Annotated in this window: 40 protein-coding genes and 2 tRNA genes; 19 read left to right on the plus strand and 23 right to left on the minus strand. The window is 62.0% G+C overall.

The genetic code is table 11. From position 1 onward, the window contains the following. The 8 genes from AC097L_RS22725 to AC097L_RS22760 all read left to right on the plus strand — a co-directional run. Positions 1-267: hypothetical protein (locus AC097L_RS22725; protein ID WP_479589003.1), on the plus strand; the 267-nt coding region annotated here is incomplete at its 5' end. Positions 268-303: 36 nt separating this feature from the next. After that, complete coding sequence (locus tag AC097L_RS22730) at positions 304-1,347, plus strand: hypothetical protein (RefSeq protein ID WP_479589005.1); 1,044 nt, start codon at positions 304-306, stop codon at positions 1,345-1,347. Then, positions 1,347-1,517 carry a hypothetical protein gene (locus AC097L_RS22735; RefSeq protein ID WP_479589008.1) on the plus strand — a complete coding sequence of 57 codons (171 nt, stop codon included), beginning with the start codon at positions 1,347-1,349 and terminating at the stop codon, positions 1,515-1,517. Before AC097L_RS22730 ends, AC097L_RS22735 begins: the two co-directional genes overlap by 1 nt. A 39-nt stretch (positions 1,518-1,556) precedes the next feature. Then, positions 1,557-1,832 (plus strand): HK97-gp10 family putative phage morphogenesis protein, encoded by a 276-nt coding sequence (locus AC097L_RS22740; RefSeq protein WP_479589010.1) that lies wholly within the window; start codon positions 1,557-1,559, stop codon positions 1,830-1,832. A gap of 602 nt (positions 1,833-2,434) precedes the next feature. Continuing rightward, entirely contained in the window at positions 2,435-2,656 is a 222-nt protein-coding gene (locus tag AC097L_RS22745) for a hypothetical protein (RefSeq protein ID WP_479589012.1), read from the plus strand. Positions 2,657-2,659: 3 nt separating this feature from the next. Continuing rightward, on the plus strand, positions 2,660-2,866 hold the full coding sequence (locus AC097L_RS22750; protein ID WP_479589014.1) for a hypothetical protein: 207 nt from the start codon (positions 2,660-2,662) through the stop codon (positions 2,864-2,866). Beyond that, on the plus strand, positions 2,863-3,111 hold the full coding sequence (locus AC097L_RS22755; protein WP_479589016.1) for a hypothetical protein: 249 nt from the start codon (positions 2,863-2,865) through the stop codon (positions 3,109-3,111). Before AC097L_RS22750 ends, AC097L_RS22755 begins: the two co-directional genes overlap by 4 nt. A gap of 165 nt (positions 3,112-3,276) precedes the next feature. Beyond that, positions 3,277-3,417, plus strand: coding sequence for a hypothetical protein (locus tag AC097L_RS22760; RefSeq protein WP_479589018.1), 141 nt, complete (start codon positions 3,277-3,279; stop codon positions 3,415-3,417). A gap of 243 nt (positions 3,418-3,660) precedes the next feature. Here the strand turns inward: AC097L_RS22760 and AC097L_RS22765 are convergent. The 6 genes from AC097L_RS22765 to uvrC form a co-directional block, all read right to left on the minus strand. Further along, a tRNA-His gene (locus AC097L_RS22765) sits at positions 3,661-3,736 on the minus strand. 41 nt (positions 3,737-3,777) lie between these two features. After that, positions 3,778-5,703, minus strand: a complete 1,926-nt coding sequence (locus tag AC097L_RS22770; protein WP_479589020.1) for a SurA N-terminal domain-containing protein — start codon at positions 5,701-5,703, stop codon at positions 3,778-3,780. 91 nt (positions 5,704-5,794) lie between these two features. Continuing rightward, positions 5,795-5,870, minus strand: a tRNA-Val gene (locus tag AC097L_RS22775). A 17-nt stretch (positions 5,871-5,887) separates the two neighbouring features. Continuing rightward, on the minus strand, positions 5,888-6,160 hold the full coding sequence (locus AC097L_RS22780; RefSeq protein WP_295957592.1) for an HU family DNA-binding protein: 273 nt from the start codon (positions 6,158-6,160) through the stop codon (positions 5,888-5,890). Between the two features lie 303 nt (positions 6,161-6,463). Next, positions 6,464-7,030: a CDP-diacylglycerol--glycerol-3-phosphate 3-phosphatidyltransferase gene (gene pgsA / locus AC097L_RS22785; protein ID WP_479589023.1), complete on the minus strand. Its 567-nt coding sequence runs from the start codon at positions 7,028-7,030 to the stop codon at positions 6,464-6,466. Positions 7,031-7,064: 34 nt separating this feature from the next. Then, positions 7,065-9,053, minus strand: coding sequence for an excinuclease ABC subunit UvrC (gene uvrC, locus AC097L_RS22790; RefSeq protein ID WP_479589025.1), 1,989 nt, complete (start codon positions 9,051-9,053; stop codon positions 7,065-7,067). Between the two features lie 46 nt (positions 9,054-9,099). Here uvrC and AC097L_RS22795 point away from each other — a divergent pair, with 46 nt between their 5' ends. The 4 genes from AC097L_RS22795 to AC097L_RS22810 all read left to right on the plus strand — a co-directional run bounded on the left by AC097L_RS22795 (position 9,100) and on the right by AC097L_RS22810 (position 13,441). Further along, positions 9,100-9,612: a YgjP-like metallopeptidase domain-containing protein gene (locus AC097L_RS22795; RefSeq protein WP_479589027.1), complete on the plus strand. Its 513-nt coding sequence runs from the start codon at positions 9,100-9,102 to the stop codon at positions 9,610-9,612. Next, positions 9,600-10,706, plus strand: coding sequence for an elongation factor P maturation arginine rhamnosyltransferase EarP (gene earP / locus AC097L_RS22800; RefSeq protein ID WP_479589062.1), 1,107 nt, complete (start codon positions 9,600-9,602; stop codon positions 10,704-10,706). The genes AC097L_RS22795 and earP overlap by 13 nt, the downstream gene beginning before the upstream one ends. 113 nt (positions 10,707-10,819) lie before the next feature. Next, positions 10,820-11,374: an elongation factor P gene (efp, locus tag AC097L_RS22805; protein WP_315243334.1), complete on the plus strand. Its 555-nt coding sequence runs from the start codon at positions 10,820-10,822 to the stop codon at positions 11,372-11,374. A 75-nt stretch (positions 11,375-11,449) separates the two neighbouring features. After that, complete coding sequence (locus AC097L_RS22810) at positions 11,450-13,441, plus strand: 3'-5' exonuclease (RefSeq protein WP_479589030.1); 1,992 nt, start codon at positions 11,450-11,452, stop codon at positions 13,439-13,441. On the opposite strand, the gene AC097L_RS22815 is transcribed toward AC097L_RS22810, so the two are convergent. The 9 genes from AC097L_RS22815 to AC097L_RS22855 form a co-directional block, all read right to left on the minus strand. Beyond that, positions 13,401-14,987, minus strand: coding sequence for a glycosyltransferase family 39 protein (locus tag AC097L_RS22815; RefSeq protein WP_479589033.1), 1,587 nt, complete (start codon positions 14,985-14,987; stop codon positions 13,401-13,403). The genes AC097L_RS22810 and AC097L_RS22815 overlap by 41 nt on opposite strands. Before the next feature lie 94 nt (positions 14,988-15,081). Next, positions 15,082-17,937, minus strand: a complete 2,856-nt coding sequence (locus AC097L_RS22820; RefSeq protein ID WP_479589035.1) for a DUF349 domain-containing protein — start codon at positions 17,935-17,937, stop codon at positions 15,082-15,084. A gap of 322 nt (positions 17,938-18,259) precedes the next feature. Then, complete coding sequence (locus AC097L_RS22825; RefSeq protein ID WP_479589037.1) at positions 18,260-22,066, minus strand: DUF748 domain-containing protein; 3,807 nt, start codon at positions 22,064-22,066, stop codon at positions 18,260-18,262. A gap of 639 nt (positions 22,067-22,705) precedes the next feature. Next, positions 22,706-23,839, minus strand: coding sequence for a branched-chain amino acid ABC transporter substrate-binding protein (locus tag AC097L_RS22830; protein WP_479589039.1), 1,134 nt, complete (start codon positions 23,837-23,839; stop codon positions 22,706-22,708). Between the two features lie 136 nt (positions 23,840-23,975). After that, positions 23,976-25,226: an FAD-dependent oxidoreductase gene (locus AC097L_RS22835; protein ID WP_479589042.1), complete on the minus strand. Its 1,251-nt coding sequence runs from the start codon at positions 25,224-25,226 to the stop codon at positions 23,976-23,978. Then, positions 25,226-25,462 carry a (2Fe-2S)-binding protein gene (locus AC097L_RS22840; RefSeq protein ID WP_479589043.1) on the minus strand — a complete coding sequence of 79 codons (237 nt, stop codon included), beginning with the start codon at positions 25,460-25,462 and terminating at the stop codon, positions 25,226-25,228. The genes AC097L_RS22835 and AC097L_RS22840 overlap by 1 nt, the downstream gene beginning before the upstream one ends. Beyond that, positions 25,453-26,559: an NAD(P)/FAD-dependent oxidoreductase gene (locus AC097L_RS22845; RefSeq protein WP_479589044.1), complete on the minus strand. Its 1,107-nt coding sequence runs from the start codon at positions 26,557-26,559 to the stop codon at positions 25,453-25,455. The genes AC097L_RS22840 and AC097L_RS22845 overlap by 10 nt, the downstream gene beginning before the upstream one ends. Beyond that, positions 26,556-27,494 (minus strand): 4-hydroxyproline epimerase, encoded by a 939-nt coding sequence (locus AC097L_RS22850; RefSeq protein ID WP_479589045.1) that lies wholly within the window; start codon positions 27,492-27,494, stop codon positions 26,556-26,558. Before AC097L_RS22850 ends, AC097L_RS22845 begins: the two co-directional genes overlap by 4 nt. 2 nt (positions 27,495-27,496) lie before the next feature. After that, positions 27,497-28,411 (minus strand): dihydrodipicolinate synthase family protein, encoded by a 915-nt coding sequence (locus AC097L_RS22855; protein ID WP_479589046.1) that lies wholly within the window; start codon positions 28,409-28,411, stop codon positions 27,497-27,499. A 166-nt stretch (positions 28,412-28,577) separates the two neighbouring features. Between AC097L_RS22855 and AC097L_RS22860 the strand changes: the two genes are divergently transcribed. After that, entirely contained in the window at positions 28,578-29,240 is a 663-nt protein-coding gene (locus AC097L_RS22860; protein ID WP_479589047.1) for a GntR family transcriptional regulator, read from the plus strand. A 105-nt stretch (positions 29,241-29,345) separates the two neighbouring features. Here AC097L_RS22860 and AC097L_RS22865 read toward each other — a convergent pair whose 3' ends face one another. Then, positions 29,346-30,287: a LysR family transcriptional regulator gene (locus AC097L_RS22865; RefSeq protein ID WP_479589048.1), complete on the minus strand. Its 942-nt coding sequence runs from the start codon at positions 30,285-30,287 to the stop codon at positions 29,346-29,348. A 242-nt stretch (positions 30,288-30,529) separates the two neighbouring features. Here AC097L_RS22865 and AC097L_RS22870 point away from each other — a divergent pair, with 242 nt between their 5' ends. Beyond that, positions 30,530-32,053, plus strand: a complete 1,524-nt coding sequence (locus AC097L_RS22870; protein ID WP_479589049.1) for a CoA-acylating methylmalonate-semialdehyde dehydrogenase — start codon at positions 30,530-30,532, stop codon at positions 32,051-32,053. A 160-nt stretch (positions 32,054-32,213) separates the two neighbouring features. Here AC097L_RS22870 and AC097L_RS22875 read toward each other — a convergent pair whose 3' ends face one another. Next, a complete protein-coding gene (locus AC097L_RS22875) occupies positions 32,214-32,903 on the minus strand; it encodes a DUF3334 family protein (RefSeq protein ID WP_479589050.1) in 690 nt (229 codons plus the stop codon). A 436-nt stretch (positions 32,904-33,339) separates the two neighbouring features. On the opposite strand from AC097L_RS22875, the gene AC097L_RS22880 reads away from it, so the two are divergent. Next, the gene (locus AC097L_RS22880; RefSeq protein ID WP_479589051.1) at positions 33,340-33,933 is read left to right on the plus strand and encodes a PEP-CTERM sorting domain-containing protein; all 594 of its coding nucleotides are present in this window, start codon (positions 33,340-33,342) and stop codon (positions 33,931-33,933) included. Between the two features lie 118 nt (positions 33,934-34,051). Here AC097L_RS22880 and AC097L_RS22885 read toward each other — a convergent pair whose 3' ends face one another. The 3 genes from AC097L_RS22885 to AC097L_RS22895 form a co-directional block, all read right to left on the minus strand. Next, positions 34,052-35,281 carry a CaiB/BaiF CoA transferase family protein gene (locus AC097L_RS22885; protein ID WP_479589052.1) on the minus strand — a complete coding sequence of 410 codons (1,230 nt, stop codon included), beginning with the start codon at positions 35,279-35,281 and terminating at the stop codon, positions 34,052-34,054. Between the two features lies 1 nt (position 35,282). Continuing rightward, a complete protein-coding gene (locus AC097L_RS22890) occupies positions 35,283-36,479 on the minus strand; it encodes an acyl-CoA dehydrogenase (protein ID WP_479589053.1) in 1,197 nt (398 codons plus the stop codon). 216 nt (positions 36,480-36,695) lie between these two features. Beyond that, complete coding sequence (locus AC097L_RS22895; protein WP_479589054.1) at positions 36,696-37,619, minus strand: DMT family transporter; 924 nt, start codon at positions 37,617-37,619, stop codon at positions 36,696-36,698. A 90-nt stretch (positions 37,620-37,709) separates the two neighbouring features. Here AC097L_RS22895 and AC097L_RS22900 point away from each other — a divergent pair, with 90 nt between their 5' ends. Beyond that, positions 37,710-38,510: an AraC family ligand binding domain-containing protein gene (locus AC097L_RS22900; RefSeq protein WP_479589055.1), complete on the plus strand. Its 801-nt coding sequence runs from the start codon at positions 37,710-37,712 to the stop codon at positions 38,508-38,510. Between the two features lie 131 nt (positions 38,511-38,641). Continuing rightward, positions 38,642-39,547 (plus strand): LysR substrate-binding domain-containing protein, encoded by a 906-nt coding sequence (locus AC097L_RS22905; RefSeq protein ID WP_479589056.1) that lies wholly within the window; start codon positions 38,642-38,644, stop codon positions 39,545-39,547. On the opposite strand, the gene AC097L_RS22910 is transcribed toward AC097L_RS22905, so the two are convergent. Continuing rightward, a complete protein-coding gene (locus AC097L_RS22910) occupies positions 39,544-40,002 on the minus strand; it encodes an RES family NAD+ phosphorylase (protein ID WP_479589057.1) in 459 nt (152 codons plus the stop codon). The genes AC097L_RS22905 and AC097L_RS22910 overlap by 4 nt on opposite strands. A gap of 7 nt (positions 40,003-40,009) precedes the next feature. Then, positions 40,010-40,510 carry an antitoxin Xre/MbcA/ParS toxin-binding domain-containing protein gene (locus AC097L_RS22915; RefSeq protein ID WP_479589058.1) on the minus strand — a complete coding sequence of 167 codons (501 nt, stop codon included), beginning with the start codon at positions 40,508-40,510 and terminating at the stop codon, positions 40,010-40,012. 290 nt (positions 40,511-40,800) lie between these two features. On the opposite strand from AC097L_RS22915, the gene AC097L_RS22920 reads away from it, so the two are divergent. After that, positions 40,801-41,358: a hypothetical protein gene (locus AC097L_RS22920; RefSeq protein WP_479589059.1), complete on the plus strand. Its 558-nt coding sequence runs from the start codon at positions 40,801-40,803 to the stop codon at positions 41,356-41,358. A 37-nt stretch (positions 41,359-41,395) separates the two neighbouring features. Continuing rightward, positions 41,396-41,857 (plus strand): hypothetical protein, encoded by a 462-nt coding sequence (locus AC097L_RS22925; protein ID WP_479589060.1) that lies wholly within the window; start codon positions 41,396-41,398, stop codon positions 41,855-41,857. A gap of 198 nt (positions 41,858-42,055) precedes the next feature. On the opposite strand, the gene AC097L_RS22930 is transcribed toward AC097L_RS22925, so the two are convergent. After that, a complete protein-coding gene (locus tag AC097L_RS22930) occupies positions 42,056-42,577 on the minus strand; it encodes a hypothetical protein (protein ID WP_479589061.1) in 522 nt (173 codons plus the stop codon). Positions 42,578-42,787 lie beyond the last annotated feature (210 nt).

Raw genomic sequence — 42,787 nt, forward strand, 5'->3', positions numbered from 1 at the left:
GATACATCCCGCCTGCAGAAGCTGAGGCAAACTACTACCGGCAACTCGCCAATCAGGCCACCACGGTGGCGGCCTGACTTAAACCAACGGGCTTCCACGAAACCCGGGGCGGTTCAGTTCAACTATTCCCGGCAAGCTAAATTTGCCATGTCGGATGACTTTGCCTACAAGATCCTGCCGACTTTGATGCTGGAGAATGCCAGCAAGAGCGGTGGCGGTGGTGGTTCTCGTGGCGTAGGCCCGCAAATAGCCGCGCTTTACCGGTGATCAAACCAGGGCTTCGTGAACAAGAAGGCTTTGCCCATGCTGTCGGAAATGGGCATGCTGACCGGCCAGGCCGTGAACACGTCCACCCCGGGCACCACCACGGCACCGCTGTGGAATGCTGGACTCGCGGCCTCCAACGCCTTCGAGTGGTCCAAGGTTGTGGTGGACCAGCGCATCCTGCCATACCTTGCACGTCACAAGATGGAGGCCAGCGACTCCAATGTGCTGAGCGTCATCAACCAAATCACGCGCGGCAATCAATTGGCGGGCTCTGTCCTGGGCGAGTTCTATGTAAAGCGCCGGAACTTCGAGCGCGACCAGAAGCTATTCGAAAACGTCCAATCCCCCAAAGAGGCCTACCAGAACGCCATGAGCAAAGACCCGGCCACCGCGCGCCGGGCGTTGTCGGCCCAGTGGGAGAACTTCGAGACCAGCCTAATGCACAACGTGGCACCGCTGGTGGTGCCCGCGCTGATAAAGCTGGCGCAAGGGCTCAACACCATGGGAGCCTGGGCACGAGCCCATCCCAACATGACCAAAGACCTGGTGCTGGGGTTTGGTGCGCTTTCGGGCGCAATGGCGATTGGCGGAACCCTGGTGGCCACCACGGCCGCTTTCAAATTGATGAACACCACGCTCGGCGGTGGTGCGGGGCTGGCGGGCACTTTGGGGAAAGCCGGGCTGGCGGGTGCTGCTGGGTTCGCCATTTTGGAGGTGGGCCGACTCGGCTTTGCGTTGCATGACCTTTGGACCGCCAACAATCGCGACGGTGTGAAGCTGACACCTTATGCCCAGTCCCGTGCCAATGATCCCGCCTTGCCTGGCCTGGACCGCGATTTCAAACCATTCGACAAGTTGCCACTTGGTGGAATGCGTGACACCGGAAGCGGCCGGGACTTCGTGAGACCCAGCCAGAACCGGCCAATTCAAGTGACGACAAACACCTATCTTGATAAATACAAGATAGCAACGTCCATCACTGAGGTACAAGCCCAGGTACTTGGCCGCCCCGGAACCGGTGCACTCACCCAGGATGGCAGCATGGCCCCGCGTAAGGCTGGCGCAACGGGGGCGTACTGATGTTGGAATTTTCTAGCCTGGGCGCGTTCGTCCAGCATCTGGACAGTTTGAGCGCCATCGTAGAGGCCAGCCAGCACCAAGGGCTCAAGCGTGCTGCGGCGGTGATCGAGAGGGCCGTCAAGGACGAGATCGGCCACTACCAACCCGCAACAGGGGCGTTCCCTGCCTGAGCCGCTCTGGCCGACTCCACCGAGGTGCAGAAGGCGCGAATGGGCTACCCGGCCGATGCGCCGCTGCTGGCCAGCGGGGAGGCACAGCGCAATATTGGTCACGAGGTAAGTGGCAATGATGCTGCGATTGGCTCCCCTGATGAACGAATGGTGTTCCATGAGTTTGGCACTGGCAAGATGCCGCCGCGCCCGGTGTTCGGGCCCGTAGCGTTCAGGACTGCGGACCAGGTGCTGCAGATCGTTGGGCAAGAGGTAGTTTCAGCGCTCGTTGGGAAAGCGGTCCGTACCGGTGCGGGTAGCGGCCAGTCTGGATAGTTCGCTGGGGTGTCGTTTCCCCAGACGGCACCCCAGCACTCAACTATTGACGTGGCAACCCTTGGAAAGGGTGCGCAAAGGTGCTCGATAAGTTCGCATATTTCCGCGCAATATCCGAACGGGAAAATGCACGGCTTCTCCAATGAGGGGAGGCTGGAAGTAGGTGTTATTTCCGAACGATTTCCGCGCATTTTTGCGCAGGAAGGTGCGCACCACGGTGCGAAGTTATGCGCTCTGTGCATGGCAGCCAAGAGTACACAACGGGATTTTGCAAAGTTGCGCAAGTTGCGGGTGCAACCACTAAAAAGAGCTGGTTAAATCCGCCTCTGGTTGCACGGCTGGGTTCGGTCTGATGCTCGTACTGCTGGCCTCAAGCGACGGGCCATGCTACAGTTCTTCTTGGTGCTGAACACACCATAGTTAGCGTCCCAGGCCCCCACGATAGCGGGGCTTTGCCGTGTCCAAATTCAGTTTTGGGCTGGGTGTCTCACGTTCGTAAGGCGTGGGGGGTGTCTAACTACACCTGTTCAACCACCCAGCCCACCCGTTACGGCTTGAGCACCGTAGCTCGTGGTTTTCAATCTCAGTTAGGAGTCGAAACCATGGCGATAGCCATTACCACCACCATGCCCAAAACGGGCAACGCGCCCTCCATTGTCCGACAGCAGGCCATAGAAAACGCACTATCCATGGCGTTGTATTTCATCCGCAAGGCCCAGCACCCGGCAGATTTCCAAGCCGCCACTATGCGGGCAGTACGTGCTACTTCCATGCTAAAGCAAGCCTGCGCCGAGTCTTCCACCGCCGTTACGGTGGGGGCTTGAACCATGGCCACCGCTACAAAGCCCACGGACAACAACGCCACAGCCACGCCCATCGCAGCCAATGGCCTCCAGCGTATCGGGATGGACCTAGTACACCCCTACGGCGTGTACATCGACTACTACAAAGTAGCCGAGTACGCCACCGAGGCAGAGGCCAATCAGCACTTCCAAAGCCTTTACCAAGCCCACAAGGCAGGCGACGCAGCATGAGCACGCCCACACTAGATTTTGATGCGGCACGGCGAGCCGTTTGCATGGATGCAACCTATGAAATCGAGGCGCTAGCGGCTTCGCTGCCCGGCCTTGTGCCAAGGGAAGTAGATGGCGCATATCTTGTCGTGAGAGGCATCGCGGCACGCCTGGCCCAATTATCGGGCGTGGTGATGTCGGGCTTGAATGACGATGACGCCAGTACGGTGGACTTGCAATACAGCGTATCCGGCGGTATCGAATGATTGCCGCTACAAATTCAATAGCTGCTTACGTAGGTAGTACGCGCTACAGCCAAAAAAGACGGGGAAGACCGTTTATCCCTTGCTTTTCATGCCAACCATGAAATTCAGATGCTGGCAAAGGGGCTAAGCCGTCTCATTGAGGCGGTCGCGGACGAAGAAGCGCCTATGGCGCACGGCATTCTTTCCCGTATTCAACTGCTGTCTGATACTGTGTTTTTTGCGATGCGTCTGCATGGTCAAACAGATGAAGAATATGGAGTTCGCACCGTAAGAGAGTTGCAGGCGGCGTTTGATGGTGGGCTATAACCGATAGCCGCGAGTCTTCCAGCTACCCAGCCCGGCCACTGTGCCGGGTTTTCTGTTTGTGGACCGAAGCACTCCCGTTTGGGATAGGCTGTCTGCGGAAGCCAGCGGACCGGCATCCTGAACCGGGGTTCAGGTGTGGCTACAGAGTACAAAACCATGTACTCGTGGCTACGCAGTGGCTACACCGACCACAAAAGCAAAAAGCCTGCTATCTTTTGAATAGCAGGCTTTCCTTACTGTACTTGGGGTGGCTGATGGGGCTCGAACCCACGACAACAGGAATCACAATCCTGGACTCTACCAACTGAGCTACAGCCACCGTAGTCTTAAATTATAGCCTGAATTTCCCCATTCAAACTCTTACCCAGCATCAACACTTGTTTTAACCAACGGTTTGGCAACATTGATTTTGACTTTGAAGCGCTCCTTGAGCGTGTTGTAGTAGGCACGGCTCTCGGCACCCGCCCAGCCTTGGCTATATTGTTCACGGCCTTGCTTGCGTTGGGCTTCAAGCGGTGCATCACGCGGCACAAGTTTGTTGATCTTGGCAATGGCATAACCTTGTTCACCGAGGTCGGTGCCAATCCAGACAGGCAAGCTGACCATATCTGCCCGCAAGGCGGCATCCACGACCTTTATCGGTTGCTGCTGGGCGTTTTCACGTGACACCACTAACGGTACGGACAATACCGCAGTGCTGGGGTTGGCCTTCCAGGCGGCAAGTTTCTCTTGACCTTCTTTTTTAGCCAGAGCGTTCGCGCGCACACCCACCACCCGTAGCCGCACTTGGTCTTTGACCTCGGCAAAAGGCTGGGTGTGTGCGGGCGTGTACTGGGTGATACGCCCAGACACCAATTGGTTAGGCGCAGTTTCTACCGCCTCGGTATTGCGCTTTTTCTCGATTGAATCAGAGGAGAAGATGGCATTCAGGAACTTGGCACTGGCCAACACGCCTTTAGCGCCAGGCACCGGAGTACGCGACAGCGATGCGGTCTGGACATTTAACTTGAGGCGGTCTGCGATCGGCTTAAGGCTGTCGGCTTGTTCGTAGACACCGTTGGTAAACGCATCGGCGGCTTCGGCAAACTTGGACGGGGCTTGTTGGCTCTTCAAATCGGCTTCAAGTTCTGGCCGCATCTCTTCAAAGCTGCGTTGTTTAGGTGCGCGGATGTCGGTCAGCTGGATGATGTGGTAGCCAAAATCAGACTCCACGATGTCACTGATATCCCCTTTCTTCAAGGCAAAAGCCGCATTTTCAAAAGGCTTGACCATGGCGCCACGGCCAAAATAATCCAGGTCGCCGCCGTTGACGGCCGAGCCGGTATCCTGCGAATTCTTCTTGGCGACTTCGGCAAAACTGGCTGGGGTTTTTTTGACCAGGGCCAAGAGCTCTTCGGCTTTTGCGCGGGCTTTTTTACGCTCGTCGGTCGGTGCGTCTTTGGGGGCGTTGATCAGAATATGGCTGGCACGGCGCTCTTCTTTGCCAGCGAGGCGGTCGGCGTTTTCTTTGAAATAGGTTTTCAGGTCCTGCTCATTGGGTTGGATGCCTTTTTTCACCGCATCCAGGTCCAGCACTGCGTACTCGATTGTCGCCTGCTCCGGTGCCTGGAACAGGGCCGGATGGTCTTTGTACCAGGCTTCCAACTCGGCATCGGTCGGGTTCACCTTGGCAGCGAAATCAGCAGTCTTGAACACGGCAACCTGCACTTCACGCTGTTCAAACAGGGCATTCAGCGCGACATCGGCCTCTGCACCCGAACTGAACGCGGTACCGGCCACGCCCGCCACCACCTGGCGTTGCGAAAGGTCGGTGCGTACACGGGCTTCAAACATGGCCGGAGTCATGTTCTGGGCGGCCAGCAACTGGCTGTAACGCGCCATATCAAGCGAGCCGTCGGCGTTGCGTAGCGACGCGATAGTCGGGTCTTCCTGCAGATTACGCGCCAGGCGGCTGTCGCTGGTGACCAGGTGGAACTTATCGGCGGCGGCCGCAAGTACACGCTGCTGCACCAGGTTTTCCAGTGTGGCGTAACGCGCCTCAGGCGAATCCAGCAGCTTGGGATCTGTGCCCGGCTGGGCGGCCAAGATGCGCTGCACTTCATTGCGGTGCGCGTTGTCCCAATCCGTTTGTTTGATATCTTGCCCGGCCACCTTGGCCACCGTGTTGCCGCCTTCGTTGAACCGTTGGAAGCTTTCCTTGCCGCCCACCAAAATAAAGGCAGGAATGATCAGCAAGAACATCAAGCCCATCATGATCTTGGTGTGCTTGCGGACGAAATCAAACATGGCAGAACTCTTTTGAAAAACACGATGGGCCTAGTGCCCATGCTTAAAAACAAAAAAGGCGAACAACTTGTTCGCCTTTGCCGGGTGGGAGTGGTGGGTGCTGACGGGCTCGAACCGCCGACCTACGCCGTGTAAGGGCGCTGCTCTACCAACTGAGCTAAGCACCCCACCTGAAACACAAACCTCAGTTCAACGCATCTTTCAATGCCTTGCCTGGACGAAACTTTGGAACCTTAGCGGCTTTGATTTTAATCGCATCGCCAGTGCGGGGATTTCGCCCGGCACGCGCAGCGCGCTTACCCACCGCAAAGGTGCCGAATCCTACCAGCGATACGGTACCGCCTTTTTTCAGCGTCGTTTTAACCGCGCTGATGGTGGACTCCAAAGCACGTGTAGCAGCTGCTTTGGAGATATCAGCATGCTTTGCGATGTGTTCAATCAATTCCGTTTTGTTCACAAGGAGCCCCTCGCTCAAATTTATTCAGACCACGATGTTCAAAAATTTCCCCCTGTACTGCAGTCTGCAGTGCGCAAAAAACAAGGCTGGGAAAAACATAACTTTGCAGCAACCACTGCTCAGGCAATTAAAACCATGGACTTGCATGGTGTCAATCGGACAAACTGCTTTCGAGCGGCGCGGAGGCGGATTCTAGACCGTTTTTGGCCCGGTCCTTACACCCCAGCGACACTTTTTAAATCGAGCCCGCCACGCTCCAAAAACGGCAGTTGGCGTGCACCAGCACCGTGCAATCCGCTTCTTTCACTTTGTCCGCGCCCGGATTTCAGGCAAGGCTCTTTGTAGATAGTAAACCATTGACCAAATGGTCAACACCGCTGAAATCCAGATCAGCCATACGCCCCACAAATGCGTATCGACCACGCCGAACAAACGCCCGTCGTACAACAAAAACGGAATCGCCACCATCTGGGATACGGTCTTTAGCTTGCCGATCATGTGCACCGCCACGCTCTTGGACGCGCCGATCTGCGCCATCCATTCACGCAGCGCCGAAATGGCGATTTCGCGGCCAATGATGATCAGCGCCACAAACACGTCGGCACGGCCCAGATGCACCAGCACCAGCACACAGGCGCAGACCAAAAACTTGTCTGCCACCGGATCCAAAAAGGCTCCAAACGACGAAGTCTGGTTCAACTTCCGAGCCAAAAATCCGTCCAGCCAGTCGGTGGCGGCAAATACCACGAACATGACGGTGGCCACCAGGTTGCGGCTGGGCTCGCTGATCGGCAGGTAAAAAACACCAATAATCAACGGAATCGCGACGATGCGCGTCCAGGTCATGATGGTGGGGATGGTCCAAAACATGGCTTGATTGTGTCACGCCAACAGCACAGTCAGATCAGCGCAGTGCACGGTAGATTTCTTCGGCCAATTCACGCGAAATACCGTCAACTTTGGCGATATCGTCCACACCCGCAGCCGCCACGCCCCGGATGCCGCCAAAACGCTGCAACAAGCTGGCGCGTTTTTTGGGGCCGATGCCCGCAATGTCTTCCAATTTGCTGCCACCCACGCGGACCTTGGCGCGCTGGGCCCGCATGCCGGTAATGGCAAAACGGTGGGCCTCGTCACGGATCTGGGCGACCAGCATCAGCGCCGCCGAGTCGCGGGCCAAGGTGGCTTTGGTTCGGCCGTCGGCAAATACCAGTTCTTCCAACCCGACCTTGCGGCCCTCGCCTTTTTCCACCCCGACGATCAGACCCAGGTCCAGCCCCAGCGACTCGAACACGGCTCTGGCCATGGACACCTGGCCCTTGCCGCCGTCGACCAGCACCAGGTCGGGCATGCGCCCTGCGGCAGGTTCCGCAGTCGGCTCCGTCTGCACGCCAAACTTGCTGTAGCGCCGCGTCAGCACCTGGCGCATGGCGGCATAGTCGTCGCCCGGCGTGATGCCTTCGATCTTGTAACGCCGGTATTCCGAGTTCTGCATTTTGTGCTGCTGGAACACCACGCAGGAGGCCTGGGTGGCCTCACCGGCGGTGTGTGAGATATCGAAACACTCGATACGCAAGGTATCCAGGTCGTCCGGGGCCAGGTCCAGCGCGTCTACCAGGGCGCGGGTGCGGGCCTGTTGTGAACCCTCTTCGGCCAGCAGGCGGGCGAGTTGCAGGCCCGCATTTTTCTGCGCCATTTCCTGCCACACGCGGCGCTGCTCGCGCGGGTTGTGCACCGCCGTCACCTTGACGCCGCTTTGCGACGACAAGGCATCCAGCAAAGCCTTGCCTACCGGCGCGCTGGTAATCAGGGCCGGGGGAATCGGGATGTCGATGTAGTGCTGGGCGATGAAGGCCTCCAGCACCTGCACTTCCACGGCCTGGGCCGCATCTTCGCCCTCCACCTCCACCGCACTCATGAAAAAAGCGTCTTCCACGTGGGTCGGAAAATAAGCCCGATCGCCCAGGTGCCGACCGCCGCGCACCATGGCCAGATTCACGCAGGCGCGACCGCCCTGCACTTTCACGGCCAGGATGTCCACGTCCTTGTCAGACACGTTGTCTACCGACTGCTGGTGCAGCACCGTGGACAAGGCACTCATCTGGTTGCGTAGCTCGGCCGCCTGCTCGAACTCCAGCTTATCGGCGTGGGCCATCATGCGCACCTCCAGCGCCTGCAGCACCTGCTGGGTTTCGCCGTCCAGAAACCTTTCGGCGTTCAGCACGTCTTGCGCATAGTCTTGGGGCGACACAAAGTTGACGCAGGGACCCGAGCAGCGCTTGATCTGGTACAGCAAACAGGGCCGCGTACGGTTGTTGAACACCGTGTCTTCGCAGGTGCGCAGGCGGAAGACTTTTTGCAGCAGCTGGATCGACTCCTTCACCGCCCAGGCACTGGGGAACGGGCCGAAGTAACGGTGTTTTTTTTCCACCGATCCCCGGTAGTAGGCGACGCGCGGAAAGGTCACCGCGCTGGGCTCGGCAGAGAACGCTGGCAAGGCGGTGATCTTCAAATACGGGTAGCTCTTGTCGTCGCGGAACAAGATGTTGTACTTGGGGTGCAACGTCTTGATCAGGTTGTTTTCCAGCAGCAGGGCCTCGGCCTCGGAGCGCACCACCGTGGTCTGCATGCGTGCAATCTTGCTGACCATGTGCCCAATGCGGGTGCCGCCGTGGTCGCGCTGGAAATAGGTGGTGACGCGCTTCTTGAGGTTTTTGGCCTTGCCCACGTACAGCACGGTGCCGTCGGCATCGAAGTAGCGGTATACGCCGGGCAAGGCAGGCAGCGCGGCGACTTCACTCAGCAACTGGTCGGAATGGACGGGCGCTACGGCTGGCGCATCAGGCGGCACGGCAGGAACCACCAGCGGTTCAACAGGATTAATCTCGGACATAGGCCGTATTGTGGACAATCCCGGGTTGCGCTCCGCCACACTCTGCATGAATCCCCTGAAATACCTGTCCGCCTACCCGGCCCACGTCACCGCCCAGGTGCAGCAACTGCTAGCCGACGACCAACTGGGCGCGCTGCTGCTCAAAAAGTACCCGCGCGCCCACAGTGTGCGCACCGACAAAGCCTTGTTCGAATACGTGATGGACCTCAAAACCCAGCACCTGCGCAATGCCGCGCCCATCAACAAAGTGGGCTTTGATGCCAAGCTGCACGTCTACCACCATGCGCTGGGCACCCACACTACCGTGTCGCGGGTGCAGGGCAACAAGCTCAAGGCCAAGCACGAAATCCGTATCGCCACTCTGTTCAAAGACGTACCCGACGCGTTTTTGAAAATGATCACCGTGCACGAGCTGGCGCACCTCAAGGAGCGCAACCACGACAAGCCCTTCTACCAACTCTGCACCTACATGGAGCCCGACTACCACCAGCTGGAGTTCGATGTGCGCCTGTACCTGACCCACATCGACGCGTCCGGCAAACTGGACTGGCCCACGTGACACCCCAGCGCTGGGACATTTTCTGCGAGGTGATCGACAACTTTGGCGACATCGGCGTGTGCTGGCGGCTCAGTGCCGACCTGGCGGCGCGCGGCGTGCAGGTGCGACTGTGGGTGGACGACCCTTCTGCCCTGGCATGGATGGCCCCGCAGGGCTGCCCGGGCGTGGAGGTGCGGCGCTGGACGCAGCCTTTGGACGTCGAAAACCTGCCGCCCAGCGATGTCTGGGTGGAGGCCTTCGGCTGCACCATTGCTCCTGAATTCGTAGCTGCTTACACAGACATCACCTGCACCGACGGCCTAAAACCCTTATGGATCAACCTGGAATATTTGTCGGCCGAGCCCTATGTGGAACGCTGCCACGCCCTGCCCTCGCTGGTGCGCGAAGGCCCGGCAGCGGGACGGGCGAAATGGTTTTTCTACCCCGGCTTTACCGCCCAGACTGGAGGCCTGCTGCGTGAGGCAGACCTGGCGCAGCGGCAAGCGGAATTTGATGCCGGGGCGTGGCTGCGCGCGCAGGGCATACCGCCGCGCCAGCCGGGCGAGCAATGCATCAGCCTGTTTTGCTACGAGCCGCCAGTTTTGGCCGCGCTGCTAGAAGAGCTAGCCCAGTCGCCTACCCCCACCCGGCTGCTGGTCACCTCAGGCCGGGCCGCACGCGCTGTACAAGCCGCACTTTTAGATAAAAACAGGCTCCAGCGCATATTCCGCTTGCGCGGGCAGCTATCCATTTCATACCTACCCACCCTGGACCAACGCGACTTCGACCACCTGCTGTGGGCCAGCGACTGCAACCTGGTGCGCGGCGAGGACTCGCTGGTGCGGGCCATCTGGGCAGGTAAGCCCTTTGTGTGGCATATCTACCCGCAGGACGACGCAGCCCACCACGCCAAGCTGGAGGCCTTTATGGACATGGCCCAGGCCCCGGCAACTTTGCAGCAGTTCCACCGGGTCTGGAACGGGCTGCAAGCCAGCGCCCTGCCCGCTCTGGCGCTGGACGACTGGGGGCCGTGGGCGCAGGATTTGCGCACCCGGCTGGTGCAGCAGCCCGACCTGGCGACCCAGCTACTCCAATTCAAACCCGAAACGGGTTAAAATCCAGGGCTTTGCCCAAACGGGCTGCTACCGGCAAACGCGAATGTTTTGCCTTACCCGCCGCAGACATCTTCTTTGAGAAGCATTGAGCGGCCCTCACTCCAGAAAATGCTATGAAAATCGCCCAAGATATCCGCGCTGGCAACGTCATCATGCACGGCAAAGACCCGATGGTCGTCCTGAAAACCGAATACAGCCGTGGTGGCCGCAATTCCGCCACCGTGCGCATGAAGCTCAAAAGCCTGATCGCCAACTTCAACACCGAACAAGTGTTCAAGGCCGACGACAAGCTCGACCAAGTCATTCTGGACAAGAAGGATTGCACCTACTCCTACTTTGCCGAACCTATGTACATCTGCATGGACACCGAATACAACCAGTACGAAGTCGAAGCCGAAAACATGGGCGACGCACTGAACTACCTGGAAGACGGCATGGAACTGGAAGTCGTGTTCTACGACGGCAAGGCCATCTCGGTCGAGTTGCCCACCAGCGTGCAGCGCGAGATCACCTGGACCGAGCCCGCCGTCAAGGGCGACACGTCCGGCAAGGTGCTCAAGCCCGCCAAGATCGCCACCGGCTTTGAATTCGGCGTACCGATTTTCGTGGCCCAGGGCGACAAGGTCGAAATCGACACCCGCACCGGCGAATATCGCAAACGGGTCTAAGTGCGTCCAAGCACAGCTACCCAGCAAAAGGCTCCTTCGGGAGCCTTTTTTATTGCGGCAAGAATATCCTCCACCATGACCTCCACCAAAACCGTTGCGCATTTCGTCCCCAAAGTCATCACGCCCACGGCGGAGCAACTGGCGATCCAGATCAGTCCGGCGCGGGTGGCCATCGTGGAAGCCAATGCAGGGGCCGCCAAAACCACAGTGCTGGCCTTGCGGATGGCCGAAGCCTGGACGCGGGGGACGCGGGCCGAGCAGATTTTTGCGCTCACCTACACCGATGCAGCCTGCACCGCCCTGAAAAACGCGCTGAAGAAAATCGGCGTGCCCGCGGCCGTGGCGCAGCAGATGCGCGTCCAGACTTTTGAGGCTTTCAGCACCCAGGTGCTGGCCGATATCGAAGGCAACAAAGTACCGGTTTACACCGAGGCTGAACAGTTCAGCCCGGTGATATGGGAGGCGGTGCAGCAGGTGGCCGACCACCCCGATGCGCGCTGGCGCTCCGAGCTGCTGATGCCCACGCTGGGCGACCACGGTATGACGGACAGCTTCTTGCAGCAGGGCGAAATCCTCAAAGGCACGCTGCGCGACGTGCTGCAGCGCGATGAGCAGGCTGTGTCGCCCGACTATGCCGACAGCATTGGCACCGAATACACCCAGCTCAAGATCCATTTGGCGTTCGAGCGCATCCGCTGCGCCAACCCCGAAAAGCCAGCCTTCCGCGGACTACAGGATGCCACCTACGACCTGGCCTGCCTGCTGCACGGCGGGGAATCGGTGCGGCACACGTCCACCTGGCCGCAGGCCGTCAAGGTGCTGGTGGTCGATGAAATGCACGACATGAACCAGGCCATGTTCACTCTGCTGCAGGCGCTGCTGGCCAGCAACCGCTGCTTCTTTTGCGGCGTGGGCGACATCGACCAGGTGATCCACAAAGCCACTGGGGCCGACGCGCAATTCATGCGCTCCGCTCTGGAAGCGCACAGCAGCCACGCCGTGCAGCGCTACCCGCTGACGCACAGCTTCCGCTTCAGCCCGGCCCTGGCCAAGCTCGCCGGTGCCGTGGCCCGCAACAAACCCTACGCCTCGCTGGCACCCCACGCCACCAGCGTCGCGGTGCACAGCTACACCGACAACGCCGACTGCGCCCGCCAGGTAGTGGAAGCCGCCATGCAGTGGAAGGCCCAGCCCAAGGCCAGAATGGATGCATTCGCCGTGCTGCTGCGGCACCCGCACCAGTCGGTGCAGATCGAAAACGCCTTGATCACCGCGGGCATTCCTTACACCACCCAAGGCTTCAACAGCTATGTGCAGCGCCCCGAGGTGCTGCTGCTGCGCGGCCTGCTGGCGGTGGCCACCGACGATCTGGCCAGCATCAGCGCCGAGCAGACGCGCAAAAACATCCTGCGTGCCCTGGTGTTTTTTGCCGAATCACGCATCCAGGTGGAAGGCCGCGAGCACGAATCCCAGCAGGAGCTATTAGACGATGCAGTGCGCGCCGTGGCCGTAGCTCCGACATTTTTGAAAACGTTTTTTGACAACCAGGTACTGCGCAATGCCCCGGCAAGCACCCGCCAGCGGCTGCAGGCTGCCATAGACACCATCCGCAACCACAAGGGGCCGGGGCTGCTGAATGCAGTGCTGGCGGCCCTGCACGCACCTTCGTTGGTGCGCAACGTGCTGACTTCCACCCGCCGCCGCCTGGAAGCCGAGTCGAATTTGGCCTGGCTGGCCCAGGCAGCTGAGGGCTTTGCCAGCCCGGCCCAGTTCTTCCAGCACCTGAACGCCATCGAGCAAAAGCAGCAGACCAGCCCCAAAGACAAGGCCGCCAGCCTGCTGATCGCCAGCATCACCAGCGTCAAGGGTTTGGAATTTGATGCGGTGCTGCTGCCCTACCTGGCGCAGGGCGAGTTTCCCGATCCGCAGGGCGATGCCGATGAAGAACTGAACACGCTGTACGTGGGCATCACCCGCGCGCGGCGCGCCCTCACCGTGTACACCCAGGCAGAGCGCCCCGGCGGGTTCAGTGGATTTTGCAAGCCCCCGGCGCTGTCGGTGGAATGATGCCCCAGCGGATCACGCCAGTGGCGCTGCTCGTGGCCTCTTGCTGCGACACGGCCCAGGGCAGGTTCCACACGCCGGTATCGGTGGCCCGGGCCATCAGACCGTTCAGGGCCGGGCTGTTGTCGGATGCGCCGGTGGCACCGGTGGTCTGGTTGTCCAGCACCAGCGCGCCGCAATCGCGCACGGCATCGGCATCCACCCACGGCGACTTGAACAGATGGCCGTCGATCAGCACGGCCACGCGCTGCGGGCTGTGGGCCACAATATTGCCGCCCAGCCAGATGTCGGATACCACCAGACGCAGCGGCGCGTCGGTATGGGCCTTCCAGACCTGCATCGCGTCGCGGGCCAACACCGCGCCGGGAAAGTTTGCCCGGGTTTTGCGGTGCAGGTGGTCGGCCAGCACGGTCTTGCTGACGGTCATGCCCACGCTCAGCAGCACATGCGTGGCCACCACAAACACCAGCACCCGGCGCAGCATCTGCGGGGTGTCAACGCGGCGCACCAGCGCCATCACCAGCAGGCCGCTGCACAAGAACGCATTGGTCCCCCAGCGGGACTGCAGCTCGGTGCGGCTGGCGATGCCGTAAATGGTGGTCAACACCAGAGGCGACAGCGCCGCCACCCACAGAAACAAGCGCTCCTGGGCTGGTAGCACAGGCAACAGGCTTGCGCTGGCGCCCGGGTCTGCCGCTTTGCGCAGCCAAAAAACATAGCCCAGGCAGGCCAGCAAGGGTAGCGTACGGTAGACCTGCGTGAGGCCAAAGTCCAGCAAGCTGCGCAGCCCCTCCAGCCAGCCGGACATGGGCTGGGCTACCGAATGGGCGTACTGGAAGGGTAAAAAGTTGGTCTGCTTCAGCCAGATAGCGTGGGGGGTGAGCACCAGCACAAACACCACGGTGGCCACGGCAAGCCCTAGCCAGGTGCGGCGGTGGTGTAGGCGGCGGTCCAGCAGCAAATACAGCACCAAGCCCGCAATCGGCAGCAGTGCCACGTACTTCACCAGCATGCCCAGACCGGCAAACAGCCCGGTCAAGGCCCATAGCTTTAGCTGGCCGCGCCGGGTCGCCCAGTAGAAAAACAGCACGGTGGCCGCCTGGAACGGCAGGACCACCAGGCTGTGGTTGAAGTTGTCACCGCCCAGGTTGTGGTAAGTCACCAGCGAGGTCAGGGCCATGGCGATCAAGGAGCGCTGCGGCGACATGAATTCGCAGCCCAGCCTCCAGGTCAATGCCAGCGCCACCACGATGCACATCTGGGTGGCCACGAAAGGCAGCGCAACCGACGGGCCAAACACCTGCAGCAGCAGGTGCATGATCCACGATGGCATGGGCGGGTGCTTCCAGTAACCGCTCTCCATCGAAAACGACCAGATGAACTGTTCGGCCGAGTCGATCTCGGGGGCGTTGTAGGTCAGCCCGAAGGCAAAGCCCCATAACAGCACCTGGCCCACACACAAGGCCAGCACCCAGTGCCATGCCGGGCGCACCGCCGGTACGGATGCCGCAGAACCCGACAGCGCAGCGGGCATGGTGGTTTTGGACATAGGCGGACAAGCTCTGGTAGAGGCAGCGTTCGGGGCGCACAAAGCACCCCGAACAAACCCCGGCGCATGCCAGGGTGGATGGTGTACAGCGGAATCAGCGCTTGCTCAGCAGCACCTTCAACACGGTTTGCATACGGCGGGCATTGCCTGCGTCGAAGCTGCTGGCCAGTACCTTGGCCGTGTCTTGCGCCCAAGTTTGGGCTGGTGGCGGGTCGTTGCGGCGGGTCAGCAGTTGCAGTTGTAGCATGCGGCGGGCGCTGATGTGCTCGGCGGGGGTCGGCGCTTCGGCCGCCATTTCTAGGCGCAGCAGGGCTTCGGCCGTGGTTTTTTCATCGGCCTTGGGGGCGGCAGTGATGCTGTGCGACCAGGCGGTACGGGTGGCGGCGTTGACGCTGCTGCCCAGGGCCTGCGCTGTGGGCAACTGCTCGACATCGCGCTTTTCCCAGGCGGTCAGCAGGTCGGTGAGGACCTCGCCGTGGGCCTGTGCGGCCAGCTTCTTCAGGGCGTGCTGGGCATTTTCCAGGGCATCGCGCTGGGCGCGGAAGGCGGCATCGCCCAGGCGCGGGCCACGGTCTTCGAACGCAGGGCGGTCACCATAACGTCCCATATCGCGGCCACCGTCACGGGATGGACGGTCACCACGCTCGCTGCGGATGGGTTCGAACTTGTTGTCGCCAGGGCGTGGCGCACCGCGTGGGCCGTCTTTGCGGTCGCCAAACTTGCCACCGCGGCCTGCGGCAGCGGGCTCGGCTTTCTTCATGCCGGGGCGGTCGTCGCCGCGCATGGCCACCACCGGCTTGCGCACGGGCTTGGGCGGCTCGACCGGAGCAGCCTCGGCAACCGGTTCGGCGGCAGGCTCGACATCTGCTACGGTTTCAGTAGCACTCTGCGCAGACACTGCCTGCGCTGGAGCCTGATTTTCTTCAGAAACTTCAGCAGCATCAACGGCGGGCGCAGCGGCTTGGGCTTCGGCTTGCACGGCGGATTCGGCAACGGCTTCGGCCTTGTCGGCTTGCACCGCAGCCTGGGCCAGGGCCTGGCCACGCAGCGCGGCTTCCAGACCGGCCACGGCAGTACGGATCTTTTGGGCATCGCCGGTGGCGTTGGCGGCATCCAGGGCCTTGGCAGCGTCCAGCACCATGCGGTCGCGGTCGCTCAGGGCGCTAGCGGATTTTTCGCGCTCTTCGGTCTTGCGGTTGAAAGCATCGTCCAGCGGCTTGCGGAACGCGTCCCACAGCTTTTGTTCGAACTTGCGGTCCATGGGCACGCCTTGGGCCTCGGCCTGCCAGCGCTGCTGCAGGGCCTTGACGGCATCGATGCGCAGCACCGGGGCCGCACCCAGGACCTTGGCTTCTTCGACCATGGCGTGGCGGCGGTCCACACTGGCTTTTTGCAGATTCTCCAGCGGCGCGGCGGCCAGGCCGATGGCCTCTTTCCACAGCGGCTGCATTTCGGCAAAGGCTTTTTCGCCCAGGTGGCCGGCATCGCGCCAGCGGTCGCCAAACTGGTGCAGGATGCGGGAGAAGCCCTTCCAGTCACCATCTTTGGCCGTCACGTTCTCGGCGGCCCAGGCCTTGACTTCTTCGATCAGGGCGAGGCGCTGGGCTTTGTGGGCCACGGCATCGGTCTTGACCTTGTCCAGCCAGGCTTCCACGACTTTGTAGGCTTCATTGCAGGCTTCGTCGAAGCGCTTCCACAGCGCGTGGTTGGGCACGCCGCCTTGGTCGGTTTGCTTCCACTGCTCGCGCATCTGGCGCAGCGTGTCTTGCATCTTGCGGCCGCCCAGGGCGTGGCCTTCGGGGCGCTTGAGCAAGCCCTCGGCCTTGATCAGCAGTTCTTCGCGCAGTTGGTCGGCGCGCCAGCGCTGCCAGCCCTCCAACTCACCAGCTGCGGCCAAGGCGGCTTGGGCGGCGTTGCCCAGCTTGTCGTCGACCAGGCGGTTGTGTTCTTTAAGGGCATTGCGCAGGGCAGCGGCTGCACCGGCGCTGGCTTTGCCATGGCCTTCGGCCACTTCTTGCTCGACCTTGGTGAGTGCGGCCTGCACTGCCTGGTTGGCGGCATCGCGCAGGGCCGGGTCTACCGGGGCCTTGGGGGCGCGACCTGGGTTGGCGGCCCGGTCTGTTTTAGCGGTTTCCAGCGGCACACCGCGGGCTACGCGCAATTCATCGGCCCACACGTTGACGGGCGGCAAAGGTGCAGCCGCGTCAGCATCGGCCGCCACCGTGATGGCCAATGCGCCCTGGAAAGCCTCCCACACCACCAGCAACTGGCCGCGCGAGGCATCCAGCATGGTGGGGTATTTGCCATCCACACTGCTCCAGTTGGCATCGGCAGCCAGCGCGGTGGCCTGGTCTTGCCAGTGTTGGACATCGGTGCGCAGAACGTCCAGGGCGGTCTGGGCATCACGCCAGGGCTTGGTGGACAGCACTTCGATGCGCTGGGCCAGCAACACGGCGGCTTCGCGCTGGACTTGCACGCGGTGCTGCAAATCTTCAATGCCTTTGACGCGGTCGGCCAGTTGCACGCGCAGGCCGGCCAGTGGCTCTTTGCTCAGCGGGGCACCGGCTTTGGCGGCATCGCGCTGCCAGGCCATGGCATCGGCCATGTTCAGGCGCGGCAATTCGAGCAGCGCGGTGGCCTTGCGGGCCCATTCGGCGGCGATGAGTTCGGCACCCTTGGTGCGCTTGAGTTCGTCGAGCTTTTCGCGCAGCGGTTTGGCGGCCCCGCGGTCGCGCCCGTTCAGCTCCTGGAACACCTCGTGCATCTGCTCATAGCTGGGGTTGGTGAGCAGCCAGTCGCGGATGCGCTGGGCGCGCTCGCCCGCTGTGTGGGCCGAGAAAGCGCCGCCGGTCAGGGCGTCGAGCGGATGCGGTTCGTTGGATTTGGTGGTCACGGCAGGCTTTTCAGACACAGGTGCGGGCGCGGTTTTAGGATTGGAGAAACCAAACATGGATGGACTTATTCTTGGAGGTTGGCCAGCGGGTACCGGCCAGGTTTTCACCATGTGGCTGGTATCCGCAAAGGGTAAATAAACAAGTGGCCCATGGGCCACAAGCGCCCTGCGGCCACTGGGGCCGCATACGGGCAAGACCTCTATTTTCGCCGCTTTTCAGGTGGCGTTGTAAAACCACGGGATTGGTGACAACGAATCCCACGTTTCAGCCAGAACGCACACCCCCAGGGATACCGCAGAACCGGCTTGGCCGGGCTGCTGGTGTCGCCCTCTGCAAAGGGGTTGGCGTAGCACAGCGTAGCCTGGGGATGAGCCCTATTCACGGCATGGCCAGTTGGAGGTCGGCCTGGGGCTTCCAACCGGTCCCGTCATCGACGGTTTTGGACGCGCCTAGAAACAGCCGGTCCAGCGGTAATTTTTTGGCCGCCAGGTAGCCGCGCACCGCCACGCCGCGCTGGATGGCGAGCTGGCGGATGGCGTCTTCGTCGGCGGGCATATTGGCCAGCAGCAGTTGCTCCATCTCCGGCACGGGCAGGTCTTTGGCCAGGCCCAGGGCATTGCGCGGCTTGGGAAAGTTGGCGCGCTTGTAAATGGCTTTGAGCAGGCTTGGGTATTCGGCATCGGACACAGCGATGTCTGCAGGCGCATCCGCGGCGCTGGAGTCGCCCTCTTCCGTCGGCGCTGCCAGAGGCGTGCCCTGCAGCACGGTGTTGCGGCGCTTTTCGGTCTCGACACGGCGGCGCAGTTTTTCACGCTGCAGCGCGTCACGCTCGGCATTCAGACTGGCGCTACCGACCACCGTGAGCCTCAAGGTGGGCCGGTCGGTCAGGGCCTTGGCGACCTTGTCCAGGCCCGCGCGGGCCTCGGAGTCCAGCGCGGCGCTGCCCAGCGGGAAATTAACCGTGCCCAGCGCATCCGCCCCGCCACCAAAGGCGTGGGCCAGCAAACTGAACGGGGCGGTGATGGCCTTGGTGATGAGGTTGCCGAGAATTTTGAAAATCACCGGGCCGATACGAAACTGCGGATCGTTCAGCGAGCCCGACAGCGGCAGATCCAGGTTAATCACACCGTTGCTGTCGGCCAGCAGGGCCACGGCCAGCTTGACGGGCAGGCTGGACGGCATACCCGGCACCTGCTCGCCAAAAGTGAGCTGGTTGAGGGTGATTTTGTTGGTGGCGGTGAGCTGGCCGTTGGGCAGCACCACGTAGTGCACGTCGATGCTGAGCTTGCCGCGCTCGATGCCGTGGCCCACGTAGAAAACGCTGTATGGCGACAAGCTGGGCAGCTCCAGGTCGGAGACCTTGCTTTTGATGTCCAGCGCCAGCGGCTTGGCCAGGGGGTTGAGCTGGCCCAAAATTTCCAGCACGGCAGAGTCGCCCACACTCCCGCGCAGCTCCAGGTCGGCCATCTGCACCGTACCGGCCACGGGCACGGACGCAAACGCGCCCAGTCGCCCGGTCAGGGCGCTGAGGTTGGCGCTGTAGTTGGGCTTGATGAAGTAGTCGGTGAACAGCACCCGTCCGTTCACCAGGCTGATGCCGCCAAAGCGCACCACTGCGCCGCCGGGTTCAGGCTCCTTTTTTATATCTTTTGGGGCGCTAGTGCTGGATAGTGCTGCACTGCTAGCTACTTTTTTAGTAGCAGCAGCGGTATCGGCCGGGCTGGGTTTCACCAGGTCTTGCAGGTTCAGGCGGCCGTTTTCGTTGAGCACCAGACGGGCATAGAAGTCGCTGAGCGCGGTTTCCTTGACATCTACGGTGGTGGGGCTGGCGGGTGACATGGACACGTCCAGCCCGCGCAGGTTCAGCAGCTTCCAGCGCAGCAGGGCCTGCTCGCTGGAGGCATCGGCCACCTTCGCTGCCGCGGCCGCATCCCCCAACGGTGCGGAACTCGGCACTGCAGGCGCAGCAGCCTGGATGGCGACCATGGCGACCCCGTTGTTGGCACGGAAGTCTTCCAGCGTACCGTCGCCCTTGAGCTTGAGCACCGGGCCGGCCGGGCTGGCGGTGTAGGCCACCTGGCCCTTGAAGCTGGTGTCGGCGCGCACGATGTCCACGTTCAGCGATGCGCCGAAATACGGCTCCAGGGCGTGCAGCGGCAGATGCAGCAGGTCCACCTGGCCCACGGCGGCCAGCGGTTGCAGGGCCAGCGTGCCCTGGTAGGCCAGCCGCCCCGGCTCAACGTTGCGGGAATTTTCCGCGCCAATGCGGGCGCTGATGGTCAGGGGCGAGGCTTTGGCGCTGCCCGGCACCAGGTCTTTCATCTGCACACTGAGGGCGCTGATGTCCAGGGCCACCGGCTGGTAGGGGGACTGGTCGAGGAAGGACAGCGCGCCGCCCTCCAGCGCCAGCTCTGCAATGCTGATGGCCCAGGGGGAACTGGCGGACGCGGCAGAAACGGCAGAAGCAGATTTCACCTCGGCGCTGGCCGCCGGGGCTTTCAGCCAGCGTTCAAACATCCAGTGGCCGTCGGTATTGCGCTGCACCTGGGTTCGCGGCTCGGTGAGCAGCAGCTTGCCAATCTGCACGCGCTGCGCTGTGACATCGACCACCGCCTGGCTGAGCTGCAGCTGGCGCAGGCTGAACAGACTGGAGGCAGCCACTTTGCCCTTGGCGGGGATTTCACCCAATGCCAACTGGTCCAGCGTGAGCTGTTTGGCCGTCACCTGCAGCGGGCCCGCGGCCTGCCAGTGCACCTGCAGATCGGCTCCCAGCTGGCCGCTGAGCCGGGGCTCCAGGGTGTTGGCCAGGTAGGGCGCGGCAAGGGCCAGCGGCAGGCCGCCCAGAGTGGCGTTGACCTTGGCCTCCAGGTCGGTGGCGGTGCCGCTGAGCTTCAGTTCGGCAGGCGTTGTACCTTTGTCAGTGCCGCCCTCGACCTGCGCCGAGGCCTTGAATTCCAGCGGCTCGGCGAATGGCCAGGCAATGGCCGAGGCCTGCACCGCCACGCCGTGCAGGGCCATTTCGGCTGTGGGGCGGGTGCTGGCATCCGACCAGCGCAGCGTGCCGTCTTGCACGGCCAGCTTGGCGACGCTGACTTTCCAGCCCGCATCGTTTTTTATGTCTTTTGTGCCGCTGGCGCTGGGTGAATCTGCGCTGACAGCTATGGTTTTTGTAGTTTTGGCAGGGGACGTGAATTGCAGATTGCCCGCCGCGTCGCGGCGCAGATCGACCACCGGGGCGCTGAGCGCGACTTCGCTGATCTTCACGCTTTGTTCCAGCGGGCGCAGTTCGTCCAGCGTGACTTTGAGCGTGTCCAGCGCCAGCCATTTTTCGCCCTGGGGATTGGCGATTTTCAGCCGGTCGGCCTGCACCGTGCCGCTGAGCAGCACCGACATTTGGGGGGTTTGCTCAAACGCAAATTGCAGGTCGGCACTGAGCACCGCGCCTTGCAACTGCACCGGCAGGCTGGTGGGCAGGTAGGCCAGGTACGGGGCCAGGTCGAGCCGGTCGAGACGGATGCGCGCGTAGGTCTTGCGGCTGGGGTCAAACGGGATGGACTGGGCGGCGGTATCAAAGTGGCTGCCGTTGAGCTGGAAGGACAGGTGCGGCTCGGTCTGGATGCTGCGCTGCGAATCCAGGTTGCTCAAAAACGGCAGGGTCAGGTGCAGATCCCGCAGGGTGTGGGTGGTTTTGAGGGCCTGGTCGGTCAGGTCCACCGCGCCGCCGGTGATGGCGATGTTGTAGACGGCAAAGTGGGGGGGCGCGCTTGCGGGCTTGTCGGACGGGGTATTGAGCTTGGCCAGCACGTCGTCAAAGTCATAGTGGCCATCGCCCAGGTAGGTGGCCTTGATGGTCGGCTGGTCCACAGAAATCGCATCCACTACCGGGGCCAATCGCCGCAGCGACTGCCACAGTGCGGCATCCAGCAGGATGCGCTGGATGTGGACCTGGGGCTTGTTGCCAGAGGCGCTGGCAACAGACAGATCCTCCAGGGTCAGCACCAGCGTCCAGGGGTGAAAGTCAGCACGCCCCAGAGTGACACTGCGGCCCAAGGTGTCGCTGCCGAATTTCTCCACCCCGTACTTCACCAACGCTGGCACCGCCAGCCAGGTGACTGCGCACAACCCCAGCACCCCCGTTACGGCCCAAGCCGCTCGGCGCAACCACTTGTTTTGAAAAAATGTCATAGCACCCATTTTGCCGCCAGACCGTGGTGGGTCTGCAAGCGGATGTGTACCTAATGGCTTGGCGCAAATTGGCGGGTCAAACTGCACGCGGTGGTTAAAAGCGAGCCATCAACAGGCACCACGCAACGTAATAACACATCTTCCAGAGACACCACGGAACCGGCTTCGCCGGGCCGTAGGTGTCGCCCCCTGCAAGGGGGTTGGGAATCAGCGCTTGCGCTGTAGCCTGGGGGTGTTCCAAAACATAAAAGCCCGGTGCCCGACTCACGTCGGGCACCGGGCTTGACGGCGAACTTGCGGTTCATGCCGTCGAGATTGCAAGGGAGAGATTGATGTCCCCCATTGCGTTGGAGGCAAGAGATTGCTTCCATTAGGGACCGGGGCTGCTGCATCCCACCATCGCAAATTGTCAGGTGGCACTGGCTCCTACCGGTTAACGCCTGTTTGCACAGGCACTGACAATTTAATCCAAGGTGCACGGGAATACAAATGTGTCTTTCAATGCATTTACGGCCCATGATTAAGGCAATGTGCTTGACAACACCCGCCGCAAAGAACAGCCAATTGCAGCCCCTAAGCAGCCTCAACCGTAAAAAAGGCCGCAAAAGCGGCCTTTTTTAGATGCTATTCAGCACCATATCAGTACGTACCCAGGGCCGATGGTGCGCCGGCCTTGAAGGTGTAGATGGTGATCGGAGCGGCTTTCAAATTGCCCTTTTCGTCAAACGCGAACGTGCCCGACATGCCCTTGAACGAGGTCTTGTAGATCTCGGCACCGACCTTTTCCGGATCGACAGAACCGGCTTTTTGCATCGACTGGCCGATGAACATGGTCTGGTCGTAGAACGAAGGCGCGTAAGCATCGGGTTCGATGTTGAAACGCTTCTTGTACTTGGCCTTGAAGGCAGGGCCCTCAGCCGTTTTTTCCAGCACCGCGCCGCCCTGTGCGCAGTACACGGTGTCGGTGGCTGCTTCACCGGCCAGCTTGCCCAGTTCTGCGGTACAGATGGCGTCACCACCCAGCAATTTGGCAGTAATGCCCAGCGACTTCATCTGGCGGGCCATAGGACCAGCCTGGGGTGCGTAACCGCCCAGCAAAATTACGTCGGGATTCTTGGCCTTCAGGCTGGTCAGGATGGCGGAGAAGTCGGTGGCTTTGTCGGTGGTGAACTCATTGCCCACGATGTTCAGACCCAGCTTCTTTGCTTCCTTGCTGAACTCGTCTGCCAAGCCTTGGCCGTAAGCGGTGCGGTCGTCGATGACAGCCACGTTCTTGACCTTCATGATGTTGGCCGCGTAGAAAGCCAGGCGTGCGCCGATTTCGTTGTCGCCCGCCATGATGCGGAACAGGTTTTTGTAGCCACCCATGGTGACCTTGGGGTTGCTGCCCACGGTAGACACTACCACGCCGCCTTGGCTGTACACGCGGGATGCAGGAATGGCCACGCCGGAGCAATAAGGGCCCATCACGTACTTGACGCTGCCGTCCACCAGCTTCTGGGCTACGCTCACACCGGCTTTGGGATCGCACTGGTCGTCTTCCGATTCCAACTCAAATTTCAGGGTCTTGCCGCCGACCACCATTTTCTTGGCGTTCAGGTCTTCCACGGCCAGGCGCACACCGTTTTCATTGTCTTTGCCGATGAAGGCATTGGGACCCGACAGGGGACCGGTGACACCGATTTTGACGGTCTGGTCTTCAGCATAAGCAGTACCGGCCAGCGCCATGGCTGCGGCGCATGCGAGGGTGATTTTGGTGAATGTGGCTTGCATTGACTGTGTCCTAAAGAAGAGGTTGTAAAAACATGGAATCGGTCACGGACGCACTGTAGTGCGGGAACCGCAATCGAGGGGAAAAAGAGTTTCTTTATGTAGCGAATATGAACTACTAGAAGTAAAACTTATATGTTTATTTTCCTTTCTCATATAAAGCAGCAAGCGTGCCAATGCGCGCAGGTGCCAGGGGATTGCGGGGCACGGGCTGTTCCCAACCCAGTAAAAATTGCGTGGCGGCGCCGCAGACGCGGCCCTGGCAGGCACCCATGCCGCAGCGGGTGTGCAGCTTGGCATCCGTCCAGCCCGCGCAGACCTGCAGGGCCGCATAGGGCACGTCTTCACAGCGGCAGACCAGGGTGTCGGCCTGGGGCAATTTTTTCAGTTTCGGTGCCAAAGCAAAGCTGCGCGCCAACTGCCGGGCAAAGGCCTGCCAGCGGCTGCGCTCGGGCCACAGGGCTTGGGCAGCGGCCTGGTTGCCCACGGCGGCCAGGCCTGCGATGCGGCCCTGCACCAAAGCCCGCTCGCTGCCCCCCACGCCGGTGCATTCGCCTGCCGCGTAAATTTGGGGTTGGCTGGTGGCTTGCCAATCGTCTACCGCCAGCCCGGTGGGCGTGAGGTCACAGCCCAGCAGTTGGCCCAACTGGGTGTTGGGCACCAGGCCGAAACCGCAGGCCAGGCGATGGCAGGCGATCTCCACCCTGCGGTCGCCCTGCTGCAATTGCACTGATTCGACACGGCCCTGCCCGCGCACCGCAAGCACATGGCTGGCGGTACGGTACTGCGGATGTACGAGGGTCAGCGCCTGCAGCGCTTTACCCGGCGACCCGGCCAGCCGCGCGGCAAAGCCCAGCACGGCCGCAAAACCCGCCTGCTCTGCAATGCGCACCACGCTGGCACCGGCTTTGTGCGCCGAGGCTGCAGCGGCCAGCAGCAAGGGGCCACTGCCCGCGACCACGATGCGTTCACCGGCGACAGGCAAACCAGACTTGATGAGCGCCTGCAAGCCCCCCGCGCCGGTCACACCCGGCAGCGTCCAGCCGGGGAACGGCAGCATCAGCTCGCGTGCGCCGGTACACAAAATGAGGGTTTTCCATTGCTGGGTCCAGCCGCGTTCAGCATCTTCCAGCAGCAAAGTATGGGCGGCTAGGGCGGAGATGACGCGCGCACCGCTGTAAATGCGTACGTTGGCACAGGCCGCCAATTGGGAGCGCATGCGCTGCGCGGCCACCGGCACATTCGCGTGAGGGCCGTCGCGCCAGATCTGGCCGCCGGGTGCGGGGTTGTCGTCGATGATGGCGATCGACGCGCCGCTGGGCGCCGCCGCCAGCGCCGCCGCCATGCCTGCGGGGCCCGCGCCAATGATGAGGATGTCGCACTGGGTCATCAAGTGATCTCTACCCGCATGTCCGTGCTGCAGGTCGTCTGGCAGGCCAAGCGGCGCACGCCGTTGATGGACACCCGGCATTCCTGGCAGATGCCCATGCCACACAGCGGGGCACGGGCTTCGCCGCCCACAGAAATTCGGGCAACCCCATTGCCTGCGATGGCCAGCGCCGCGGCAACCGAGCAGCCTGCAGGCACGGCGACAGGCTGGCCGTTGATGTGCAAACTCACGTGCATGCCACCTCCGCAAAGCGTTGCAGGCTGTAGGGCGCGACATCCAGGGGTGGCGTGCCGCCGGTCATCAAGGCGGCCAACATGTGGGCCGTACCCAAAGCTGTCGTCACGCCCAGGCCTTCGTGCCCCACGGCCAGCCACAGCCCATCGCGGTCCGGGTGCGCGCCCAGGATGGGCAGGCTGTCGGGCGTGGCGGCGCGCAGACCGCACCAGCTGCGGATAGCGTTAAGGTCGGCCAGACCAGGCATGTAGGCCAGCGCGCGCTGCAGCATGGCTTGCAGCATCTCCGCCTCTACGGTCGTATCGAGGGTGTCGAACTGGCGGCTCGACCCCAGCAGTAACTGCCCAGTAGGACGCGGCTGCAGATTGAAAGCCACCGATGGCCCCACGCTGTGGTGGGCGCTGGTTACATAGCCCAGCTCCACCAGTTGGTGGTGCACGGTGCCGGGGTAGCGGTCGGTGATGAGGAGGTGGCCTTTTTTGGGGCGGATGGGCAGGCCGGGGCACAGCGTGGTGGCGTGGATGCCGTTGGCCAGCAGAATCTGGGGGGCCTGGCGGTACGTGCCGTCGGCCATGTGCACGGTTTTTCCATCAATTTCGGTTACTAGCGCATATTCCACCTGCACTAAATGCTCATATTTTAATAGCAACCAGCGGGCGGCATTGGGGGCGTAAACGATGCCGTCGCCGGGCACCTTGAGCGCGCCCGCCAGGCCGGGGCGCAAGGCGGGTTCGGCCTGGGCCAGTGCTTGGGCATCCAGCAAATGGCAGGCGATGCCGTGGTCTTGCAGGCGCTGGCGCTTGTCCTCGGCCGCCGCCATTTCCTCGGCATCGGCCGCCACCCACAGCGTGCCGCACCCGCTGAAGGCGCAGTCTGCGGGCATCTGCGAAGCCAGGGCGCGCCACTGGGCGACGGAGTACTGGCTCAATGCCAGCTCGGCCGGATTGTCGTCCATCACCACCAGGTGGCCCATGCCCGCGCCGGTGGCGCCGCCCAGGCGCGCGTCGAGCACCAGCACGCGCTGGCCCGCCTGCGCCAGGGCCTGGGCACAGGCTGCGCCGACGATGCCTGCGCCGATGACGATGACATCCGGGTTCATCCTAGGGCGATGCCCCAGGCGAAGGGGTCGTCTTCGGCAATCAGTAAAGTGGATTCCGCGCACACATGGGCGCGGCCCCGGATGGTGGGGATAACCTGGCCGTCCTGCACGGTGTACGAAGCCTCGAAGCGGCTGCCGATCACGCTGGCTTGCTGCCAGATAGCACCCGGGGCCAGCTTGCCGTCTGCGGCCAAACAGGCGATCTTGGCGCTGGTGCCGGTGCCGCAGGGAGAGCGGTCGTAGGCCATGCCGGGGCACAGCACGTAGTTGCGGCTGTCGGCACCCTGGTCGTCCGGGCCGAACAGTTCGATGTGGTCAATCTCGGCACCATCGGCCCCGGTGATGCCCTGCGCGCCCAAGGCCGCACTCAGCGCACAGGCGTAGCTGGTGAGCGCCGCCAACTGGTCGCTGGCCACGCGCAGGCCGTGGTCGTTGACCAGAAAGAACCAGTTGCCGCCCCAGGCAATGTCGCCATGCGCCACACCATAGCCTGGCACGTCCACAGCCACCTGCGTGGCAAAGCGGTAGGCGGGCACGTTGCGCACGCTCACACCACCGTCGGTGTGCAGCGTGGCCTCCACCGTGCCCACCGGGGTTTCGATTTTGTGTACGCCCGGCCCAATGCGGCCCATGTGCGCCAGGCTGACCACCAGGCCGATGGTGCCGTGGCCGCACATGCCGAGGTAACCGGTGTTGTTGAAGAAGATGACCCCGGCCACCGCGTCCGCCGCTACCGGCTCGCAGAGCAGCGCGCCCACGATCACGTCGTTGCCACGCGGCTCCAGCACCGTGGCGGCCCGCCATTTGTCGTGCTGCGCGGCCAGCACTGCGCGGCGCTCGGCCATGCTGCCCGTGCCCAGGTTGGGGAAGCCGCCCACCACCAGCCGCGTGGGTTCGCCGCCGGTGTGGGAATCGATGATCTGGATGCGTTGCATGTTTAGACGATAGATTGGTACTTTGCAGGACGGGTCGCCAAGGCCTTGGCCACCACGCCTTCAATATAAGCGCGCTCTTCGCCGATCAGCGGCAGGCGCGGGCGGCGCATGTGCTCGCTGCCCACACCGACCAGCAGGTCGATCAGCTTCAGGTTTTGCACCAGCTTGGTGGACACGTCCAGGTGCAGCATGGGGGTCATCCACTGGTAGAGCTTGAGCGCTTCGGCCCACTCGCCTGCCTGCATCAGGTCGTACAGGGCCACGGTTTCGCGCGGGAAGGCGCAGCCCACACCGGCCAGCAGGCCGTCGCAGCCCAGCGCCAGGCCTTCATAGGCCAGGTCGTCCACGCCCAGGAACAGCTGGTAGCGCGTGCCCAGCAGGTTGCGCAGGTCGGTGATGCGGCGGATGTTGTCGGTGCTTTCCTTGATGGCCACGATCCATTCGCAGTCGGCCAGCTCTTGCATGTGCTCAGGCTTCAAATCTACGCGGTAAGCCACCGGGTTGTTGTAGACCATGATGGGTTTTTGCGCGGCGTTGGCCATGGTGCGCACATTCAGCATGGCCTCACGCGCGTCGGCCACGTAGATGACGGACGGCATGACCATGTAGCCGTCTACGCCCAGCTTGTTGGCACCGTCGATGTAGCGCAGGGCCTCGCGGGTGCTGGTTTCGGACACATTGGCCAGCACGGGAATACGGCCTTTGGCGGCCTTCAGGGCGATGTCGGCAACCTGCAGCTTTTCTTCCAGCGTCAAGGTGCTGGCTTCGCCCAGCGAGCCGCAGGTGACCAGGCCGTGGATGCCGTTGGCTATCTGGAACTCGATGTGCTTGGCCGTGCCTTCTGCGTCGATGGCCTCGTTGGGGTGGAACTTGGTAGTGATGGCGGGGAAGATGCCTTTCCAGCGGGGCAATGTCATGGTGTAAATCCTGTTGAATGGGTTGGTTGCGGCTTGTCGGGTGCCATCTTAATATATTAGCAACATATTTAAAATATCTTTTTGCATCGATGCAGCTTGTGTGCCAGCTTTTTTTGGTCCAATGCACCATTGCAATGCACCACCGCGCCCAACGACGGCCCACACCATGCCCAAAGCCCCTGCCCCGCCATTGCCCAAACGCCGCGCCGCCGACCTGGCCTACGACGCAATCGAGACGCTGATCTCCACCCTGAAGCTGGCTCCGGGCAGCCCGGTGGTCGAGGGCGATCTGGTCGAGCTGACGCAGCTGGGCCGCACCCCCGTGCGCGAGGCGTTGCTGCGCATGGTGTCGATCGGGCTGATCGTGCAGCAACCCAGGCGCGGCCTGCTGGTGTCCAACATTGACCTGGCCGACCACCTGGATGTCGTGCACACCCGCCGCGTGCTCGAATGCCTGGTAGCCGCCTGCTCGGCCCGCCGGGCCACGGCCTTGCAGCGCAAAGATATCCTGCGCTGTGCGGAAAAGATGGTGCAGGCGGCCGCGCGCGGGAATCTGGCCGACTACATGGCCGCTGACTTGGCGCTGGACCAGGTGAACCACCAGGCCTGCCACAACCATTCCGCCGTCAAAGCCGTGGTGCCGCTGATCGTGCAGTGCCGCCGCTTTTGGGTGGCCTACCAGCATGCAGGCGACATCATGGAAGCCGCAAACGCCCATATGGAGCTGGCCCACGGCATCGCCACCGGCGACGAGGCCGCAGCAGTGGGCGGCGCCACGCGGCTGATGGACTACCTGCAAGGATTTGCGCGGCGGGTGATTGACAACTGAATCCCATAAATAAAAAACATTGCTCCTATTTTTGATATCAAAAATAGGAGCAACTAGCGTATATTAAATTTGCGCTAGAGGGTGATTTGACACCCAAAAAATGCCCTATTTCTCCAAATCTTCCCCCGCCCCAAATCCCCCCGCCAGCGCCCGCCGCAGGTAGTTAACAAACGCCGTCACCGCGCGCGGCACATGGGCCGTGTAGGGGCGGATGGCGTAGAGCTGGTCGGCATAGCCGCCCACCAGTTGCCAGTCGGGCAGCACGGAAACCAGCTTGCTGGCGCGCAGGCTGCTGGGCAGGCTGAAATCGGGCAGCAGTGCAATCCCCAGCCCGGCCACGGCGGCATCGCGCAGGGCTTCGCTGTTGTTGGCCGACAAAACACCCGAGACCGGCACCGTCACCCGCTCGCCCGCATGCTCGAAGGTCCAGGCGGGCGTGTCCTGGGCGCGCGGGTAGTGCAGGCAGCTGTGGGTGCGCAAGTCCTCGGGGCGCAGCGGCGTGCCGCGTTTGCGCAGGTAGGCCCGGCTGGCCATCAGCAGCGAGCGGGTGGCGCACAGCGTCCAGGCCACATGGGTGTCGGGCGGCGCGGCGGTGTGGCGGATGGCCAGGTCGAACCCCTCGGTAGCCAGGCTGGACAGGCGGTCGGACAGCTCCAGCTCCAGCCGCACATCCGGGTACTCGCGCAAAAAATCGGCCAGCCGGGGCACCAGCTGCTGGCGTGCAAACGCCACAGGAGCGGTCACCCGCAGCAGGCCGTGGGGCGCGTCGGCCAGGTCGCGGACCTGGGCGAAGCTTTGGGCGATCTGCTCGAACGGCGCGCGGGTGTCGTCCACCAGGCGCTGGCCCGCCTCGGTGAGGCGCACGCTGCGGGTAGTGCGGCGCACCAGCGGCACGCCCGCCGTGCGCTCCAGATCGGCCATGCGCTGGCTCATCGCCGCCTTGCTCACGCCCAGCCGGGCGGCCGCCGCGGTGTAACTGCCCTGCTGGGCCAGCACGGTGAGCCAGTGCAAATGGCTCCACAGCTCGTTGATTTTCTGTTCGTGCATTTCACTCACCCCCAGGCTTCGCTGCGCTGCGCCAACCCCCTTGTAGGGGGCGATACCAGTGGCCTGGCAAAGCCAGTTCCACGGTATCCCTGGAAGGGTGCGTTCTGGCCCAAGCAGTGTTGGTAGAAATTTTCATGGGTACATTGTTCACCATTCTGAACAATCAATTCAAAGTTTCGGCCTTGTGACGCGGGGGTGGCGTGCCTACACTGCAGCCTCACTCCACCACTACGAGACACTCCATGACCGCTGCTTCCGACTCCACCGAAATCGCCCAGTACCTGCACGGCGAGCGCACCACCGGCCACGGCACCCGCACACAGCCGGTGTACAACCCGGCCACCGGCAAGGTCAGCCGCAATGTGCGCTTGGGCAACCAGCAGGACGTGGATGCCGCCGTGGCATCGGCCCTGGCCGCCTTCCCCAAGTGGGCCGACACCCCGCCCATCCGCCGTGCCCGCGTGCTGTTCAAGTTTCTGGAGCTGCTGAACCTGCACAAGGACGAGTTGGCCCACCTCATCACCGCCGAGCACGGCAAGGTGTTTACCGATGCCCAGGGCGAAGTAGCCCGCGGCATCGACATCGTGGAATTCTCCTGCGGCATTCCGCAGTTGCTCAAGGGCGACTTCACCGACCAAGTCTCCACCGGCATCGATAACTGGACGCTGCGCCAGCCCCTGGGCGTGGTGGCCGGTATCACGCCGTTCAACTTCCCAGTGATGGTGCCGATGTGGATGTTCCCGGTAGCGATTGCCGCAGGCAACACCTTCGTGCTCAAGCCCAGCCCCATCGACCCCAGCGCCAGCCTGTTCATGGCCGATTTGCTCAAGCAGGCCGGTCTGCCCGATGGCGTGTTCAACGTGGTCCAGGGCGATAAGGAAGCCGTAGACGCGCTGCTGGTGCACCCCGACGTGAAGGCCGTGAGCTTCGTCGGCTCCACACCCATCGCCAACTACATCTATGAAACCGGTGCCCACCACGGCAAGCGCGTGCAGGCCCTGGGCGGCGCGAAGAACCACATGGTGGTGATGCCCGATGCCGACATCGACCAGGTGGTGGATGCGCTGATCGGCGCAGGTTACGGCTCCGCTGGCGAACGCTGCATGGCGATCTCCGTCGCAGTGCTGGTCGGCGACGTGGCCGACAAGGTGATCCCCAAGCTGCTGGCCCGCACCAAGACCCTGAAGGTGTTGAACGGCACCAATCTGGCCGCCGAAATGGGCCCCATCGTCACCCCCGCCGCCCATGCCCGTATCACCGGCTACATCGAGCAAGGCGTGAAAGAAGGCGCACAGTTGCTGAACGATGGCCGCAACTTCAACGGCGCTGCCGCTGGCGAAGGATGCGAGGCCGGTTTCTGGATGGGCGGCACGCTGTTCGACCACGTCACGCCCGACATGCGCATCTACAAGGAAGAAATCTTCGGCCCGGTGCTGGCCTGCGTGCGCGTGCCGGATCTGGCCACCTCGATCCAGCTCATCAACGACCACGAATTCGGCAACGGTGTGGCCTGCTTCACCCGCGACGGCAACGTGGCCCGCGAGTTCAGCCGCCGCATCCAGGTCGGCATGGTCGGCATCAACGTGCCGATCCCTGTGCCGATGGCCTGGCACGGCTTCGGCGGCTGGAAGAAGAGCCTGTTCGGCGACATGCACGCCTACGGCGAAGAAGGCGTGCGCTTCTACACCAAGCAAAAGTCCATCATGCAGCGCTGGCCCGAAAGCATTGCCAAGGGGGCTGAGTTTGTGATGCCTACGGCGAAGTAAGTACACCCCCAGGCTGCAGCGCTTCGCCTGGAATCAGCCCAAAGGGCTGAGAACACAACTTTCGCCACCCCCTTGCAGGGGGCAACAGCAGCAGCCTGGCAAAGCCAGTTCTGCGCTGTTTCTGGAAGATTCGGCTCGCCTGCGGCTTTGCCTGGGCCTGTTACATCCCTAAGGACTTGAGGAAATCGTCGGTTTCGCTGCTGCTGGCGGGGGCCGGGCTGGGGGCGTTGTGGGTGTTGTTGTGCACCTGGTCCATCAAGGCGCTGGGGTCGGGGGCGGCTTGCACCTCGAAATCCACCATCTTGATGAACTGGATGTTGTCCACCGCCAACTCCAGGTAAAAGATATTATTTTTGCCGGTGTAGAAAGTCACGCGGCGGGCCTCGGGCTTGTCGAGGTTGGCGTCTACGCTCATGATCACCTGCTTGTTCAGCGCCAGCATTTTGGGCTGGTTCTGGGTGATCTGGGTTTGCAGTTCGCGCTGCACCTTGCCGGTGAAATCGCCCACCACCTGGTTCATCAACTCACCCATCACATTGCTCACTTCGTCGGAGGTGTAGGAGGTCACCAGCTCCTCTTTGGGCATCCCCATGTTCAGCAGGTAGGTTTCGTACAGCTCCATGGCTGCCTGGGCCGTGAAATTGATGATCACCAAGCCAGAAAAGCCGCCGTCAAACAGCACAAAACAGCCAATGTCGGGCTTGAGGCAGGTTTTGCTGATGCGCTGCACCATGCCGGAGTAGTGGATAGGGCTGTTGGTTGCCACATGCAGCACCCGGGTGACCGAGTTACACAGGCTTAACAGTAAATCTTCGGTACCAAAGATGACGGAGGGCTCTTGGTTGCGCATGGTTTTTTAGGGGGTCTGGGTTGACAAGGCGAATAGATGCCAGAGCATAGGCTATGTAAGGACTTGCAACCAAGAATTTGCGGGAGGCCCAGAGCCGCTAGGCCACCCCACACCCGCCTTGAAAAAAACGTGGCCCAGCCGCGTCAGCACATGTGGCGTAGCCATGAAGCGCAACCCAAGGTCTGCCTGGCTCATGTCGAAAATATTTACACATCTCAAATAGTAACTTAACGATACATACAAACATAAAATAGAAACAATCGTAACTCTATGTTTCTAAACAAATTTTCAAGATAAAACTATGTTGTGTGTTTCTGGGCATGCAAGTTGCTGAAACAAATTGTTAGGGTCATACACGAAAGACAAATACGTAAAGCCACAAGGTGATGCGTGGATGTTTGGGTACCAGCCCTTCAACTTTAAAACACACAACTTCATGAAATTCAAACTCATTTCCATACTGGCAGGCACCGTGTTTAGCTGCTTCGCCGCAAATGCCACTGTCATCACCTTTGATGATCTGGTCCAACCGGGCACATACGGACCAAACACTCAGGCTGGCTTTGTTGACTTTGGCTTTGTCTTCAGTTCCAACATGGATGCTCTGGATGTCAGCCCATCGGGTGGATGGTGGAGCAATGGTGTCGGCACTGGGCACAGTGGCAAATTCGCGGCATTGAACAACTACAGGGGCAGCATGAGCATGACCCAGCAGGGCGGCGGCACATTTTCTGTGCAAGACCTCTGGCTCAACGGCTGGCAAGGTTCCTCGCAAACCGACACCATCGTCGGCTTGCTGGATGGCACCGTAGTCGGTAGCGTGACAGCCGAGTTCAGCCAGCCTTGGACCAACTTTGTACTGAACTTCAGCAACATCGACACGCTGCAAATCTTCAGTAACGACTTTTTCTTAGTGGACGACATCCAGGTCAATGGAACCTCCAATAATGTTCCGGAGCCCGACAGCCTGGCCTTGGTCGGCATCGCCCTGGCGGGTTTACTCGCCATGCGCAAACGCAAGGCAGCGTAACGGCTAAACCCGCTGAGGCTGTTGCACTGCCGTACAGCTGTGCAACAGGCTTGGAAGATTAAACGCCGAGCGGATTCACCCCGGAACAACCGGCATTGGTGGTGCTGACTAAACCGCCCTACACCACCCCAGCCGCCCGCAAGCCCGCAATTGCGGCTGCATCCAGGCCCAAGCCTGCCAGCACCTCGTCGGTGTGCTCCCCCAAACCCGGCGGAGCCCGGTGCAGCACGGGTGGCGTGGCGGTTAGCCTTAGCGGGCTGGCGACACTTGCTATTGATGTAATAGCATCTTGGGCAGACTGCGCCTGCGCTACAGGCTGATTTACCTTTAAACCACGGGCCTGCACCTGGGTATCGGCAAAGGCCTGGTCCATATCGTTGATGGGGCCGCAGGGCACGGCTTTGTCTTCCAGCAAAGTAATCCACTGCGCGGTGCTGCGCGTGCGGGTGACAGACTCCAGCGCAGGTGTCAGCTCGGCACGGTGCCGCACCCGCAAGGTGTTGGTGCTGAAACGCGGGTCGGTGGCCCATTCGGGGTGCTCGGCAGCGGTACAGAAACGGGCGAACTGGCCGTCGTTGCCGATGGCCAGCAGCATCGCGCCGTCTGCCGTGGGGAAGTCCTGGTAGGGGGCCAGGCTGGGATGGGTGTTGCCCTGGCGCTGGGGCACTTTGCCGGTGTTCAGGAATCCGGCGGCCTGGTTGGCCAGCATGGCCATGCCCACGTCGAGCAAGGCCATGTCGATGTGCTGGCCCAAGCCGGTGCGGTGGCGCGACTCGATGGCGGCCAGGATGGCGCTGCAGGCGTAGACCCCGGTGAACAGGTCGATCACTGCCACACCGACTTTTTGCGGAGCGCCGCCCGCCGGGCCGGTGATAGACATCATGCCGCCCATGGCCTGCACCATCAGGTCGTAGCCCGCGCGCTCGGCGTACGGCCCGGTCTGGCCGAAGCCGGTGACCGAGCAGTAAATCAAGCGCGGGTTGATGGCCTGCAGACTGGCGTAGTCCAGCCCGTAAGCGCTGAGGCCGCCGACCTTGAAGTTCTCTACCAGCACGTCGCTGGTCGCGGCCATCTGGCGGATCAACGCCTGGCCCTCGGCCTGCGCCATGTCGATGGTGATGGAGCGCTTGTTGCGGTTGCAGGCGGTGAAATAGGTGGCCTGGTCGGTGTCATTCCCGTCTGCGTCTTGCAGGAAAGGCGGACCCCAGTGGCGGGTGTCGTCGCCCACCACCGGGCGCTCGACCTTGACCACATCGGCCCCCAGGTCGCCCAGCATCTGGGTGCACCACGGCCCGGCCAACACGCGGGACAAGTCCAGCACCTTGAGGTGGCTCAGTGCAGCGCTCACCTCAGTTTCCAAACGCGGCGATGCCGGTCTGGGCGCGGCCCAATATCAGGGCGTGGATGTCGTGCGTGCCCTCGTAGGTGTTGACCACCTCCAGGTTCACCAGGTGCCGCGCCACGCCGAACTCGTCCGAGATGCCGTTGCCGCCCATCATGTCGCGCGCCAGCCGAGCGATGTCCAGCGACTTGCCGCAGGAGTTGCGCTTCAGCAGTGAGGTGAGCTCTACCGAAGCCGTGCCCTCGTCCTTCATGCGGCCCAGGCGCAGGCAGCCTTGCAGGCCCAGGGCGATCTCGGTCTGCATGTCGGCCAGCTTTTTCTGGATCAGCTGGTTGGCGGCCAGCGGGCGGCCAAACTGTTTGCGGTCCAGCGTGTACTGGCGGGCACGGAACCAGCAGTCCTCGGCCGCCCCCAGCGCACCCCAGGCGATGCCATAGCGGGCGCTGTTGAGGCAGGTGAACGGGCCTTTCAAACCACGTACTTCGGGGAAGGCGTTTTCTTCGGGGCAGAACACGCCGTCCATCACGATCTCGCCGGTGATGCTGGCGCGCAGCCCCACCTTGCCGTGAATGGCCGGGGCGCTCAGGCCGGCCATGCCTTTGTCCAGAATAAAGCCGCGGATGGGACCCACGTTGCCCGCCGCGTCCACCTCTTTGGCCCAGACCACGAACACGTCCGCGATCGGGCTGTTGGATATCCACATCTTGGAGCCACTGAGTTGGTAGCCGCCCGCCACCTTGTGTGCGCGGGTGGCCATGGAGCCTGGGTCGGAGCCGTGGTCGGGCTCGGTCAGGCCGAAGCAGCCAATCCACGCGCCGGTGGCCAGTTTGGGCAGGTATTTTTGCCGCTGCGCCTCGGTACCGAATTCAAAAATCGGCACCATCACCAGCGAGCTTTGCACGCTCATCATCGAGCGGTAGCCCGAGTCCACACGCTCCACTTCGCGGGCGATCAGGCCGTAGGCCACGTAGTTCAGGCCGGGGCCGCCGTACTGCTCGGGAATGGTGGGGCCGAGCAGGCCGAGTTCGCCCATCTCGCGAAAGATGGCCGGGTCGGTGCTCTCGGTGCGGAAGGCCTGCAGCACGCGCGGCAGCAGTTTGTCCTGGCAATAGGCCGCCGACGCATCGCGCACCATGCGTTCGTCATCGCTGAGTTGCTGGTCGAGCAAGAACGGGTCTTGCCATTGGAATGCGGCGTGGGCCATGGGGTGTCTCCAAAAGAATAACCGCCATGGTAGTGCCCGCCGGGACACCGAGGCAAACGATTTGTTCGCACCCAGTTATGCATTTTTCGTATGTATGAATACAGCCATTTATATAGGATGTTGGCATCTAGCGTAGATATTTCTTACACTAATAGCTACATATATTGCAGTACCCCACCCAAGCCATTGTGAATATTAAACACAGCTGGGTGCGATTCAAATTGTCTTCTTTTTGAAGCCCAGCCGCAGCCAGCCCTCGCTGCTGACCAGCACCACGCCCGCCAACACACACACGGCACCCGCCACAAAACCCGGCTCCAACGGCTCGTGCAGCAGCCACACACCAAAGCCCATGCCAAACAGCGGGGTCAGAAAAGAGAACACGCTCAGGCGCGATGCCAGGTAAGTGCGCAGCAGCCAGAACCACACCAAAAAGCTGGCAAACGACACCACCAACGACTGGAATCCCATCACCGCCCAAACCAGCGGCGTGGCGTGGATAGCGGTCTGGCCCAGCGCCCAGGCCGCACCCAGCAGCAGCACGCAGGCGGCCACCAACTGGTAGAGCAGGGTCTGCGCGGCCGACACCCGGGCCAGGCTGGAGGTACGCACCACTACTGTGGTGGCACCCCAGGCCACGCCCGCCAGCAGCCCCAGCAGGTCGCCCAGCAACATCTGGCCGGACGCGCCCGCCGTAGACGGTGCCGCACGCCCAAAGAAGGTGAACACAATGCCCGCAAACGCCAGGCCGATGCCCAGCCACTTCACCGGGCTCAGCCGTTCGGCGGGCAGCTTCCAGTGCAGGCCCAGGGCCACAAAAATCGGGGCGGTGTACAAGAACACCACCATGTGCGAGGCCGAGGTGAAGCGCAGGCCCTCGCCCACCAGCAGGTATTCCAGCCCAAACAAGGCCCCCACCGCCAGGCCGGGCCGCCAGTGGGTCAACGCCATGTCTTCCTTACGCCAGCGCATCAGCAGCCAGACCAATAGCGCCGCCACGCCCGAGCGCAGCCCGATCTGCAAAATGGGCGCGATGTCTTGCGCCACGGCCTTGATCGCCACCTGCTGCAAGCCCCAGAGAGTGCAGAGCACTAGCATGGTGGCGCTGGCTTGGCCGTCGAGGGGTTTGCGGATGTCCATGGAAGTCCTTTGTGTGAGTCTGGATTGTCCGTTCGACGGATTTGCTGGATATAGTGCATTCCAGACAAGTCATAGCCGGAAGCCGACAACATGCAAGCTGCTAAGTACCTGCAAAAAAATCTGGAAACCGCCCCGTTCACCAGCGCCCTGCCCGCGTCCATGTTCTTCCGCACCGCCAGCGTGCAGGCCGACTCGCGATACCCACAGCACCGCCACGCCTGGGGCGAATTTGTCTATGCCTTCAGCGGTGTGATCGAGGTCAAGGTGGCCAACCACCACTACCTGGCCCCGCCGCAGTACGGCATCTGGCTGCCGCCCGACGTGGAGCACATGGGCCTGAACCGCTACGAGGTGGTGCACTGCTCGCTCTACATGGCCGCCGAGCATTGCGGCGCGCTGCCAAAGAACCCTTGCGCCCTCACCGTCAGCCCGCTGGTGCGTGCCGTGCTGGACCACCTACGCCAGCAGCCCGGCACCCTGCCCCGCAGCGACGCACAAGAGCGCCTGCTGCAGGTGCTGGCCGACCAGCTCGCCCTGGCCCCCTGCGCCGGCAGCTACCTGCCCAGCTCGGCCGATCCCTTGCTGGGCGCGGTACTGCGCGCCTTGGAAGCCCAGCCCGGCGACAACCGCACCCTGCCCGAAATCGCCCACGCCGCCCACACCACCGAGCGCACCCTGCTGCGCCGCTTCCAGCGCGAGCTGGGCATGTCGTTTGTGGAATGGCGCCAACGCCTGCGGGTGGTCAAGGCCATGCCGCTGCTGGATGCCGGGCAAACCGTGGAAACGGTGGCGCTGGACCTGGGCTACGCCAGCGCCTCGGCGTTCATCAGCATGTTCCGCCGTCTGATGGGGGTGACACCGGACGAATTCCGCAAAGGTGCGGTAGCCTGATTGTGCAATTCAAGCATATTTGAATTTTGGAGGGATAGCGGCATTTCGGCGCCCTGCGCTTATCCATTGAGCGCAAGAAGCTATCAAAACTGCTAGGCAGCTATCAGGCTGGTGTGTATATTTCTCACACTATGCGCCGCAAAATCCCCTCCCTCCAAGCCCTGGCCTGCCTCGATGCCGCCGCCCGCCACGAAAGCTACACCCGCGCCGCCCAAGAGCTGGCCCTGAGCCAGGGCGCGGTGTCGCGCCAGATCACCGCGCTGGAGGCCTTTGTGGGTGTGCCGTTGTTTCGCCGCACCCGCCACGGCGTGGCGCTCACCCCCCAGGGGGCCGAGTACGCGCAGCAGGTGGCGTTGCGTCTGCGCGGGCTGGAGCAGGACACGCTGGATGCCATGTCCCACCAGGGCAGCGGCGGCACGCTGCATCTGGCCTCGGTGCCCACCTTCGCCACCCGCTGGCTGATCCCGCGCCTGCCCGCCTGGACGGCCCTGCACCCCGACACCACGGTCCACATCGAAACCCGCACCCGCCCCTTTATGTTTGCCGATACGCCCTTCGATGCCGCCCTGTACAGCGGCAGCGCCGACCAGGTAGTCCAGTGGGCAGGCACTCGTGCCGTGCGCTTGTTGGCAGAGGACATGGTGCCAGTGTGCAGCCCGGCGCTATTAAACGGCGCAACCGCGTTGACCGCCGAGGCCATCGCCGACCTCCCCCTGCTGCAGCAAAGCACCCGCCCCGACGGCTGGCGGCAGTGGTTCGATGCCGTGGGCGTGCCCGCCCCCCTGGCCCGGCGCGGCCCGCGCTACGAGCTGTTTTCCATGACCGCCGCAGCGGCCACCTGCGGCCTAGGCCTGGCCCTGGTGCCCCGCTTGCTGGTCGAGGCCGAGCTAGCACGGGGTGAATTGGTGCTGGCCTGCGCACCCCCGCTGCCGACTGGCGGGGCGAATGCACGCGCCTATTACTGCGTGCTACCAGAACGCACCGAGAACCAGGCCTTGGTGGAAGCGTTTGTGGCGTGGATGCAGCAGGCGGTTTAGAACAGCCGCGGGTCAAACACAAACGGGTTCTTCTCCAACACCAACCCAACCCGGACGTAGTCCGGGTGCGCGGGGTTCAGCAGCAGGTTGCGCTCAGCAGACTCCACAAAGGATGGCACCCATAGCCCCAGGCTTGTCCCGCCTATCAGCCAACGCATGCCGATGGCCTGGGTAGCGGCCTGGTCTTCTCGCCAGTCGACAGGTACATCGGCATCCGGCAGTGTGGCCGTATCGGGAATCTCCAGCCGCAACAGCACCATGTTCTTCGGCATTCCGCCATTGCAATGCACCCGCCGTTCCAGCTGGCACAGCGCCCGGCTGGCACCGCAATACACCAGTTGCAGCGGCCCGGCGCAGCCAATGTGCCAGCGGCCATCGCCCAGCGTGGAACCATAGCCCAGCGCGGGCAAGGTCAACGCACCCGAAAAACCGATGCGCCAGACGCTCAGGGGCATGGCTGGATCAAACCACGCCACCGTGCTTGATCGCCACCAGCATGTCCTTGACCCGGCGGGTACCAAACGAGGTTTTGGCCGACTGCAGCGGACTCTCGCCGTCCAGCATCGGGTGCGGGCGGCGCAACCAGCCCAGGGCGATGGCCTGGGTTTCAAAAGTGTCGGTGGCCATTTCCTCCAGCTCCAGCACGCGCAACACGTTCTCGGCGGAATGCGTGGGCAGCGGCAGATCTTTACCTGCCCGTCGCAACGCCGTAGTGCGGTCCAGATCCAGGATCTCGGCCAGTTCCCCCTTGCCCATTTCCAGGTAGTCGGACAGCGGATCGATCACCCGGCTGGAGATGCCGCGCTTGAGGATGCGCAGCGCCTGCTCGTTGTTGAACGCGGTGCCATGCGGGTGTACCGAGGCCTTCGCGTCCCCCACACCACGCCCCCCCGCCGCAGGCTGGATGATCAGCCACAGCGAGGAATGGGCGGGGGCAAGGGGTTCAAGGTAGGTAGCTGTCATGAATCAATTACATCACGAATTGGATGCAAATGCACATATAGAACCAAATCGTCTCCCTACAATGGTCACTAGCCCTCAGACCGAGCGCATTCCCGGCACACACACGCAGTTTTGATAGACATGAAAAAAGAAGAAGTCCCCGCCCACACCCCCATGATGCAGCACTACCCGCGCACGACTTTGTAAGGCTCATGAATCCTAGAGATTTGGCGAAAAGTCATTTTAAAAGTCCCCCTCTGATCCCCAGCGAACGTATGGGCAAATGACGGCACTTGCGGGCGGAAAATGCCTTGAAAACCGACATGCCAAACGCCTATCCAGCGCTACTAAAAAGCATGCTCGCCGGGCACGAATTCATGCCCTTGATCCGCAGCGCGGAGCGCCCGAAACATCGATCCGACTGGCGAGATTTCCTGCGCGAGCTGATCCATCTGCCGCCCTCTTCTCGCGAGCACTGCGCTACCTTCCATACGCAATGGCATGTGTGCCATCACAGGCTGCGCGAGCTGGTCGAAGACGATGCTCTGCTTCTTGATGTCGCGTGGGTCTGGCTCCCTCACTATGAGGGACCCGACCTCGATCTCTACCGAGGCGAGAACCTCGAGCGCTTCGAGGCCGGCCAAATCGGATCGGCATGGTCGGACAAGCGAGAGACCGCCAAGACCTTCGCCAGCGGCCTCAACGCCGTGGGCAAAGGCGGAGTGATCCTGCGGGCCGTTGTCCCTGCCCAAGCCATCATCGCAGGCCCATCGGCGCACTCTTTCTACTTGGGCGAATCAGAGTTCACCGTAGACACCCGCAAGCTCGATGCCATCGCCATCATCGAGCGTTTTCCACCCAGTCACTGACCTCGACAGAGAATGACGCGCTCATTGCTTACATACAATGAGCGAGAACAACAAACTCGGAAAACAGCGGAGGGATATGAGCTTGCCCACAATTCTCGCGTTCATCAAGGATGCAATTTCAACGGTTGGTCATTGGATACTGTGGACCAAGCGAGGGGAACACATTTCGATGCTCCGTGTGCTCATAGCTGCTTCCGGCTACGGTCTTGCCATGGCCGCTTGGGTTCTGCTGCGAGGTGGCGACAGAGATGCTCAGAAGTTCTTTCTCGAACTCGTCACCTTTGTCTTCACGATCATCTCGGTATTGGAAATTGCCGATGGAGTGGTGCTTTCCGGAAATCAAATTGCCACACTCAAGGCTGGCGGCCAAGCATCCACCCAACTTGTGCCGACTCTGCTAGTCGACGCGTCCCAGAAATGCAAAGTGGGATTGGTTTTCGCAATGTATGGTTGGTTGGCTGATTTGGCCGTCAAACACCTATTCGGTCACGTAGCATAGAAATCTGCAAACATCAAAACGACGCCGAGAATCCCGCCAGCCAAGAGAAGGCCAAGGACAAACTCCCGCGAAATCGAGTCAGCTAGGCTGTTTGCTGGATGACGATTCTGGTCTTTGTTTTTTGCATTTGGCTTCATCGATGCCCTCCGAGACTGATATGGAAAATCGATAATCAACCTATCAGCAGGAATAACAAAGTCAACCGCCGGCTCCGTCAACAACCCCCTGCAACGCGGCTAATCGAAAGGCCGATCCATGACGGGCGCCCGAGACTGTCCAGAGCGTGTTCTCGGTAACGCGGTTGAACCTCGGCGACAAGCCTGCAACGTCAGCGTGGACGCACGATGAAATCCACACTCCGTCGCACCGGCCAGCCATGACTGCATCTTGGAACCTCATCCGATGCCGCTCCATGAAGGAGACATTCAATCCATGAAGATGGTCGCTCGCATCGCGGCGATTGGCCGCTCGGAGGAGGCTGCGCTCCGGGGTGAGGTCGTCAAGGTTGAATGCCACCAGCCCTGCACCCGAATACGGAGAGAGCTGCTTGAGCCCTTTGGAGAACTGCTTGCCGACAGATGCGTCGGAGTAGACCTTCTTGCACGCAATCCCGTAAGGCGCGGGCAGACCAGGTAGATTGAGCTCTAGGTCAGGCGGGTCTTTGAAGATCGCGGCCACCCCGCGCCCGCGAAGAAATCGCATCAAGTCGAGCTCCCACAACGCGTCCTTGCCTTGGGATGGCTGCCTCGTAGACAGCCGCATGTCGCTCTTTGTGATTCTCCTGATGGCCTCCTGAGCCTCAGGCTGATCGATCGTAAGCGTCCGGCGAACCCATCTTGAACTGAGCCCTTTCCACTCGCAAGATCGTGTGCACGCAACAGATCGTGCACACCATGCTTAAAGATTCAGAGATTTCCAGAGATACAACCC

The sequence above is a fragment of the Rhodoferax sp. RT5P35 genome, assembly GCF_056521385.1.

Coding starts and splice junctions, on each gene's coding strand:
- AC097L_RS22795 (WP_479589027.1), top strand. CDS start 9,100: ATGAATCCCCTGAAATACCTGTCCGCCTACCCGGCCCACGTCACCGCC.
- AC097L_RS22890 (WP_479589053.1), bottom strand. CDS start 36,479: ATGGCCCACGCCGCATTCCAATGGCAAGACCCGTTCTTGCTCGACCAG.
- pgsA (WP_479589023.1), bottom strand. CDS start 7,030: ATGTTTTGGACCATCCCCACCATCATGACCTGGACGCGCATCGTCGCG.
- AC097L_RS22860 (WP_479589047.1), top strand. CDS start 28,578: ATGCCCAAAGCCCCTGCCCCGCCATTGCCCAAACGCCGCGCCGCCGAC.
- AC097L_RS22870 (WP_479589049.1), top strand. CDS start 30,530: ATGACCGCTGCTTCCGACTCCACCGAAATCGCCCAGTACCTGCACGGC.
- AC097L_RS22925 (WP_479589060.1), top strand. CDS start 41,396: ATGAGCGAGAACAACAAACTCGGAAAACAGCGGAGGGATATGAGCTTG.
- efp (WP_315243334.1), top strand. CDS start 10,820: ATGAAAATCGCCCAAGATATCCGCGCTGGCAACGTCATCATGCACGGC.
- AC097L_RS22845 (WP_479589044.1), bottom strand. CDS start 26,559: ATGAACCCGGATGTCATCGTCATCGGCGCAGGCATCGTCGGCGCAGCC.
- AC097L_RS22865 (WP_479589048.1), bottom strand. CDS start 30,287: ATGCACGAACAGAAAATCAACGAGCTGTGGAGCCATTTGCACTGGCTC.
- AC097L_RS22905 (WP_479589056.1), top strand. CDS start 38,642: ATGCGCCGCAAAATCCCCTCCCTCCAAGCCCTGGCCTGCCTCGATGCC.
- AC097L_RS22880 (WP_479589051.1), top strand. CDS start 33,340: ATGAAATTCAAACTCATTTCCATACTGGCAGGCACCGTGTTTAGCTGC.
- uvrC (WP_479589025.1), bottom strand. CDS start 9,053: ATGTCCGAGATTAATCCTGTTGAACCGCTGGTGGTTCCTGCCGTGCCG.
- AC097L_RS22770 (WP_479589020.1), bottom strand. CDS start 5,703: ATGTTTGATTTCGTCCGCAAGCACACCAAGATCATGATGGGCTTGATG.
- AC097L_RS22820 (WP_479589035.1), bottom strand. CDS start 17,937: ATGTTTGGTTTCTCCAATCCTAAAACCGCGCCCGCACCTGTGTCTGAA.
- AC097L_RS22915 (WP_479589058.1), bottom strand. CDS start 40,510: ATGACAGCTACCTACCTTGAACCCCTTGCCCCCGCCCATTCCTCGCTG.
- AC097L_RS22830 (WP_479589039.1), bottom strand. CDS start 23,839: ATGCAAGCCACATTCACCAAAATCACCCTCGCATGCGCCGCAGCCATG.
- AC097L_RS22900 (WP_479589055.1), top strand. CDS start 37,710: ATGCAAGCTGCTAAGTACCTGCAAAAAAATCTGGAAACCGCCCCGTTC.
- AC097L_RS22910 (WP_479589057.1), bottom strand. CDS start 40,002: ATGCCCCTGAGCGTCTGGCGCATCGGTTTTTCGGGTGCGTTGACCTTG.
- AC097L_RS22750 (WP_479589014.1), top strand. CDS start 2,660: ATGGCCACCGCTACAAAGCCCACGGACAACAACGCCACAGCCACGCCC.
- AC097L_RS22850 (WP_479589045.1), bottom strand. CDS start 27,494: ATGCAACGCATCCAGATCATCGATTCCCACACCGGCGGCGAACCCACG.
- AC097L_RS22810 (WP_479589030.1), top strand. CDS start 11,450: ATGACCTCCACCAAAACCGTTGCGCATTTCGTCCCCAAAGTCATCACG.
- AC097L_RS22875 (WP_479589050.1), bottom strand. CDS start 32,903: ATGCGCAACCAAGAGCCCTCCGTCATCTTTGGTACCGAAGATTTACTG.
- AC097L_RS22835 (WP_479589042.1), bottom strand. CDS start 25,226: ATGACCCAGTGCGACATCCTCATCATTGGCGCGGGCCCCGCAGGCATG.
- AC097L_RS22730 (WP_479589005.1), top strand. CDS start 304: ATGCTGTCGGAAATGGGCATGCTGACCGGCCAGGCCGTGAACACGTCC.
- AC097L_RS22895 (WP_479589054.1), bottom strand. CDS start 37,619: ATGGACATCCGCAAACCCCTCGACGGCCAAGCCAGCGCCACCATGCTA.
- AC097L_RS22840 (WP_479589043.1), bottom strand. CDS start 25,462: ATGCACGTGAGTTTGCACATCAACGGCCAGCCTGTCGCCGTGCCTGCA.
- AC097L_RS22855 (WP_479589046.1), bottom strand. CDS start 28,411: ATGACATTGCCCCGCTGGAAAGGCATCTTCCCCGCCATCACTACCAAG.
- AC097L_RS22760 (WP_479589018.1), top strand. CDS start 3,277: ATGGCGCACGGCATTCTTTCCCGTATTCAACTGCTGTCTGATACTGTG.
- AC097L_RS22825 (WP_479589037.1), bottom strand. CDS start 22,066: ATGACATTTTTTCAAAACAAGTGGTTGCGCCGAGCGGCTTGGGCCGTA.
- AC097L_RS22740 (WP_479589010.1), top strand. CDS start 1,557: ATGGGCTACCCGGCCGATGCGCCGCTGCTGGCCAGCGGGGAGGCACAG.
- AC097L_RS22755 (WP_479589016.1), top strand. CDS start 2,863: ATGAGCACGCCCACACTAGATTTTGATGCGGCACGGCGAGCCGTTTGC.
- AC097L_RS22745 (WP_479589012.1), top strand. CDS start 2,435: ATGGCGATAGCCATTACCACCACCATGCCCAAAACGGGCAACGCGCCC.
- AC097L_RS22815 (WP_479589033.1), bottom strand. CDS start 14,987: ATGTCCAAAACCACCATGCCCGCTGCGCTGTCGGGTTCTGCGGCATCC.
- AC097L_RS22735 (WP_479589008.1), top strand. CDS start 1,347: ATGTTGGAATTTTCTAGCCTGGGCGCGTTCGTCCAGCATCTGGACAGT.